Origin of the sequence: Paracoccus stylophorae, assembly GCF_028553765.1 — a bacterium.
In the GTDB taxonomy this organism is placed as follows: Bacteria; Pseudomonadota; Alphaproteobacteria; order Rhodobacterales; family Rhodobacteraceae; genus Paracoccus; species Paracoccus stylophorae.
In genome coordinates, this window is the sequence record NZ_CP067134.1 from 1,911,918 (window position 1) to 1,966,743 (window position 54,826).

Consider the following 54,826-nt stretch of genomic DNA (forward strand, 5'->3'; position numbering starts at 1 on the left):
GTCGGCGCGGGCATGACCAGCGCGATCATGAACCCGGTCCGGCTGGCCGAGATGGAGGCGATCCGCGCCGCCAACATGCTGATGAACCACGATGCCAACGGCGGCGAATGGATCCGCTTTGCCCGCGTGGCCGAGGCGGCGCGCGCCGGAACCCCCTTCGCCGAAGCCGCCAGCGCCGCCGCCACCGGCACCACCGGCGGCCGCAGCGGCCGCCGCCGCAGCCGCGCCTGACGGGCGCGGCGGGCGGGCGATTGGTGTGAAACACCTGCTGCGACTCTGAACTGCCGGTCGTGGGTGACGACGGGCAGGCGGCGTCGCGATTTTTGCGGAAAATTAATTGGTACCCGAGGTCGGACTCGAACCGACAAGCCTTGCGGCGGGGGATTTTGAGTCCCCTGCGTCTACCATTCCGCCACTCGGGCCCCGTCACGTCGCCTAAGGCGGCAAGCGGCGATTTGCAAGAGGGTTCCTGCGTCGTGCGCAGGCCCCATCGGGCGGGATCAGGCCCGGCCCAGCCTTTCCAGCCGCGCCGCGCGCAGCCGGGCGAAATCGTCGCCGGCGTGATACGATGACCGCGTCAGCGGCGTGGCCGACACCATCAGGAACCCCTTGCCATAGGCGGATTTCTCGTATCCCGTGAACTCTTCCGGGGTCACGAAGCGGGCCACGCGGTGATGCTTGGGTGTGGGTTGCAGATACTGGCCGATGGTCATGAAGTCGATATCGGCCGCGCGCATGTCGTCCATGACCTGCAACACGCCCTGCCGATCCTCGCCCAGCCCGACCATGATGCCGGATTTCGTGAACATGGTCGGGTCCAGTTCCTTGACCCGCTGCAACAGGCGCAGCGAATGGAAATAGCGCGCGCCGGGGCGGACGGTCGGATACAGACCCGGCACGGTTTCAAGATTGTGGTTGAACACGTCGGGACGCGCCTCGACCACGGTTTCCAGCGCGCCGGGCTTGGTCTTCAGGAAATCGGGCGTCAGGACCTCGATGGTCGACTCGGGGCTGCGATGGCGGATCGCGCGGATCGTCTGGGCGAAATGTTCGGCCCCGCCATCGTCCAGATCGTCGCGATCCACACTGGTAATCACGACATGGTTCAGGCCAAGCTTCTGCACCGCATGGGCGACGCGGCCGGGTTCGAACACGTCCAGCGCATCGGGCCGCCCGGTCGAGACGTTGCAGAACGTGCAGCCGCGCGTGCAGATGTCGCCCATGATCATCATCGTGGCGTGACCCTGGCTCCAGCATTCGCCGACATTGGGGCAGCCCGCCTCCTCGCAGACGGTGGACAGCCGGTGTTCCTGCATGATGTCGCGCGTGCGTTTGTAGCCTTCGCTGACCGGCGCCTTGACCCGGATCCAGTCGGGCTTCCTGGGCTGGGCCTGATCGGGGCGATGCGCCTTTTCGGGGTGGCGAAGACGGGGCGGCTGCGGGGCGGTGATCTCGGTCATGTCCGACCTTTCGCTGTGTTTCATCCTCCTTAGTCCCAAACAGGGGCTTGATCAACGGCGCGCAACATGCTGCATCTGCACATCCACGCCGCAGCGCGGCATGTGGAGCCGGGGAGGAGAAAATGCAGTTGCAAAGGAGTGTTGAGATGAAGATCGGCAGTGCAGTTCCCCAGGTGACCTTCAAGACCCGCGTCCGCGACGAGTCGGTGGGCGGGCCGAACCCGTTTCGCTGGCAGGACATGACCACGGCGGATTATTTCGCCGGCAAGCGCGTGGTGCTGTTTTCGCTGCCCGGCGCGTTCACGCCCACCTGCTCTACCTATCAGCTGCCCGGTTTCGAAAAATCCTTCGCCCGGATGCGACAGCTGGGCATCGACGCGATCTACTGCATGTCGGTCAACGACAGCTTCGTGATGAACCAGTGGGCCAAGGCGCAGGGCCTTTCGAACGTGCAGGTGATCCCGGACGGATCGGGCGAGTTCACGGAAAAGGCCGGGATGCTGGTGCGCAAGGACAATCTGGGCTTCGGGGCGCGCAGCTGGCGCTATGCCGCGGTGGTCGATGACGGCATCGTCGAGGCGTGGTTCGAAGAGCCGGGCCGTTGCGACGACTGCGCCGACGATCCCTATGGCGAAACATCGCCGGAAAAAGTGCTGGCCTATCTTCAGACCGCGCGCGTGGGCGAACCGGCCTGAACGCGGACGAAACGACAAAGGGCCGCATGCAAGCGGCCCTTTTTCGCGAATTGTCGCAGATCGCGGCGCCGGGCGCCCCGCCTGTCAGCCGATCAGGGGCGATCCGCCGCCATAGATTTCCTGGTAATGGCGTTCCAGCCGCATCAGGGCCAGCCGCAGAACCACCTTGCCAGACCGCGCCGACCAGCCAAGACGACGCTCGGTCATCTCGATCCCTTCCAGAAAGCAGCAGACCCGCAGCACGATATCGCCCATGCCGGGGCCCAGATCGCGCAACGCCACCGCCACCCGGTCGCGCGCCGATTCCGAGCCGCCGCGATAGCCGCCGGCGCTGCGGCCCACATCGATGCCCGAGGTCATGAACCCGTCCCAGTTCTGGGTCACGCGCGGCCCCATCTGCGCCAGTTCGAAATCCTCGCGCAGCCTTTCGCCCGCCGCGACCATGCCCGCCGACAGAAACGGCCGCCCGTCCGCATCGCGTCTGCGCGCCAGGACCAGCAGCGGGCTTTCGGCGATGTTGACGCGCGCCGTCCGCCGGCGCCCGTCCTCGGGGTCCTCGATCCGGCGCTGTTCCCAGATGCGGTGACGCCCGGCATGATCGAAACCGACCGCCGCCTCGGCCATGCCCTCATGCGGGCTGCCGGGCACGGGATCGGCGTCGCGAAAATCGCCCGGACGCGGCATCGCGCGCCGGGTGCGCGACGATGCCAGCATCCGCCGCAGCGCCTCGCGCCCCGCCGGCGCAAGCGCATAGCGTTGCACCCGGCCCCCCTGCCCGCTTTGCACGACCCAGCCTTTCAGCGCCATCGCCTCGGCCTGCCTGCGTTCCAGAACCGCGGTGCGGATGTCGTCGCGCGTCACGATCGCCTTGGCCATGCCCGCGGCCGAGGCCATGACCGCCCCCGGCTCGGCCAGTCGCCGCAGCACGCGCAGGGCGGCGCGTTCGTCGAACGCCGCCTCGGTGGGCGCGGGCGGGGCCGACAACGCCCCATCGACCAGCGGATCGTCGCGCCGCGCCTCGAACCGGCGGATGCGACGCAGGATCGTCGAGGCGTGACAGCCCGCCTCGCGCGCCAGCGCCCTTATCGGCTCGCCGTCCTCGACATGGCGCAGATACAGCCTGGCGTCTTCGGGCAGGTGGGTCCGTTCCGCAGCGCCCTCGGGGGTCTCAGATCGGTGGTCCGCGCCTCCTGTCTCCATTGCGAAATCACCGGTCAAAATGGTCATGTCTCGTCCCTTGTCGTCCTTGGGCAGCCCGGCAGATGGCTCCCCTGGGTTGCGTTAGTTCCTGTAGATGACAGGCTGCTTTCTGCACATAGAGGCGACATTCCCTAACAAAACCTAAAGATTCATTGCCCCCGCGCGCGGTGCAGGAAGGGTTTCGGCAACACACTTTAAAGTTGTGTGAAGCTGTCGGTCCGACATCCAGAAGGACCAGAATCGATGACCGCCATGCCGAACGTGATCGCCTTTCGCCGCCCCTTGCCGCAGACCAGGCTGCGCCGGCCTGCCACGCTGATCCGCGCCGCTCGCGCAGGCCAACCGGGCTGGCGGAGAGAGCGGGATCTGCCCCGGCTTCTGCGCTGCGAGGGTTGCCCGGCGGCGGGCGACGCCCTGCCCCGGCTGCGCGCCCACGAGGCGATGATGAACGAGGCGCGGCTTGACCGTGATCCGGAATACGACATGCAGCGCCACGTTCTGCTGATGATCGCGATCCTGGCCGAGATGCGGGCGGCCGTCGCGGCCGCACCCCAGCCGGTGGCCGTCGCCGAAAGTGCGCTTTTCGCGGGCGTTGCCTGTCCGGCCTTCAGCGGCCCCGGAACAGCGACCCCAGCACACCCCTGACCAGCGCCTTGCCCGACCTTGTGCCCAATTGGCGGGCAAGGCTTTTGCCGAAGGTCTCGGCGATGGTATCGCTGCGTCTGGAACGGCTTTTGGGCGCGGGCTCGGCGGCGTCGCGGCGCGGCTGGTAACGGCGCGCGTTGCGGTATTCCTCGCGGTCCATGTCGAACAGGTCCGCATCGCCGGATGCCGCCTCCTTGCCGTCGGCACCGGCCAAGGCTGCCTCTTCGGCGCGTCGGGACAGGATTTCCTGCGCCGAGTCGCGTTCCAGCCGGGTGGCGTATTTCAGCGCCATGGGCGAGGCCGCGTTCACCCTTTGCCGTTCTGTGTCAAGGATCGGGCCCAGACGGCTGAAGGGCGGGCGGATCAGCGTGCGTTGCGCCATGCCCGGCACGCCCTTGGCTTCCAGAAAAGACGTCACGGCCTCGCCCGTGCCGACATCCCGAATGGCATCGGCGATATCGAAATCGGGGTTGGGGCGATAATTCTGCGCCGCAAGCCGCAACGCCTTCTGGTCGCGGGCGGTAAAGGCGCGCAGCGCGTGCTGCACCCGGTTGCCAAGCTGACCCAGGATGTCTTCGGGAATGTCGTCCGGGTTCTGGCTGATGAACCAGACGCTGACGCCCTTCGACCGGATCAGCCGCGCGACCTGTTCCACCTTCTCGATCAGCGCCTTGGGCGCGTCGTCGAACAGCAGATGCGATTCGTCGAAGAAGAACGCGATGCGCGGCCGGTCGGGGTCGCCGATCTCAGGCAACTGCTCGAACAACTCGGACAGAAGCCACAGCAGAAACGTCGCATACAGCCGGGGCGAGGCCATCAGCCGGTCGGCGGCCAGCACGTTGATGACGCCCTTTCCGGATGCGTCCTGCCGGATGATGTCGGCCAGATCCAGCGCCGGTTCCCCGAACAGGTTGTGGCCCCCCTGATTTTCCAGGATCAGCAGGGCGCGCTGGATCGCGCCGACGCTGGCCGTGCTGACATTGCCGTATTGCAGCGACAATTCGGTGGCGTTCTGGCCGACCCAGACCAGCATCGCCTGAAGATCCTTCAGATCCAGCAGCGCCAGCCCCTGTTCGTCGGCCACGCGGAAGGCGATGTTCATCACCCCTTCCTGCACATCGGTCAGATCCAGCAGGCGCGACAGCAGCAGCGGCCCCATCTCGGCCGGGGTGGTGCGCACCGGATGTCCGCGTTCGCCCCAGACGTCCCAGAACGTCACCGGAAATGACTGATAATCCAGCGTCAGTCCGATCTTCTCGGCGCGCTGTTGGAACGCATCGTGCAGGGGCGCATCGGCGCGGCCCGGCTGCGACAGCCCGGCCAGATCGCCCTTCACATCCGACAGAAACACCGGCACCCCCGCCAGCGACAGGCTTTCGGCAAGCGTCTGCAACGTCACCGTCTTGCCGGTGCCGGTCGCCCCGGCGATCATGCCGTGCCGGTTGGCGTATTTCAGCAGCAGCGATTGCGGCTGGCGGTGATCCGCGCCGCCTCCGCCCACGAAAACCGTGCCCGCGTCTTCATCCAGAACGCCTGTCATGTCGCCGCCCCTCAAGGTTTTTTTGCCGTTGCGCGTCCGGTGCGCGCGCAAGAACAATACAATCTTAACCGCCGCGTGCCATATTCGATTTGTCCAGGGATCGCAGCCGTGCCCCGGACCTTCCTCCCTGTTGGACTGCCGCGCCCCCGGGCGCGGCTTTTTTTGATCGAACCTGACCTTTTGGACTGTTGACGGATCACGGTGCCGCGACTAGCGTGCAGCGAATGAAGACCGGCCAGTCCGGCAGGGAGAAACGCCCAAGGCGTTGGGGTCGCGGGGAAAACTGCGGCCCTTTTTAATTGTCCGATTTCGCGGGACGCCCGGCACCATGCACGCGCCTGTATGGCCCATCGGTCAGGCCGCGTGGGCCGTCCCGACGCCCCGCCCGGATCGTATCGCCTTGCGCGGCAGGTCAACCCAAGGTGAAGCCTTGCGGCGATCTTGCCGCCTGACAACGCCGCCAAGACATGCTAGTCGGCGAAAAAGCTTCGAGCAAAGGAAAGAACGAACATGCCGATCAAACCCTCGCAGGCATTGCTGGCGGCGCTGGCGCTTGTCGCAGCCCCGGCCTTCGCCCAGGACACGACCGGGACCGCGACCGCGGACGAGTCCGGAACGGCTTCGCAGGACGCCGCCCCGTCCGAACCCGCCGCCGCAGAGGACGCATCGGACGCGGCCCCCGCAGCGACCCCCGCCGAGCCTGCGGACGCGGATGCACCGGCCGCGACGGCAGAGACGCAGGCCGAACCGGCGACCGACGCGGCCCCCGCAGATGCGGCCCCGGCCACCGGGCAGCCCGCGCAGGATCAGGCCGCAGCCGAGCCGCAGGTCGGCAGCTATTACGTGAAATCGACCCATAACGACTGGTCGCTGCGCTGCATCAACGCCGATCAGAACAAGGACCCGTGCGAACTGTATCAGCTGATGAAGGACGCCGAGGGCAATTCGGTGGCCGAGATGACGCTGATCCCGCTGACCAACGGCGAAGTTGCCGCCGGCGCGACACTGGTCGCGCCGCTGGAAACCGACCTGATCCGCGGTCTGGGCTTTGCCGTCGACAGCGGCCAGGCGCGGGAATATCCGTTCAGCTTCTGCGCGCCGGTGGGCTGCGTGTCGCGGATGGGCTTTACCGCGGCCGAGTTGAACCAGCTGAAGCGCGGCGGCAAGGCCACCGTGACGCTGATGCCCTTTGGCGGCGATCCGAAGAACCCGGTCGAGCTGAACCTGTCGCTGGCAGGGTTCACGGCGGCGTTCGAGGAGCTGAGCGAGTATACCACGCAGCCCGCGCCGCAGGCATCCGCGCCGGAGGAACCTGCCGCAGACGCACCTGCCGCAGACGCACCTGCCGCGGGCGCGCCCGCCGAAGACGCGGCCCCGGCCAGCGAATAACGCCCGCATCGCGGTAAACGACACGAACCGCGCCCCGTGGGCGCGGTTTTTACGTGGCGACGTGACGGATCAGACCCGGCGCAGCGCGATCACGGCGTTCAGCCCCCCGAACGCAAACGCGTTCGACAGCACCGCATCGACCTGCGCCTCGCGCGCCTCGTTCGGGACGACATCCAGCGCGCATTCAGGGTCCGGTTCCTGATAACCGATGGTCGGCGCGATCACCCCGTCGCGCAGCGCCATGATACAGGCCAGCAATTCGACCGCGCCGGTCGCGCCGATCAGATGCCCGTGCATGGATTTCGTGGACGAGATCATCAGCCGGTCGGCATGGTGGCCAAAGGCATGCGCCACCGCCGCGCATTCGGTCTTGTCGTTCGCTGCGGTGCCGGTGCCGTGGGCGTTGATATAGCCGATCTGATCGCCGTTCAGACCGGCATCCTCCAGCGCGCCGCGAATCGCGCGTTCCGCGCCCTGCGCCGACGGCATCACGATGTCCTGCGCATCCGACGACATCGCGAATCCGACAACCTCGGCCAGGATCTGGGCGCCGCGCGCGCGCGCATGCTCGAAATCCTCGAACACGAAGACGCCCGCGCCCTCGCCCTGCACCATGCCGTTGCGGTTGGCGCTGAACGGGCGGCAGGCATCGCGCGACATGACCCGCAACCCCTCCCACGCCTTGATGCCGCCGAAACACAGCATCGCCTCGGATCCGCCGGTCAGCATCACCTGCGCCGCGCCCGACCGGATCATCTGGAACGCCAGACCCATCGCGTGGTTCGAACTGGCGCAGGCGGTGGCGACCGTAAAGGACGGGCCGCGCAGCCCGTATTCCATCGAGGTGTGGCTGGCCGCGGCGTTGTTCATCAGCTTGGGCACGACGAACGGGTGGACCCGGTTCTTGCCCTCTTCATAGACGGCGCGGTAATTCTCGTCCCAGGTGTTCAGCCCGCCGCCCGCCGTGCCCAGCACGACGCCCGACCGCAGGCCCAATTCGCCCTGAAAGCTGAGGCCGGACTGCGCCACCGCCTGCTTGGCGGCCAGCAAGGTGAACTGGGTGAACTTGTCATACAGCAGGATCTGCTGGCGGTTGAAATAATCCTCGGGCCGCCAGTCATGGACCTGCGCGCCGATCTGGATCGACAGCCGGTCGACATCGCGGAAATCCAGCGCCGAAATGCCGCACCGCCCCTCGCGGAACGCGGCCAGGGTGGTGTCGACGTCATGTCCAAGCGCGTTGATCGTGCCGGCCCCGGTGATCGCCACGCGACGCATGCCCTGCGCGTTCACCGGCTGCGGCCCCTGCGCGACCGCCGGTGTGGGCGTGGCCCCGGCGCGGACGGCCGGGGCATCGGCGGTGTTGGCGGGTGAGGTGTCGCTCATGCAGCTTTCTGCGCCACCAGACGCTCGACCGCGCGCATGATCGTGGCCATGTTCGAGATGTCGAAATCCGAATTCTCGGGCTCGTTGGCGTTGAAGGGGATGGTGATGTCGAACTCTTCCTCAAGCGCAAAGATGGATTCGACCAGCCCCAGACTGTCGATGCCCAGATCCTCCGGCGTCGCGTCGTCGTCGATCTGGTGCGGTTCCAGCATGGCCTGTTCGGCAATGATGGCCCGGATGCGGGATTTGATCGTATCGGTCATGGAGCCTCCTGCTCAGCCCTTTTCCATCAGGCGTGTAACAGTTTCCTGAAGCTTTGCTAGCTGTTGTGCGAAACGCGGCAGGCGGCGCAGGGCCTTCTGGATTTCCATCTGCGTTTCCATCTTCACCGCCGGATTGCCCAGAATCACGCGGCCCGCCGGCACGCGGGTAAAGATCTTCGATGCGCCGCCCGCGATCACGTCGTCGCCGATCTCGATATTGTCATTGACGCCGACGCGGCCGGCCAGAACCACGCGGTTGCCGATCCGCGCCGATCCGGCGATGCCGGCCATGCCGCAGATCAGGCAATCCTCGCCGATGACGACGTTGTGGCCGATCTGCACAAGGCTGTCGATCTTGGTTCCCGACCCGACGCGCGTCGCGCGGATGGTGCCGCGATCCACGCTGGAATTGGCGCCGATCTCGACATCGTCGCCCAGGTCCACCCCGCCCAGGGAATGGATGCGGGTCCAGTGCTGTTGCACGATGCGGTCGCGGGGGCCAAGGGTGCGCCGGATCTCCTCGATCCCGGATTCCTCGGGCGTGACAAAGGAAAATCCGTCGCCCCCGATCACCGCGCCGGGCTGCACGATCAGCCGGTCGCCCGCCGTGACGCCCTGCGCGATCTTCGCGCCAGCAAGGATGATCGCGTCGTGGCCGATCGCCGTGGCCTTGCCGATGCAGACGTGCGGGCCGATGCGGGCATTGTCGCCGATCCGCACCTCGGGCCCGATCACCGCCAGCGGACCGATCGCCGCCCCGGCACCGATCTGCGCCGTCGGGTCGATCACCGCCGACGGGTGGATGCCCGGCGCGATGTCGGGGCCGGGATCGAAGGCGCGCGTCAGCCCGGCCATCAGCAGGCGCGGACGCGGCGCGAAGATCGCGGCCTTCAGGTCGTATTCCGCCGGGTCCATCCCCTCGGCAAGGATCGCCATGCTGCCCGGTTGCAGCGCGCGGGCATATTCCGACGACATCGCCATCGCGATCACGCCGCCATCCGGACCCACGGGACCTGCGGCCGAAGGTTCCGCCGCGCCGGTGACGGACAGCGTCTCATCGCCCCAGCATCGCGCGTCCAGCGCGCGCGCCAATTCACCGATGGTCACGGATTTCGTCATCGCACCCTCTTTCAAGGGCGACTTAATCGCTTTCGCCGACCGAATCCAGCCCGAGCGCCTGCAACCGGTCCCAGACCGCCGCGTCGCGGCCATAGATATCCTCGTGAAAGCGGATCTGCCCGGACTGGTCGGGAAAGGCCGTGAAATAGACCAGATGCACCGGCACGTTCGGGGTCAGCGCCAGCCATCTTTCGCGGCCGCTGTCCAGCGCGCGCTGAAACAGGCCGCGCGGATCGTCGCTTTGGGGCGACAAAAGCTGTGTGGCCAGATCGAACGGGTCGCCCACCCGGACGCAGCCATGGGAATAGGCGCGGCTGCTGTTGCGGAACAGATGCTTGGTCGGCGTGTCGTGCAGATAGATGTTCCACGGATTGGGAAAGATGAACTTCACCAGCCCAAGCGCATTGTCGTCACTGGGTTTCTGCCGCATCCGATAGGGGAAATTCGCCGCCGTGTAGCGCGAGAAATCGATCCGGCTGCGGGGGATCACATTGCCGCGCCCGTCCACGACATCCAGATGCGACACCGCGTGGCGGTTGGCCTTCAGGCGCGGCAGATATTCCTTGACGGTGATCGACCGAGGCACGTTCCAGCGCGGGTTCACGACCACATATTCCATCCGGTCCGAGAATTCGGGCGTGCGCATGTCGGGGGCGGTCTTGCCGACGACGACGCGCGTGCGAAAGATCTCGTCGCCGCGATCCATGATCCGGGCGGTGAATTCGGGGATGTTCACCCATACGTGCCGCGCCTGCAGATCCTCGCCGCCCATCCAGCGCATCCGTTCCAGCGCGACCGCGATCATCCGGCTGCGCCAGTCGCCGAGGCCGGGCAGATCGCCGTTCAGACGCCCGATCGTGTCGGGCCCGGCCACGCCGTCGGAATGCAGGCCCGCAGCCCTTTGATACTCTGCCACCGCGCCGGACAGCGCGGCGTCATATACGCTTGGATCGTCCGACGGCGCGGAAAAGCCGATACTGGCCAGTCGGGTGCGCAGCGCCACGACCCCGTCGCCCGACATGCCGATCCGCCACAGCGCGACCGGCGCGGGCGCGATCCCGTCGGGCACCGTCAGATCCGCGCTGCCGGCCAGCGCATCCTGCAGCGCCAGATAGGCCGGCGCGTCGGGCGCAAGCCCGGCCAGATAGGCGGCCGGGTCGGGCGCAGCGACAAAGTCGCGGATCAGCCGGGCGGCGTCGGGCCGGTTGACCTGCCGCCGGATCTGGGGGTCGGCATCGGCTGGCCGGATCGCCCCGCCGGTCATGTCCAGATCATAGCGCAGCAGGATCTGGGCGTGGATCACCTCGGATTCCAGCCCCTGACCTGCGGCGGCCGGATCGCGGGGACGATAACGCCCGGCGGGCAGACCGTGGCGCTGTGCGGTCGCCGCGACCTCGCGCAGCGCATCGCGCAGACGGGCGCCGTCCGCACCCTGAAAGATAGGCCGCAGACCGTTGCTGCCGTAAAAAGAGGCAAGCTGCGGGCTGTCGGCCACCGCCTCGGCCAACGCCATCTCGTCTGCCGAAAAGTTCAGCTGTGGCGCCAGGGCAACAGCCGCCTGCCGCCCCGAGGCCAGCACCGCCTGCGCAACCGCCGGTTGAGGCATCGCGCCAAGCATCGACAGACCCAATATGACCGGCAGGCAGAAACGCACCATCACACCCTCGGAAAACCTTGATTTATCCTGCCATTGCCGGCGGAACATTGCCATTGCCACGCGCATGTCGACAGGCAGACGCCGCCGCCGCGTTGCTTTCGCGCCACAGCCATGCGGCGAATTAACCACTTTCGGCGCTTTGAGCGATTTCTTGCCGATGCGGGACGTGTTCCGGCTTTTTCCGCAATCAAACTGTTCCAGCACGCACGGGAATTTGACATATTGTTAGCAAGTCGGGGCTAAAACCCGGCGGGTCGCGGCAAACGCGGCGAACAGAACGAAGCAGGACAGGCGATCAGACATGACAATGGACCTTATCTCGCGCCGCGGCATTCTTGGTGTGTTCGCGGCAACCTCTGTGGCTGCGGCACCGGTGATGGCCAACGCGTTCGGCTTTCTGCGCGGCGCCGGCGACATGCGGCGCATCCGCATGTATAACGGGCGGACGGGCGAAAGCCTTGACACCGTGTATTGGGTGAACGGCAAATACGTCCGGGAAGCCCTGAACGAAGTGAACATCTTCATGCGCGACTGGCGCACGGGGACCGCGATCGGTATCGACCCGCGGGCAATCGACGTGGCCGCCGCCTCGCACCGGCTGCTGCAGACGAACGAGCCTTACATGATGCTGTCGGGCTATCGCTCGCCGCAGACCAACGCGATGCTGCGCCGCAGTTCGCGCGGGGTGGCCAGAAACTCGTTGCACATGGTCGGCAAGGCCGCCGATCTGCGACTGAAATCGCGCTCGGTCAACCAGATGTTCTCGGCGGCATCGGCCTGCAAGGCGGGCGGCGTCGGCAAATACTCGCGCTCGAACTTCGTGCACATGGATTGCGGCCCGATCCGCACCTGGGGCGCCTGAACCGGCCTGCGCGAAGGCCCGATCTTCCGTGACGCTGCCCGCCTTGTGCGGGCGGCGCGGTTTGCCGTTCACCGGGCGCATGTCCGCCCGCCGCGCAGGCGCTTGACGCGGCGGCGCCATTCCTGAACGCTGAGGACATCGACCAAGGCAGATCGGACAATTCCCGGATGAACCCGCAGACAATCCGCCGTTACCGCACCGCCAAGAAGATCCAGTCGGCAGCCGTCGCGCTGGCGGTGCAGGAGGGGCTTGCGAATGTCACGACCGAGGCGATTGCACGCGAAGCCGGGATCAGCACGCGCACCTTCTTCAACTATTATCCGTATAAAGAGGCCGCTTTGGCCGGCCCGCCGCCGGACTATCCCGCCGATGCCGCCGAACGCTTCGTGCATGGCAAGGCCACGCTGATCGAGGATCTGGACCGGCTGATGGAGGCGCATCTGAGCCGGTTCCTGACCGAGCGCGAGATGCTGGCGCAGATGTTCCGCCTGGCCGAAACCGACGCCAAGCTGGACGCGCTGCGCAACAATGCGGTGCTGTCGCGGCGGGCGCAGATGCGCGAATTGCTGACCCGGCGCATTCCCGACGCCGATCCGCAGGTCGTCGAAATCCTTGCCGCCGCGATCATCGCCGCGACCAATGCCGCGACGAAACAGTGGCTGTCGGGCGAACGCGACGATTTTATCGCCGCGGCGCGCGAAAACCTTGGGCTGATCCTGCCGGCGGCGCAGATGCTGCACCGGCCGGCCGGCCCGGACGCCTAGGGCGTCAGCATCCGCCGGAACAGGTTGTCCAGAAATATCTCTGCCTCGGCATAGGGATCGTGGCCCGGCCCCAGCACGGCGCGCACCTGCACGTCGAAATCGGCGTAATGCTGCGTCAGCGCCCAGATCGAGAAGATCAGGTGGTGCGGATCGACCGGCGCCAGCCGCCCGTCCTCGATCCAGCCGGCCAGCGTCTTCACCGCCTCGTCCACCAGTTCGCGCAGCCGCCCGCCCAGGATCTCGCTGAGATGGGGCGCGCCCTGCAGGATCTCATAGGCGAAAAGCCGGCTTTCGCGCGGATAGTCGCGCGACAGATCCAGCTTGGCGCGGACATAGCGCAGCACCTCGTCCAGCGGCTCTCCGGACGGGTCGAGGCTCAGCATGGGGGCCAGCCACATATCCAGCAGCGCGGTCAGCAGGGTCTTGTGGATGTCGTCCTTGGAATCGAAATAATACAGCACGTTGGGTTTCGACAGCCCCGACGCCTCGGCGATCTGGTCGATGGTGGCGCCGCGAAAACCCTTGGCCGAAAACGCGGTCAGCGCGCCTTCCAGGATCAATTCGCGGTTCTTCTGCTGGATCCGCGTCAACTGACGCTCATTCCGGTCTGTCATCGTCCATCCCGCTCTGGCATGATCCATTTCTGGGGACGAGATCGCGATTTGTCACGCACTGGTTTTGGATGCTTGACTGGTCAAGGCCCCGTGCTAGCCTGATCCTGACCGTTCGGTCAACAATCCTTGAGGTGTCACGATGCCGCTCGACCGCAAATCCGCGCCCAACGATCTGCGCGCGTTCTGGATGCCGTTCACCGCGAACCGCCAGTTCAAGTCCCAACCGCGCATGCTGGTCGCGGCAAAGGACATGCATTACACCACCTCGGACGGGCGGCAGATCCTGGACGGCACCGCCGGGCTGTGGTGCTGCAACGCCGGCCATTGCCGGCCCCGCATCACCGAGGCCGTGCAGACCCAGGTGGCCGAGATGGATTACGCCCCGGCCTTCCAGATGGGTCATCCGCTGGCGTTTGAACTGGCCAATCGCATCGTCGATATCGCGCCTGACGGGATCGAACATGTCTTCTACTGCAATTCGGGCAGCGAGGCGGTCGATACCGCGCTGAAGATCGCCCTGGCCTGGCACCGGGCGCGCGGCGATTCGGCGCGCACGCGGCTGATCGGGCGCGAACGCGGCTATCACGGCGTGGGCTTCGGCGGCATCTCGGTCGGCGGCATCGTCAACAACCGCCGCGTCTTCGGCAGCCTGCTGACCGGCGTGGATCACCTGCCCCACACGCATCTGCCCGAAAACGCCTTTACCAAGGGCCAGCCCGATCACGGCGCGACTCTGGCGGATGAGCTGGAACGGATCGTCGCGCTGCACGGCGCCGAAACCGTCGCCGCCGTCATCGTCGAGCCGATGGCCGGATCGACCGGCGTTCTGCTGCCGCCCAAGGGCTATCTTCAGCGCCTGCGCGAGATCACCCGCAAACATGGCATCCTGCTGATCTTCGATGAGGTGATCACCGGCTTTGGCCGTCTGGGCAGCCCGTTCGCGGCCCAGCATTTCGACGTGATGCCCGACATGATCACCTGCGCCAAGGGGCTGACCAACGGGGTCATCCCGATGGGCGCGGTCCTGACCACGGCGGAAATCCACGATGCCTTCATGCAAGGGCCGGAACATGTGATCGAACTGTTCCACGGCTATACCTATTCCGGCAACCCGGTCGCCTGCGCCGCGGGACTTGCGACGCTGGACACCTATGCCGAGGAAGGGTTGCTGACCCGCGCCGCCGAACTGGAAACCTATTGGCAGGATGCGCTGCACGGGCTGAAGGACCTGCCCCATGTGATCGACATCCGCAACATGGGCCTGATCGGCGCGGTCGAACTGGCCCCGATCGAGGGTCAGCCCGGCAAGCGCGCCTTTGACGCGTTCGTCCGGGCGTTCGAGGCCGGCATCATGATCCGCATCACCGGCGACATCATCGCGCTGTCGCCGCCGCTGATCATCGACAAGGACCAGATCGACGAATTGATCGGAACGCTGGCCGAGGTTCTGAAACAAACCGGTTGACGCCGACCGGCGGCGCGCGCCGGTCCGCGCGCCGCCGGAACCCATCACGCCGAACCCGCGACAAGACGGGACGGTCAGACAGGAAGGACAGACCATGACCGACACCGTTGCGGCGGGTTCTGCCGCCAATATCAGGATCGACGGCGAAAGGCTGTGGGACAGCCTGATGCAGATGGCCAGGATCGGACCCGGCGTGGCCGGCGGCAACAACCGCCAGACCCTGACAGATGCGGATGCCGAGGGTCGCGCCCTGTTCCGCGACTGGTGCGAAGCGGCGGGCATGACCATGGGCCTCGACCGGATGGGCAACATGTTCATGCGCCACGAGGGGGCCGAGCCCGATCTGGACCCGGTCTATATCGGCAGCCATCTGGACACCCAACCGACCGGCGGCAAATATGACGGGGTTCTGGGCGTGCTGTCGGGGCTGGAGGTGATCCGCTCGATCCGCGATCTGGGGCTGCGGACCCGCCGCCCGATCGTGGTGGTGAACTGGACCAACGAGGAAGGCACCCGGTTCGCGCCGGCCATGCTGGCCTCGGGCGTCTTTGCCGGGGTCCATGACGAGGATTTCGCCAACAGCCGCGAGGATGCCGAGGGCAAGCGGTTCGGGGACGAGCTGGACCGGATCGGCTGGCGCGGCGACGAGGAACCGGGCCGGCGCAAGATCCACGCGATGTTCGAATACCATATCGAACAGGGCCCGATCCTCGAGGCCGAGGGCAGGCAGATCGGCGTGGTGACGCAGGGTCAGGGTCTGTGGTGGTTGCAGGTCACGCTGACCGGCAAGGACGCGCATACCGGGTCGACCCCGATGAAGATGCGCGTGAATGCCGGGCTGGGGATGGCGCGGATCACCGAGGCCGTGCACCGCATCGCGATGGATCATCAGCCGAACGCCGTGGGCGCGGTGGGTCAGGCCAATGTCTATCCCAACAGCCGCAACGTGATCCCCGGCAAGGCCGTCTTCACCATCGATTTCCGCAGCCCGGACCTGGAGAAGCTGACCTCGATGCGCTCGAAGCTTGAGGCGGAGGCGGTTGATATCGCGAAAGGACTTGGCCTTGGACTCGAAATCGAGCCGGTCGGCCATTTCGACCCGGTGACCTTCGATCCGGGCCTGGCGCAGACCCTGCGCGACGCCGCCGACCGCCTGGGCTATTCGCACATGGATCTTGTGTCGGGGGCCGGCCACGACGCCTGCTGGATCAACCGGGTCGCGCCCACGGTGATGATCATGTGCCCCTGCGTTGACGGGCTGAGCCATAACGAGGCCGAAGAAATCAGCCCCGAATGGGCCAGAGCCGGGGCCGACGTGCTGCTGCACGCGGTGCTGGATACGGCCGAGATTGTCCGCTGACGCGGATCGTGGCCGGGGGGCCAGCCCCCCGGACCCCCCGGGGTATTTGGACAAAGAAGAAGGGATCGCGCCATGACCACAGCCATCAGGAACGGAACCATCGTCGCGGCCGATCTGACCTACAAGGCGGATGTGCTGATCGAGGGCGGGCGGATCGTGGCGATCGGGCAGAACCTGACCGGCGAGAACACGCTGGATGCGACCGGCTGCTATGTCATGCCGGGCGGGATCGACCCGCATACGCATCTGGAAATGCCGTTCATGGGCACCTATTCCGCCGATGATTTTGACTCCGGCACCCGCGCGGCGCTGGCGGGCGGGACGACGATGGTGGTGGATTTCGCCCTGCCCGCGCCCGGTCAGGGGCTGCTGGACGCGCTGAAGATGTGGGACAACAAGTCCGGCCGCGCGCATTGCGACTATTCCTATCACATGGCCGTCACCTGGTGGGGCGAGCAGGTGTTCGACGAGATGGAACAGGTGGTCGGGCGCGGCATCACCAGCTTCAAGCATTTCATGGCCTACAAGGGCGCGCTGATGGTGAACGACGACGAATTGTTTGCCAGTTTCAGCCGCGTGGGCGATCTGGGCGGGATCGCGATGGTGCATGCCGAGAATGGCGACGTGGTGGCCGAACTGTCCGCAAGGCTGCTGGCCGCGGGCAATACCGGCCCCGAGGCGCATGCCTATTCCCGCCCGCCGCAGGTCGAGGGCGAGGCGACGAACCGCGCCATCATGGTGGCCGACATGGCCGGTGTGCCGCTGTATGTGGTCCATGTCAGCTGCGAGGACAGCCACGAGGCGATCCGCCGCGCCCGGCAACAGGGCAAGCGGGTTTGGGGCGAGCCGCTGATCCAGCACCTGACGCTGGATGAAAGCGAATATTTCGACAAGGATTGGGACCATGCGGCGCGGCGCGTGATGTCGCCGCCCTTCCGCGACAGGAAGCACCAGGACAGCCTGTGGGCGGGGCTGCAATCGGGCAGCCTGTCGGTCGTCGCGACCGATCACTGCGCCTTCACGACCGAACAGAAACGCTATGGCGTTGGCGATTTCACCAGGATCCCGAACGGCACCGGGGGACTGGAGGACCGGATGCCGATGCTGTGGACGCACGGGGTCGGCACGGGGCGGCTGACGCCGAACGAATTCGTGGCCGTCACCTCGACCAACAGCGCCAAGATTTTGGGGATGTATCCGAAAAAGGGCGCGGTGCTGGTCGGCAGCGACGCCGATCTGGTCGTCTGGGACCCGCAGGCGGAAAAGACCATCAGCGCGGGCAGCCAGCAATCCGCCATCGATTACAACGTGTTCGAGGGGCAGAAGGTCAGGGGGCTGCCCCGCTATACGATCACGCGCGGCGTCGTGGCCGTGACCGAAGGCAAGATCGACAGCCGTGAAGGCCACGGCGAATTCGTCCCCCGCGAGCCGCGCGGCACCGTCAACCGGGCGCTGTCGCAATGGAAGGAACTGACCGCGCCCCGGCCGGTGGAGCGGTCGGGGATTCCGGCGACGGGGGTCTAGGCGTGAAGGTCGCGCTGATCACCGCCGGCGGGTCCGGCATGGGTGCCGCCGCCGCAAGACGGCTGGCGGCGGACGGGTTTGCCGTCGCGGTCCTGTCGTCTTCCGGCAAGGGCGAGGCGCTGGCGGGTGAGCTGGGCGGGTTCGGCATCACCGGATCGAACGAATCGCCCGACGATCTTGCGCGTCTGGTCGATGGCGCGATGCAGCGTTGGGGCCGCATCGACGTTCTGGTCAACAGCGCCGGGCACGGCCCGCGCGCGCCGGTTCTGGAGCTGACGGACGAGGACTGGCATCGCGGGATGGAGGTGTATTTCCTGAATGTCGTGCGCCCGACCCGGCTGGTGGTGCCGCACATGCTGGCGCAGGAGGGCGGCGCGATCGTCAACATCTCGACCTTCGCGGCGTTCGAGCCCGATCCGGTGTTTCCGACCTCGGGCGTGTTCCGCGCCGGGCTTGCCGCCTTCTGCAAGCTGGTGGCGGACCGATATGGCAGCGACAATATCCGCATCAACAACGTCCTGCCCGGCTTTATCGATTCGCTGCCCGAAACGGATGAGCGTCGCGCCCGCATCCCGATGGGCCGCTATGGTCACGAGGCCGAGATCGCCGCGACCATCGCCTTCCTTGCCTCGGACGGCGGCGCCTATATCACCGGGCAGAACATCCGCGTCGATGGTGGCCTGACGAGGTCGGTATGAACGACGTCATCCGGGCAGAGGATATCGGCCTGACCTTCCAGACCGCCGACGGGCCTGTGCATGCGCTGAAGGACGTGAACCTGACCGTCGCGCAGGGCGATTTCGTCAGCTTCATCGGACCCTCGGGCTGCGGCAAGACCACGTTCCTGCGCGCCATCGCCGCGCTGGAGACGCCCACCGCCGGTCGGCTGAGCGTCAACGGCATGACGCCGGATGCGGCCCGCCGCGCGCGCGCCTATGGCTATGTGTTCCAGGCGCCGGGGCTGTATCCGTGGCGCACGATTGCAGGCAATGTCAGCCTGCCGCTGGAGATCATGGGGTTTGGGCGCGCCGAACGCCGTCAGCGCGTCGCCCATGTTCTGGACCTTGTCGATCTGGCCGGGTTCGGCGGCAAATATCCTTGGCAACTGTCCGGCGGCATGCAGCAGCGGGCCAGCATCGCTCGCGCGCTGGCCTTCGACGCCGATATCCTGCTGATGGACGAGCCGTTCGGCGCGCTGGACGAGATCGTGCGCGACCGCCTGAACGAGGCGCTGCTGGAGTTGTGGGCCAAGACCGGCAAGACCATCGCCTTCGTCACCCACTCGATCCCCGAGGCGGTGTATCTGTCCACCCGGATCGTGGTCATGTCGCCGCGACCGGGCCGGATCACCCGGATCATCGACAGCCCCCTGCCCCGCAACCGGCCGCTGGACATTCGCGAAACCGCCGCCTTCATCGCGCTGGCCCACGAGGTGCGCGAAGGTCTGCGCGAAGGGCACGGCCATGACTGAGGCGCTGGCGCGGGGGCCGTTCGTGCGGGCGCTGCGGCGCGGCGCGGGCGGTCGCACCCTGCCGGTCCTGACCGTGCTGCTGGCCATCGGGATCGTGTGGTATGTCGCCGCCATCGGCATGAACGCGCAATGGGTGCGCGATCAGGCCGCGCGCAGCGACACGGAGCTGAGCATTCCCGCCTTCATCGGGCAGACCCTGACGCTGGACCGCCCGGTCCTGCCGGCGCCGCATCAGGTGGCGGCCGGGCTGTGGGACGGGCTTGCGGGGCAGAAGATCACCTCGAAACGCAGTCTGGTCTATCACGGCTGGATGACGCTGTCGGCCACGCTGGCGGGCTTTGCGATGGGCAGTCTGGCCGGCATGGTTCTGGCCATCGGCATCGTGCACAGCCGGGCGATGGATCAGTCGGTGATGCCCTGGGCGGTGGCCAGCCAGACCGTGCCGATCCTGGCCATCGCGCCGATGGTGATCGTGGTCTTTGCCAGCGCCGGCGTCACCGGATTGCTGCCCAAGGCGATCATCGCGGCCTGGCTGTCGTTCTTTCCGGTGCTGGTCGGCATGGTCAAGGGCCTGCGCACCCCCGACGCCATGCAGCTTGACCTGATGCGATCCTGGAGCGCGTCTGCACGGCAGGTGTTCTGGCGGCTGCGCCTGCCCTCGTCGATGCCCTATCTGTTCGCCAGCCTGAAGGTCGGCGTCGCCGCCGCACTCGTCGGCACCATCGTGGGCGAGTTGCCGGCGGGCGCAAGTTCGGGTCTGGGCGCGCGCCTGCTGTCGGGCAGCTATTACGGCCAGACCGTGCAGATCTGGGCCGCCCTGTTCACCGCCGCGGCACTGGCCGCGCTGCTGGTCGCCACGATCTCGCTGATCGAAAGGCTCACGCTGACGCGCATGGGTCTGGCGCGATGACGGGCGCATTGGCGGGCACGCTGCCCATCCTTGCGGTCTGGGCCGGGGGCTGGGCGCTGAATGCGTGGCTGGCCCGGTTCGACACACGGCTGACGCGGATTCTGGTGGCGGCGATCTTCGGGATCACCGTGATCGTTCTGTGGGAAATGATCGTGCGGATCTACAGGGTTCCGACCGTGATCCTGCCCGCACCCGGCCAGATCGCCGCCAGCTTTGCCGCCAATACCGCCATCCTGTGGACCGATTTCGTCCAGACCATCGTCAAGGGCGCGCTGACCGGCTGGCTGATCGGTGCCGCGGCCGCGATCCTGACCGCCATTGCCATCGACCGCAGCCCGTTTCTGCAACGCGGCCTGCTGCCCATCGGCAATTTCGTCGCCGCCCTGCCCATCGTGGGCATCGCGCCCATCCTGGTGATGTGGTTCGGCTTCGACTGGCAGTCCAAGGCGGCGGTGGTGGTGGTGATGGTGTTCTTTCCCATCCTTGTGAACATGGTCGCGGGGCTGGCCGCGACCGATGCGATGCAGCGCGACCTGATGGCCACATGGGCCGCGCCCTATGGCGCGTCGCTGTGGAAGCTGCGCCTGCCCGCCGCGATGCCGTTCCTGTTCAACGGGCTGAAGATCACCACCACGCTGGCCCTGATCGGCGCTATCGTCGCGGAATTCTTCGGCAGCCCGACGCATGGCATGGGGTTTCGCATCTCGACCGCCGTGGGGCGGCTGGACCTGCCATTGGTCTGGGCCGAAATCCTTGTGGCGGCGATTGCCGGAACGCTGTTTTATGGACTCGTGGCGCTGATCGAGAAGAAGGTGACGTTCTGGCACCCGTCGCAGCGCGCTTAACGGGGCTGACGCCCCCCAACAGGAGAGGCAAGTGATGACAAGACGGATAATGGCCGCCATCGCCGGCGCGCTGATCGCGGGCCCTGCCCTTGCGCAGGACAAGGACGATCTGACGCTGCAACTGAAATGGGTCACGCAGGCGCAGTTCGCCGGGTATTACGTGGCCCAGGAAAAGGGCTTCTATGACGAGGAAGGGCTGAACGTCACGATCCGGCCGGGCGGGCCCGACATCGCCCCCACGCAGGTTCTGGCCGGCGGCGGGGCCGACGTGATCGTCGAATGGATGCCCGCCGCGCTGGCCGCGCGCGAAAAGGGTCTGCCGCTGGTCAACATCGCGCAGCCCTTCAAGTCGTCGGGCATGATGCTGACCTGTCTGAAGGAATCGGGGATCAGCGACCCGCAGACGGATTTCAGCGGCAAGACACTGGGCGTCTGGTTCTCGGGCAACGAATACCCGTTTCTCAGCTGGATGAGCACGCTTGGCCTGTCCACCGAGGGCGGCCCCGACGGGGTGACGGTGCTGAAACAGGGGTTCAACGTCGATCCGCTGTTGCAGAAACAGGCGGCCTGCATCAGCACCATGACCTATAACGAATACTGGCAGGTGATCGACGCAGGGCTGACGCCGGACGATCTGGTAACGTTCAAGTATTCCGATCAGGGCGTGGCGACGCTGGAGGACGGGCTTTACACCCTGCAATCCACGCTGGAGGACGAGGACAGGGTCGACGCGCTGGCGCGCTTTGTCCGCGCCAGCATGAAGGGCTGGAAATACGCCGAGGAACACCCCGAGGAAGCCGCCGAAATCGTGCTGGAAAACGATGAGACCGGCGCCCAGACGATCGAGCATCAGACCCGCATGGCGTCCGAGGTCGCCAAGCTGACCGCGGGTTCCGACGGCACGCTGGACGAGGCCGATTATCAGCAGACGGTCAAGACATTGCTGTCGGGCGGATCGGACCCGGTCATCTCGCGCGAACCCGAGGGGGCGTTTACCCATATCATCACCGACCGCGCCTTGAACTGAGGCAACGGGTCGCATCAGCCCGCGCCGCCCCGGCGGCGCGGGCAGTCGCCGGGTTTCCGACCATGCGGCGCAAAACGCGCAAAACGGCCCGGCGCGGGTTTTACCGTTTGATAAAAATTCGGGCCTGTGTCAGCCTGATATGCACCAGCAGGTGAGCCAGGAGACGCAAATGTCCCAAGCCAGACTGTCGCCCGGAATTCGTGCCGGCCGGCTGACACAAGCCGAGATTGCCGCCAACTTTGCCGATGTCGCCCCGCCGCTTGACCGGCACGAGGCGCAGGTGGCCGCAGATCGCTGTTATTTCTGTCACGACGCGCCTTGCATCACCGCCTGCCCCACCGCCATCGACATCCCGCTGTTCATCCGCCAGATCGCGACCGGCACGCCCGATGCCGCCGCCATGACGATCTTTCACGCCAATATCCTGGGCGGCATGTGCGCCCGCGTCTGCCCGACCGAAAATCTGTGCGAGGGTGCGTGCGTGCGGATGGAGGCCGAGGGCGATCCGGTCCGCATCGGCGCGTTGCAGCGTTTCGCGACCGACGGGTTGATGGCGCAGCAGGGACACCCGTTCCGCCGCGCCGACCCGACGGGCAGGCGCATCGCGGTGGTGGGCGCCGGCCCCGCCGGGCTGTCCTGCGCGCATCGTCTGGCCGCCAAGGGCCACGAGGTCGTCATCTTCGAAGCGCGCGCCAAGCCCGGCGGGCTGAACGAATACGGCATCGCCAGCTACAAGACGGTGGACGGTTTCGCGCAGGCCGAGGTGGAGTGGTTGCTGGGCATCGGCGGCATCACGATCCGGACCGGCCAGGCCTTGGGCGGCGATCTGACGCTGACGGCGCTTGCGGCCGAATACGACGCCGTGTTTCTGGGCGTCGGGCTGGGTGCGGTGAACCGGCTGCGGCTTGAGGCCGAGGACGCCGGCAATATCCGCGACGCGGTCGATTTCATCGCGGAACTGCGGCAGGCCTCCGATCTGCTGTCGCTGCCCATCGGGCGCGACGTGGTGGTGATCGGCGGCGGAATGACCGCCGTGGACGCCGCCGTGCAGGCCCGGCTTCTGGGGGCCGAGAACGTGACCATCGTCTATCGTCGCGCGCGCGAGATGATGGGCGCCTCGCAGCACGAACAGGATCACGCCACCAGAAGCGGGGTGCGCATCATCGCCGGCGCGACCCCGGTTGCGGTGATCGCCGCGGATGGCCGGGTCGAGACGGTCGAGTTTGCCCATACCGCCGTCACCGATGGCCGCATTCAGCCGACCGGCACCGGTTTCCGGCTGAAGGCCGATCAGGTCTTCAAGGCCATCGGACAGCGTCTGGACATGGCGCTGGACGGGCTGGACATCGACGCAGGCGGCAAGATCGCCGTGACCGGCCCCGGCCGGACCGGCATCGACGGCGTCTGGGCCGGCGGCGATTGCGCCGCGGGCGGCGACGATCTGACCGTCACGGCCGTCGCGCAGGGCCGCGACGCCGCCGAAGATATCGACGCCCGGCTGATGGGCCGCCCCGTGGAAATCCCCGGCTGACCCCGGCGCGGAAGGAAAGGACGCAACCTATGACCGATCTGCGCAGCGACTTTGTGGGGATCAGATCCCCGAACCCGTTCTGGCTGGCCTCGGCCCCGCCGACCGACAAGGAGTACAATGTCCGCCGTGCCTTTCAGGCCGGTTGGGGCGGCGTCGTATGGAAGACACTGGGCTCCGAAGGGCCGCCCGTCGTCAACGTGAACGGCCCCCGCTACGGGGTGATCCACGGGCCGGACCGCCGCGTTCTGGGCCTGAACAATATCGAGCTGATCACCGACCGCCCGCTGGAGGTGAACCTGCGCGAGATCAAGCAGGTCAAGCGCGACTATCCCGACCGGGCCCTGGTGATCAGCCTGATGGTCCCCTGCGACGAGGACAGCTGGCGCACGATCCTGGCCCAGATCGAGGATACCGGCGCCGACGGGGTCGAGCTGAATTTCGGCTGCCCGCACGGCATGTCCGAACGCGGCATGGGCAGCGCCGTGGGTCAGGTGCCCGAATATATCGAAATGGTGACGCGGTGGGTGAAACAGTATTCGCGCATGCCCTGCATCGTGAAGCTGACGCCCAACGTCACCGATATCCGCCAGCCGGCCGAGGCCGCCGCGCGCGGCGGCGCCGACGCCGTCAGCCTGATCAACACGATCAACTCGATCACCTCGGTCGATCTGGACCTGTTCGCGCCCCAGCCCACCATCGACGGCAAGGGCGCGCATGGCGGCTATTGCGGCCCGGCGGTCAAGCCCATCGCCCTGAACATGGTGGCCGAGATCGCCCGGAATCACGACACCCGCGGATTGCCCATCAGCGGCATCGGCGGGGTGACGACATGGCGCGACGCGGCCGAGTTCATGGCCCTTGGCGCGGCCAACGTGCAGGTCTGCACGGCGGCGATGACCTATGGGTTCCGGATCGTGCAGGACATGATCTCGGGGCTGCGCGAGTATCTGGACCGCCGCGACATGGCGCTGAGCGATCTGGTCGGCCGCGCCGTGCCGAACGTCACCGACTGGAACCAGCTGAACCTGAACTATGTCACCAAGGCGGTGATCGACCAGTCCGCCTGCATCAAGTGCGGCCGCTGCTTTGCGGCGTGCGAGGATACCAGCCATCAGGCCATCGCGATGAAGCCCGGCCGCATCTTCGAGGTGATCGAGGAGGAATGCGTGGCCTGCAACCTGTGCGTCGATGTCTGCCCGGTCGAGAACTGCATCACCATGCGCGAACTGGAACCGGGCGAATTGGACCGACGCACCGGGCAAAGGCGCGGAGATTACGCCAACTGGACCACCCATCCCAACAACCCGATGGCGAAGGCGGCCGAATAAGGCGGCGGGTCGTGAAAAAGCCCCGCGCCGTCTGCTGCGCGGGGCCAAGGGATCAGCCGGTCGGCAAGACTGCCGACGATATTCTTGTCTGTCACAGGGCCGACTACGGAACTGCCCGCAGATTTGCCCGGATGAAAACGTCCCGCCGGCCGCGACCGCGCACCATGAACCTTCGCCATAACAACGGCGCATCACCACCAAACACATGCCGTCCCCTGCGGGACGGGCCAAGCGCGGTTCGCAGGCCGGGGACATACTCGTGACCTACGCGTCAACATCTATTCAGGCGGTATGGGGAAGTCATTGGGTATCATTGCCTAGTTGAAATGCCGGCACGGCGTCGCGCGAATCACCTGACCCGCTTCGAATGGCCCGCAGCCGTGACGCCCATCGCGAAATTGCGTATCCTGCACAAATCTCTGCGGCTAATTGCGCGCGGGGCCGGCGCGCCTTTGCAGATGATCCTGTGCTTGCAAAACGCCGCATCTGCCGTTTTCTGATCGCGGATCGGCGCGGTATCGGGGCCGGCCGCATCGAGGAGGACACCGGAATGGGACTAAAACTGACCGATCTCGACACCGAACCGGGGTTCGAGCGTCTGGTGCTGGCCGAGGATCGTGACGCGGGGCTGCGCGCGCTGATCTGCATCCACTCGACGGCGCTTGGACCGGCGGCGGGCGGGTGCCGCATGTGGCCCTATGCCAGCGACGCGGACGCCATCGCGGACGTCACCCGGCTTGCGCGCGGCATGACCTTCAAGAACGCGATGGCCGGGCTGGGGCTGGGCGGCGGGAAATCGGTCATCATCGGCGATGCGCGCAAGGACAAGACGCCGCAGCTGATGCGCGCCTATGGCCGCGCGGTGGATGCGCTGAAGGGCACCTATTACACCGCCGAGGATGTGGGCATCTCGCCCGAGGACATGGCCCATGCGGCGACCGAGACGCGATATGCCGTCGGGCTGTCGGCCGGATCGGGCGATCCGTCGCCCTGGACCGCCGAGGGCGTGTTCCGCTGCCTGAAGGTCGGGGCGCGCGACGTTTTCGGCAGCGACGACCTGACGGGGCGGCGCGTGCTGGTGCAGGGGCTGGGCCATGTCGGATTTGCGCTGGCCGAAAAGCTGCATGACGCCGGGGCGACGCTGATCGTGACCGATATCCACGACACCGCGCTGGATGCCGCGCGCGACCGGCTGGACGCCGCGATCTGCGCGCCGGATGCGATCTTCGACCAGCAGATCGACATTTTCGCGCCCTGCGCCCTTGGCGGCGTGCTGACCGAGGATGCCGTTGCGCGTCTGACCGCGCGTCTGGTCTGCGGGGCGGCCAACAACCAGCTTGCCACCCCCGGCGTCGCGGATGCGCTGCGCGCGCGGCAGATCGCCTATCTGCCCGATTACGTGGTCAATGCCGGCGGCATCATCAGCGTGGCCAGCGAGATCCACGGCCAGGACGACGACTGGCGACGTGCCCGTCTGGACAAGATCACCGACCGCGTGGCCGAGATGCTGCGCCGCGCGCGGCAGGAAGATCGCAGCACGGTCCAGATCGCGGATGCCATGGTGGAACGGATGCTGGCCGAAAATACCCCCGCCTGAAGGTGTGAGCCGGCCGGAACCGCCCGATGCCGGGGCAGTCGGGTCAGCCCAGTTCGGCGCCCAGTTCCCGCATCAAGGGCAGGAAATCCGGAAACGAGGTGGCGATGGGGCCGCCATCGTCGATGCTGGCAGGCTCCTGCGCGCCCAGTCCCAGGATCAGGAACGACATCGCGATGCGGTGGTCCAGATGGGTGGCGGCGGTGCCGCCGCCCGGCACCCGGCCCATGCCGTGAACGGTCATGCTGTCATGCGTCTCCTCGACCCTGACGCCGTTTGCCTCAAGCCCGCGCGCCATGGCGTCGATCCGGTCGCTTTCCTTCACGCGCAGCTCGGCCACGCCGTTCATCACCGTCGCGCCCTCGGCAAAGGCGGCGATCACCGACAGGATCGGAAATTCGTCGATCATGCGCGAGGCGCGTTCGGCCGGCACGGTCACGCCGGTCAGCCGGGAATGGCGGACGATCAGATCGGCGACCGGCTCTCCGCCTTCTTCGCGCGGGTTCCGGAACGCGATGTCGGCGCCCATGTCCAACAGCGTCTCATACAGCCCGTCGCGGGTCGGGTTGCGGCTGACGCCCGGCACACGGATTTCCGACCCCGGCACGATCAGCGCCGCCGCGACCGGAAACGCCGCGCTGGAGGGGTCGCGCGGCACCGCGACGGGCTGCGCGCGCAGTTCGGGGCGGCCCGTCAGCGTGATCACATGCCCCTCATCGGTGGTCTCGGCGGTGATCTGCGCGCCGAAACCCGCCAGCATCCGTTCGGAATGATCGCGGGTCTGCTCGGCCTCGATCACCACCGTCTGTCCCGGCGCGTTCAACCCGGCCAGCAGGATCGCCGACTTGATCTGCGCGCTGGCCACCGGCGTGGAATAGCGCAGCGGCACCGGGTCCTCGGCACCCTGGATGGTGATGGGCAGGCGCCCGCCCTCGCGCGCGGTGATGCGCGCGCCGAACCGTTCCAGCGGATCGGTCACGCGCGCCATGGGCCGGCGCGACAGGCTGGCATCGCCCGAAAAGGTCGCGGTGATCGCGGTCGTCGCCATCGCGCCCATGATCAGCCGCACCCCGGTGCCGGAATTGCCGCAATCGATCACCGTGTCGGGCTCGCAAAACCCGCCCACGCCCACGCCATGCACCGACCAGTCGCCCGGTCCCACCCGCTCGATCCGGGCACCGAAGGCGGTCATGGCGCGGGCGGTGTCCAGCACGTCCTGCCCTTCCAGCAGCCCGGTGATCCGCGTCTGGCCGACCGACAGCGCCCCCAGGATCAGCGCACGGTGGCTGATCGACTTGTCGCCCGGAACCTGCGCCTCGCCCTTCAGCGGGCCGCTGCGGCGCGACGTCATCGGGCGGGGATCGGCGGAATGCGACATGGGACACCTTTCGATTGCGCCGATCTTCTAGCCCCGCGCCGCGCGGGCTGCCACCATGATCTTGCTAACCCGCGTGCGGGCCGGCCAATGCGGGGTCAGGACCGGAACACCTCGATCGTCGGCAGATCGGTCAGGGACACGCCGATCAGCTGCAGCGCCGGCAGCGAGACCTGGCTGCCGCCGCTGGCCGGCCCGTCCAGCGGGATCAGATCGACCTTGGCCGACTTGCCGTTGGCGGGATTGACGATGCGGCCGATGCCGCGCGCGCTGACCAGCGGTGTCTTGATCCAGAACCCGCCCTCGGTCGGATCGCCAAGCGAGGCGATGGTGGTGCCCAGCCTCGTCTCGGCCGCCTGCGGGGCCTGGGCTGCGGCGGCCTTCTGTTCGGCGGTGGTGGTGTCCATCTGCGCGGCACTGGCGCGGGCGGCGGCGCGCGGGGCGGGCGCGCGGGTGATCGCGGTGGCGGCGGCCACCTGTTCGGGCGTCAGGGCGGTCTCGATCGGGGCCGCCCGGTCCGCGGCGGCGGGGCGGTCCTGCGTCGTGGTGACCGCAGCCGGGGTGCAGGCGGCAAGCGCAAGCGTGGCCAGAACGGCCGGTGTGGACATCCGCATTGGGGCGCTCCTTCGCGTGGCAGTTGCGGCAGGTTAGACCGGCTTGGCCGTGCGCGTCCACCGGCGGTTGCGTGATCGCGCGCGGCTTGTGTGTTCGCCGTCACATGCCTAGATTGGTTGTATGGAGACCGCATTGCACCCGCCCCTTGTCGACCCGTTCGCCCGGCCGATCACCTATCTGCGGGTCTCGGTCACGGATCGCTGCGATTTTCGCTGCGTCTATTGCATGTCCGAACATATGCAGTTCCTGCCCAAGGTCGAGTTGCTGACGCTGGAGGAGCTGGACCGGCTGTGTTCGGCCTTTGTCGGGCTGGGCGTGCGCAAGCTGCGCATCACCGGCGGCGAACCGTTGGTCCGGCGCGGCATCATGCAGTTCTTTCGCGGCATGTCGCGCCATCTGGGCGCCGGTCTGGACGAGTTGACCCTGACCACCAATGGCAGCCAGCTTGGCCGCTTTGCCGGCGAACTGGTCGATTGCGGCGTGCGGCGCGTCAATGTGTCGCTGGACACGCTGGATGCCGGCAAATTCGCCCGGATCACCCGGTGGGGCCGTCTGCCGCAGGTGCTGGACGGCATCCGCGCCGCGCAGGATGCGGGGCTGCGCGTCAAGATCAACGCCGTCGCGCTGAAAGGCGTCAATGATGACGAATTGTTCGATCTGGTCGGATGGTGCGGCGATCAGGGCCACGATCTGACCTTCATCGAGGTCATGCCGATGGGCGATCTGGGGAATGAGGATCGGCTGGACCAGTACTGGTCGCTGTCGGATCTGCGCGCGCGTCTGGCCGAACGGTTCACGCTGACCGAACTGGCCGAACGCACCGGCGGGCCGGCCCGCTATGTCAGGCTGGACGAGACGGGGCAGAAGATCGGCTTCATCACCCCGCTGACGCATAATTTCTGCGAAAGCTGCAACCGCGTGCGGCTGACCTGCACGGGCGAGTTGTTCATGTGCCTGGGACAAGAGGATCGCGCCGATCTGCGCGGGCCGCTGCGGGCGGGGCCGGACGATCACGCGCTGCGCCAGACCATCCGCGCCGCCATCGCCCGCAAACCCAAGGGTCACGATTTCGACTATTCCCGCCAGCAGGTCACCGGCCAGATGAGCCGCCACATGAGCCATACCGGCGGCTGATCCCTGATCTTGCGATGAAATTTCGGTCCGGGCGCAGGGTTTGCCGCGCGCCCGGATGCAAGATTTGGCCGTTTGTCAGCCGCCCAATGCGATGCCTTCGCGGCGCGGATCGGCGCCGCCCGACAGCCCGTCCGGCGTGATGGCGATGCCGTGCAGGCCGGAATTCAGGTCGGTCTCCTCGACCTCGAACCCCAGATCGGTCAGCGCCTGCGTCAGCCCGGTCGCATCCGTCCCCTGTTCGACATCCATCGTGCCGAAGCGGTTGACGATATTGGGCAGCGCGATGGCCTGCTGCACATCCATCCCCCAGTCCAGATGGCCGATGATTGCCTTGGCGACATAGCCGATGATCCGGCTGCCACCGGGCGAGCCGATCACCAGTACCGGCTTGTCGTCCTTCATCACGATGCTGGGCGCCATCGAGGACCGCGGCCGCTTGCCCGGCTCAAGCCGGTTGGCGATGGGGTATCCGGCGTCGTCATGGGTTTCGAAGCTGAAATCGGTCAGCTCGTTGTTCAGCAGAAAGCCTTGCGTGAACAGCCGCGATCCGAAACCGTTTTCGATGGTCGTGGTCATCGACAGCGCGTTGCCGTCCGCATCCACGATCGAGATATGCGAGGTCGAGGGAAACTCGATCGCGCCGTCCTGCCCCCACAGCATCGCGTGGCTCCAGCCGGGGCTGCCGGCGCTGACTTCGGGCAGGGCGTCGTCGCCCGCCAGCAGCTTGCCGCGTTCGGACAAGTAATCCGGGGCGACCAGACCCTCGGTCGGCACCGGCACGAAATCGCTGTCGGCCATGTAGCGGCCGCGATCCGCGAAGGCCAGGCGCGAGGCATCGCCGATCAGCCGCCAGCTTTCGGGGTTCTGCGCCCCCAGACCGGCCAGATCGTAACCGCCCAGCATCCCCAGGATCTGGCCCACGGTCAGCGCGCCCGACGATGGCGGCCCCATCCCGCAGATGTCGTGGTCGCGATATTCGGCGCAGACGGCGGGCCGTTCGATCACGCGATAGCGGGCCAGATCCTCGGTCGACAACAGGCCGGGATTGCCCTCGGCGTTGCGGACCGTGTCCACGATCCCCTCGGCGATCTGGCCGTGATAGAACGCATCGCTTCCCTCGGCCGCCAGCCGGCGCAGGACATCTGCGTAATCGGCGTTCGTGATCGTATCGCCGGCCGCGATGGCGTTTCCGTCGGGAAAGAAATAGTCCCTGGTGGCCGCGAATCTGCCCAACCGCTCGCTGTCCTCGGCCACCAGATCGGCCAGGCGCGGCGAGACGGCGAACCCGTCCTCGGCCAGGTCGATGGCGGGCTGGAACAGGCTGCCCCAGTTGACCTTGCCCCACCGCCGATGCGCGGCTTGCAGCAGCGCGGGCGTGCCGGGCGTCCCGACCGAGCGTCCGCCGACCACGGCATCGTAAAATTCCAGCGGCTCGCCCTGATCGTTCAGGAAATAGGTCGGCGTCGCGGCCAGCGGCGCGGTTTCGCGCGCATCCAGCGTCGTCAACTCGCCGCTTTCGGCGTCATACCAGACCAGAAACGCGCCGCCGCCCAGACCCGAGCTTTGCGGCTCGACCAGCCCCAGCACGGTCTGCACGGCGATCATCGCATCGGCGGCGCTGCCGCCGCGTTCCAGCACGCCGGCCCCCGCCTCGACCGCCAGCGGATTGGCGGCCGCGACCATCCAGTTCTGCGCCGTGACCGGCTGGCCCTGATCGCGGGACGTGATCGCGTCGCGGGCGGCCTGACCCAGACCGGCGAATGCGTCCTGTCCCGCGGCCTCGCTGGCCGGTTCGGGCGCTATGGCGTCGGTGGCTTGCTGGGCCGTGGCGGGCATGGCCCAGGCGCTGCCAAGCAGCACCGCGATTGCAAGGCTGTTCCGTGTCATCGTCACCTCCCCTGATGTTCTGACCGGATCAGTCTGTCCCCTGACACCCTCGGGCGCAAGCCGCGCGTGATCGGCGGGGCGGCGGCTCGCCCATTGCGACGCCGCACACCGTGTCGCGACGCGGCGGCGTCAGCCTTCGGCGTCCAGCGCCTTTTGCAGTTCGGGCAGAAAGCGGGTCTGATAATCCTCGCGCACCAGGGGGCCGGCAAAGCGGAACAGCACCCTGCCCTGCCCGTCGATGATGAACGTCTCGGGCGGGGCGGTCACGCCCCAGTCGATGGCCGCGCGTCCCTTGGGATCGGTGGCAAGGGCGTGATAGGGGTCGCCGTCCTGTTCCAGAAAGGCCAGCGCGTTTGCCGGCGGGTCCTTCAGGTCCACGCCATAGACTGGCAGATCCTGCGAAAGCCGGGTCAGCGTCGGATGTTCGGCGCGGCAGGGCGGGCACCAGCTGGCCCAGAAATTCACCAGCTTCACCCCCGGCTCGCGCAGCATCGCATCGGTCAGCTGCACCTTGTCCGGCAGGGTCGTGGCGGGGATCGCCGGCGCCTCGCGCCCGACCATGGTCGAGGGCAGACCGGACGGGTCCTCGCGCCCCATGCCCCACAGGAACACCCCCGCAATCGCCGCGAAGACCAGCGGCGGAACCGCGACGAGGGGCGAAAATCTAGCCATGCTTCACCTGTTTCTCCAACGCGCGCCGGGCGCGGGCGTTGGCCGCGATGCTGTGCCAGATGATTCCGGCCAGCAGTAGCCCCGACACGCCATAGGCGGTCAGCACCGTGCCCGCATATTTTCCCAGTTCGATCATGTCCGCATCTCTCTTGCCTGCAATGCGGCCAGACGCCGCCGTCGGATCTCGGTCCGGGTGCGGACCAGCAGCAGGGCCAGAAACAGCAGGAAGAACCCCAGCATCGACAGATACAGCGGATAGCGATAGACCGCGCTCATCCTTTCGCCCGGCGCGACGGACAGGCTTGCGCCCTGATGCAGCCCCTGATTCCAGAACAGCACGGCATAGCGCGACAACAGCGCGAAGACCGATCCGACCAGACACAGCACCCCGGTCAGATCGGCGGCGCTGTCGGCATCGTCGATGGCGGACCACAGCGCGATATAGCCGACATAGAACAAAAACAGCACCAGAAAGCTGGTCAGCCGCGGGTCCCATTCCCACCATGTGCCCCACATGGGCTGGCCCCAGATCGCGCCGGTCGCCAGCGCGATCAGCGTCATCACCGCGCCCACCGGGGCGGCGGCCTTGGCGGCCAGCGCGCTGACATGGTGGCGCCGGATCAGCCAGATCAGCGAGGCGATCAGCATCATCACCCAGATATTGATCGCCATCATCGCGGCGGGCACGTGCAGGAACACGATCTTGACCGTCGATCCCTGCCGGTAATCCTGCGGCGTCAGGAACCCCCAGACCAGTCCGCCCACCGTGCAGATCGCGGCCGCAGCCGCGACCCAGGGCAGGATCGCGCCCGACAGGCGCATGAACTTGACGGGGTTGGCGTATTCCCAGATCGACATAGCGTTTCCCTAGCCGCGGCGGGGGCCGGGCTCAAGTCACATCAGCGCAGGTTGACGCGCAAGGCGGCGGCTGCGGCAAATGGCATCAGCGCCACGACCAGGGCGGTGATCCCGGCCAGAAACAGCATCGGCGTGGCCGGATCGCCGCCGGCGGCGGCGCGGCGGACGATATCGGTTCCGAAGATCAGCGTCGGGATATACAGCGGCAGGACCAGCAGCGACAGCAGCAGCCCGCCGCGCCGCAGCCCGACCGTCAGCGCCGCCCCGAACGCGCCCAGCATCGACAGCGCCGGTGTGCCGACCAGCAGCGAGGCGATCAGCCACGGCGTGGCGGCACCGGGCAGATGCAGCAGCACCCCGAACAGCGGCGCGGCGGCGACCAGCGGCAGGCCGGTGGTGATCCAGTGGGCGATGGCCTTGACCGCCACGACCCCCTCCAGCGGGACGGGCGCGGTTGCCAGCAGGTCCAGACTGCCATCCTCGTGATCCAGCGCAAAGATGCGATCCAGCGACAACAGGCAGGCCAGCAGCGCGCCGATCCACAACATGCCGGGCGCGATGGGCCGCAGCGCGGCAGTCTGCGGGCCGACGCCAAAGGGCACCAACGCGCACAGGATCAGGAAAAAGGCGACGGCCAGGCCGAAACCGCCGCCCGCGCGGGTGGCCAGCACCAGATCGCGCGTCAGCAGCGCCAGCATCGCGCGCCCCCGGATGAGGCGGGCAAAGCTGGGATGGCCGCGCGATGGCCGCCGCGGCGCGTCGGGCAGACGGCACCCGCGTCCGGTGCGCTCATGCGAACGCCTCGTTGAAGCCGGCCGGTTCTGCGCGACGTCCGGGGACGGCGCGGAACGCGGTCAGGTCCAGCACGCGTGCCTCGGCCAGCCCCAGATCCAGATGCGTGGCCATCAGCGCCGCCCCGCCCTGGGCCAGATGGGCGCGGATCACGGCGCCGAAACGCGCGACCGACGCGCCATCCAGCGAGACCGTCGGTTCATCCAGAATCCACAGCCTGCGCCCCGTCACCAGCAGGCGCGCCAAGCCCAGACGCCGTTTCTGGCCCGCCGACAGAAAGCCCGCCGGACGATCGGCCAGCGCCGCCAGATCCATCGCGGCCAGTGCCGTGCCGATGCCGCCGTCATCGCCGCCGAACACGCGCGCCCAGAAGCGCAGGTTTTCGGCCACTGTCAGCGCCAGTTTCAGCCCGTCTGCGTGGGCGGCATAGGCGGCCGCATCCTCGGGCATCGCGATCTGGCCCGCGACCGGCGGCTGAAGACCCGCGATGGTGCGCAGAAGCGTCGTCTTGCCGATGCCGTTGGGGCCGCGCAGGATCAGCGCCTGACCGGCAGACAGGGAAAAGCCGACACCCTCGACCGCCCGGATCCCGCCGCGCGCCACGGCAAGGTCGTGGACGGACAGCAGCGTCATACCGGCAAAAGCGCGCAGGCGACGCGGCGACCTTCGGACAGGGTCACGTTATAGGTGCGCGCGGCGGTGGGCGAGGCCATCGCCTCGACCGCGATCCCCGCCTGTTCCAGATCCTGCGCCAGATCGGCGGGCAGATGCGCGATCTGCGCACCGGTGCCCACGAACAGCACGTCGATCCGGCCGGCCAGGTCCAGCAGCGCGGCCCGATCCTGCAATCCGGCCCAGTCGCGGCACCCCTCGCCCGTGGCCAGGACCGGGCCGTGAAACACCTTGCCGCCGACCCGGAAAAAGCCGGGGCCATAACCGTCCACCGGAACGGCACCGTCGAAATCCGTGGGGTTCATCGCCATCAGGGCGCCTCGGCGTTCGAAAAGGGCGAGCCGTCCTGTTCGGGGTCCTTTTTCGACCAGTCGCGCTTGACCCCCAGCCACAGCACCACGTTCTTGGCGATATAGACCGAGGAATAGGTGCCGATCAGGATGCCGAAGGTGATCGCGAAGACAAAGCCGCGAATCACGTCGCCGCCCAGGATCAGCAGCGCGATCAGCGCCACCAGCGTCGTCCCCGAGGTCATCACCGTGCGCGACAGCGTCTCGTTCACCGACAGGTTCATCAGGTCGCGCAACGGACGTTTCTTGTATTTCATCAGGTTTTCGCGCAGCCGGTCGAAGACGACGACGGTGTCGTTGATCGAATAGCCGACGATGGTCAGCAGCGCGGCGATGGTGGTCAGGTCGAACTTGATCTGGAAGGCGGCAAAGACGCCCATCGTGATCAGCACGTCATGCAGCAGCGACACGATGGCGCCGACGGCGAACTGCCATTCGAACCGCAGCCAGATATATACCGAGATCGCGGCAAGCGAGGCCAGCACGGCATAGATCGCGGTCTGGATCAGCTCGCCCGAAACCTTGGGGCCGACCGATTCGATCTGCGGGAAGGTGATCGACGGATCGACCTCTTGCAGGGCGGCCTCGATGGCGCTGATGGTTTCGGGGGTGACGGCCTCGGTCCCCTCCTGCGCGCTGACGCGGACCTGGGCGACGTGCTGATCCTCGCGGAAGGTGGGGTCATAGACCTGCGTGATCGCCACATCGCCCAGATCCAGCGGTTGCAGCGCCTGGCGATATTCGCCCACATCCACCGCCTGCGTCGATTCGGTGCGGATCGTGGTGCCGCCCTTGAAGTCGATGCCGAAATTCAGCCCGAACACGAACAGCGCCACCACCGACAGCACCGCCGCCACCGAGGATAGCCCGAAGGTCAGCACCTGCCAGCGAAAGAAGTCGATATTGGTGTTGTCGGGAACCAGTTTCAGTCGGAAAGCCATGTCATACCTCGATCTGGCGCGGACGGGCGCGTTCGAACCAGGCAATCGTCAGCAGCCGGGTCACGAACAGGGCGGTGAAGACCGAGGTGACGATGCCGATGGTCAGCGTCACAGCGAACCCCTTGACCGGACCCGAACCAAGCACGAACAGGATCGCGGCGACGATCAGCGTGGTGATGTTGGCGTCGATGATCGCCGACATCGCGCGTTCATAACCCTGCTCGATGGCGCGCGCCGGACCGCGGGCGGTCTTCTTTTCCTCGCGGATCCGCTCGAACACCAGCACGTTGGCGTCCACGGCCATGCCGATGGTCAGCACGATCCCGGCGATGCCCGGCAGCGTCAGCGTGGCCCCGATCATCGACAGCACGCCGAAGATCAGCCCCATATTGACCGCCAGCGCGACCGAGGCGAACAGGCCGAACAGCCCGTAGGACAGGATCATCAGCACGATGACCGCCACGAACCCCACGGCCGAGGCGATGCGGCCCGCGTCGATGCTGTCCTGCCCCAGCTCGGGCCCGACGGTGCGTTCTTCCAGAAATGTCAGCTCGGCCGGCAGCGCGCCTGCGCGCAGCAGCACCGCCAGCCGGTTCGCCTCTTCATAATCCATCGAGCCCGAGATCTGGCCCGACCCGGTGGTGATCGCCTGCCGGATGACCGGGGCCGAGATCACCTGATCGTCCAGCACGATCGCAAAGGGTTGGCCGACATTGGCGCTGGTATAGGCGCCGAACTTGCGCGCGCCGGTCGGGTTGAAGCGGAAATCGACCGACGGCATGCCGTTCTGGTCGGTCGAGGGCAGCGCGTCGGTCAGTTCCTCGCCGGTGACGACCGGCGTTTCTTCGACCGTGTAATAGACGCCTTCCTGATCGGCGGCGGGCAGAACGACCTGGCCGATGCCCACGCGGGCATCCGGGTCCGCGCCCGTTCCCACCACCGGATTGAAGGTCAGCTTCGCCGTCGTGCCGATCAGCGCCTTCAGTTCGGCCGCCGATCCGATGCCCGGAACCTGGATCAGGATGCGGTCGGTGCCCTGGCGCATGATCGTCGGCTCTCGCGTGCCGACCTCGTCCACGCGGCGGCGGATGATTTCCAGCGATTGCTGGATCGTGCGGTCGTCGGTGACGGCCTTTTCGGCGTCGGACAGCCGGATCGTGATGGCGTTGCCCTGCGCGTCGATGGCAAGGCTGGATTGTCCCGCCCCGGTCAGGGTCGTCACCGGTTCGGAAAATCCGCGCACGATCTCGACCGCGCGGGCCAGCTGGTCGGGCTGCCCGATCTCGATCTTCAGGACGCCGTCGGGGGCGGGCACGCGGCGCACCGCGCCGATGGTCGCACGTTCGTCGGCCAGCGCGCGGCGCAGTTCCGGCCACAGCGAATCCATCCGCGCCTTGTAGACCTGATCGACCTGCACCTCGCCCAGAAGATGCGCGCCGCCGCGCAGATCCAGCCCCAGATTGACCAGCCCGCTTGGCAGCCAGCCCGGCCAGCCGTCGCGCGCCTGCACCAGTTCGGGCGTCGTCACACCGGTCTTTTCAATAGTGGCCACGGCGTCGTTATGCGCCTCGACCCGGTTGTAGAACAGGTTGGGCATGGCATAGGCCAGCCCCAGAAGGCAAATCCCGATGATCAGGATGCGCTTCCATCGGTCGATCTGAAGCATCTTGGCCTACGCCCTTCCGGTGTTGTGACGGCTCAGCCGTTGGCGGCCGCCGGTTCGGTCTTGTTCAGCACCTGCGCCACGGTGGAACGGACGATGCGGACCTTGACGCCCTGCGCGATCTCGACCTCAAGCTCGTCGTCGCGCACGGTGGCGACCTTGCCCAGAATTCCCCCCTGGGTGACGACGTGATCGCCCTTCTTCAGCGCCTCGACCATCGCGCGGTGCTGCTTGACCCGCTTTTGCTGCGGCCGGATCATCAGGAAATACATGATCGCGAAGATCAGGATCAGCGGGATGAACTGCGCAAAGGCGGCACCGGAACCGGCACCGGCAGCCTGGGCAAAGGCGGGGGTTGCGAACATCAAACTTCCTCTCGGTGTGCGGACCGGATAACCCGGCCCCTTCGAATTGGCGCGCAACCTATCTGCGCGGCCGGTCCTTGGCAAGAAAGCCCGCAGCGTTCCGCGCGCGACAGCGGCCCACGCCTGCGTGAGGGGGGCGGCGCCGGACGATGCGGCGGACCCGCTTGCAGGTGGACTTGGCCGCCCCGCTGTGGCAGTCGGGCGGCATCCGCATCTTGCAAGGCGATGTTGCCATGACCGACCAAGCCCGCGACGACATCCGCGATCCGGCGGCCCAGATCGTCCGCCTGATCGACATCATGGCCGCGCTGCGCGATCCCCGAACCGGCTGTCCGTGGGACATCGAACAGGATTTCGCCTCGATCGCGCCCTATACCATCGAAGAGGCGCACGAGGTCGAGGACGCGATCCAGCGTCAGGCCTGGGACGAGTTGCCGGGCGAACTGGGCGATCTGCTGTTGCAGGTGGTCTTTCACGCCCAGATGGCGCGCGAGGCGGGCATGTTCGATTTCGCCGACTGCGCCGCCGCGATCGCAGACAAGCTGGTGTTTCGCCATCCCCATGTCTTCGGCAGCGAATCGCGCGACAAATCGGCCGAGCAGCAGGTCCGGGACTGGGAGGCGATCAAGGCGGTCGAACGCGCCGGCAAGGCCGAGCGCGGAACGCTGGACGGGGTGGCGTTGGGCCTGCCCGCGCTGACGCGGGCGGTCAAGTTGCAGAATCGCGCGGCCCGCGTGGGCTTTGATTGGCCGGGGCCTGAAGACGTGCTGGACAAGATCGCCGAGGAAACCGCCGAACTGGTCGAGGCGCGCGACGATCTTGGCCCCGACGCGCTGGAGGAGGAGTTCGGCGATCTGCTGTTCGTGATGGCCAATCTGGCGCGGCACCTGAAGATCGACCCGGAACTGGCCCTGCGTCGCGCCAACGCCAAGTTCACCCGCCGTTTTCAGGCGATCGAGGCCGCGCTGGCCGCCCAGGGCCGCCGCCCCGAAGACAGCGATCTGGCCGAGATGGACGGGCTGTGGAACCGCGCCAAGGCGGCCGAGAAGGCAGCCGGGTAAAGGGGGGCGCTGCCCCCCGTCGCGTTCCGCGACGCCCCCCGAGGTATTTGGCAAGAGGGCGAGGGGCGGGCCGGTCAGCCCGCCAGCGCCTTGCGCAGCATGTTCAGCGCAACGAGGAACAGGAAAATCGCGAAGTAACGCTTGAGCCGGGGCGGATCGGTGCGATGGGCCAGCGCCGCCCCCATCGGCGCGGTGATCAGCGTCATGCTGATCGTGACCAGAAACGCCGGCAGGTTGACCGACCCCACGGTCCATGGAGGCGCGTTCGTCGCCGGCAGCAGCAGGAAGGTCGCCACCGACGGCACCGCGATCAGCACGCCGAACCCCGCCGAGGTGGCGACCGCGCGGTGGATCGGACGCCCGTGCAGCGACATCAGCGGCACGCCGATACTGCCGCCGCCGATCCCCAGAAGCACCGACAGAAACCCGATCAGCGGCGAGATCAGCCGGCGCCGCCAGCCCTCGGGCATCCGGTCGGCCAGACGCCAGTGCGGACGCGAGACGGCCATATAGGTCGCGATGACGATGACCAGCACCGCAAAGATCATCTGCAACACGTGGGTGCGCAGCGATCCGACCGTCAGCACGCCCAGCAACGCGCCGATGGCGATGCCCGGCGCCCAGCCCTTCAGGATCGGCCAGTCCACCGCGCCCTTGCGATGATGGGACGAGACCGACCGCAGCGAGGTGACGATGATCGTGGCCAGCGACGTCGCCAGACAGATCTGCATCAGGTCCGGCCCGTCATACCCGGCCTGCGCGAACACGAACAGGAAGGCAGGCACCAGCACGATGCCGCCGCCCACGCCCAGCAACCCCGCCAGCACGCCGGCAAACGCCCCTGTGGCCAGCAATGTCAGGCCGGGAAGGACCAGATCGGCCATGGCCATCCGGTCAGGCCGGTCCTGCCGCGCCGGCCAGCGCTGTGGCGTCCCGAGTGTCGGGTCCGCTTACCAGGGCCAGCGCGGCGTCATAGACCTCGATCCCGCCGGACGATGCGCCCTCGGACAGGGTGCGCCGCCAGGCTCGGGCGCCGGGCTGGCCGTGAAACAGGCCCAGCATGTGGCGGGTGATCTGGTGCAGGCGTCCGCCCGCCCGCAGATGCGACCGGATGCGCGGGCGCATCGCGCGGGCCACATCAAGGGCGCTGCCCGCCACGGGTGCCGCACCCCACAGGCGGTCCGCCTCGCCCAGCATGTCCCAGGGCCGGTGATAGGCCGCCCGCCCGATCATCACCCCGTCCATCGCACGAAGATGGTCGCGCACCGCATCCATGCTGTCGATGCCGCCGTTCACGGACAGGTGCAGGTCGGGAAATTGGCGCTTCATCGCGTGGACCAATTCGTGATCCAGCGGCGGAATCTCGCGGTTCTCGCGCGGGCTCAGCCCTTGCAGCCACGCCTTGCGCGCGTGGATGGCGATGCGGCCGATACCGGCATCGCGCATCCGCGCCAGAAAATCGGGCAGCACCTGTTCGGGGATCTGGTCGTCGACGCCGATCCGGCATTTCACCGTCACCTCGACCGGGCTGACCGATTGCATCGCGGCCACGCAATCCGCGACAAGGCCGGGCTGTTTCATCAGGACCGCCCCGAAACAGCCGGACTGCACCCGGTCACTGGGACAGCCGACATTCAGATTGATCTCGTCATAGCCCCAGTCGGCGGCAATGGCGGTCGCCTGACGCAGCTCTGCCGGGTCCGAGCCGCCCAGTTGCAGCGCCAGCGGACGTTCGACCGCGTTGAAATCCAGCAGCCGCGCGCGGTCCCCGTGCACGATGGCGGCCGAGGTGACCATCTCGGTATACAGCAGCGCGTGGCGCGACATCATCCGGTGAAACATCCGGCAATGCCTGTCCGTCCAGTCCATCATCGGGGCGACGGATAATCTTGCGTGTTCGGCCAGTTTCATCTTCTTTGCAACTTCACCAGAAAAACGCGCGCCTGTCGGCCTTGAGAGGGGCAGGATGGCCCGTTGTCCCGCCTATAGACCATGCGCGCGGCAGAGGGAAACCCGCCAGCACCGGCACCCTGCCGGCCTGCCGATGTCCGCCCGCATGAAAGAGGCTGGCGATATTCGTCATTCATAATGGAAAACAGTCTGCCGCATTATGTGCGATCATATTTGGATTTTTCCAGACATTCGGCGATGAATATTGACATGAAGGCCACAATTCGCATCCTTGACATCCAGCCTGGAGAAAGTCGTGGCGCGTTTGTGTTTGTCAGCCGGCCCGGCGGCGATGTTTCTTGCGACCGCCCTTCTTGCGCCCTTGTCGGCGCAGGCCCAGCAACAGGATGCTGAACGCGCCCATGCGCTGCGGCAGATCATCGCGACGATGGATGAGGAAGTCGCCCAGCTTGAGGCGCGGGCACAGGCGGCGCGCGACCAGCTGGACGATCTGGCGGAACGGCAGGACAAGGCGAAACGGCTGGAGGCCGAGATTGCCGCGCAACAGGCCGCTTTGCCCGATCTGGAACAGAAAGCCGCCGAATTGCAGCAGGATATTCTTGGCCTGAGGGAAGAACGCGATGCCATGCGGGCCGATCTGGAACAGCGCGCAGCCATCGCGGTGGAAACCGACCGGCTGGCCGACGAAATGGCGGCGGAACAAGCCGCGCTGGAACAGCTGTCGCAGACCGTCGCGGATCGGCAGTCGTTTCTGACCGGAACCGAGGCGCGGACGGATCGGCTGCGTGCCACCCTGCGCCGCCTTGTTGCCGCACGCGATGCCGCGCGATCCGAGGCAGAGGCGGCAGACCGCAAGCGCCGCGAGGCACAAGAGACGCTGGCGGCGCAGATCGGACCGCTTCGGACCACCATCGACACCATGACCGAACGCATCGCACGCGGGCAGAAGGAAGCGTCGGATCTGGATGCGCGGACGGCCGATCTGCGCGCCTCGGTTCAGCAACTGACCGCCGATCGCGACGCGCTGACGGCCGAGGCCGCAGAGGCGCGCGATACGGCCGACGCGCAGCAGGCAAGGCTGGACGCGCTGCGCGAAGAGGCCGATGCGCTGCGCCGCGACATCGCCGGCCTGACCGAAGAACGCGACGGGCTGACGGCGGCTTCCGAACGCGCCGCCGCCCTTGCGGCACAGAATGACAGCCTGAGCCGGACAATCGCGGATCAGCAGGCGCAGGCCGACCGCCTGCAAGCCAGCATCGCCGAACGCCGGCGCAGCGTCGAGACGCTGGCGGCGCGCGAAGACGAACTGCAACGCGCCATCGGTGAACTGGACGAAAACCGTCAGGCGCTGCGCGAAACGGCGGGACGCGCGGATCAGGCCGAACGCGCCGCGCTGCAAGCCGACATCGCAGACATGCGGCAACAGAGGGATGCCGGGATGCAGGAACTGTCGGGTCTGCGCGACCAGCTTGCCCGCCTGTCGCAACAGCGCAACGCCTTGGCCGAGGTCGCGACGCAGCTGCAACAGCAGCAGGACCAAAGCGCGCAGCTGAGCCGGGCGATCGAGGCGCAGCAGCAGGAATCGCAGCAACTGGCCGACCGGATCGCCGCGCAGCGTGACCGGCTTGCGCAGATGGAAGAAGATGAAGATGCCGCCGAGCCGGCTCAGCCCCCGGACCAGGCCGTGCCACAGATCGGTGCGGCGGTGGCCGTGGACGACACGCCGGATGCGGCCGCGTCCGCGCCGGGTCGGCGCGCGGCTGACGTGGATGCGGTTCTGTCCAGCGCGCCCGGCCTGCCCCGCGCCGCGGACCGGCTGGACCGGCTGCGCGAATCGCTCATTGCGGGCGCATGTGCGCCCGATGCACTGCAACAGGTCCAGGACCCCATCAACCGGCAGGCCCTGCTGGCGCTGCTGTCGCGTCTGTCACCCTGCTGAAAGACCGGCGTCACAACAAAGGAGAGACGCATGCGACTGTCAAAGCCCCTTCGGACCCTGGCGCTTGGCCTTGGTCTTGTTCTTGCGTCGCTGTCGTCCGGCGCGGCGCAGGAACCGCCCATCAACATCATGACGGGATCGCCGACGGGCACCTATATCCAGTTCGGGCGCGACATGCAGAACCTGATGGCGAATTGCGGGCAGCAGATGGGCGTGGTCGAATCCGCCGGCTCGCTTGAGAATTTCCTGGGCGTGCGGCAACGGCGGCAGACGCAGTTCGGGATCGTGCAGAACGATGTGCTGGAATACATGCAGACCTTTGCCGGGCAGGACCCGGCCGTGGCGCGGACGATCCGCGGCGTGCGCATCGCCTTTCCGCTTTACGACGAAGAGGTGCATATCCTGGGCGTGAAGGACATTGGCAGCCTTGCCGATCTTGCCGGCCGGCGCGTGGCCATCGGCACGGAAAACAGCGGCACCTTCCTGACATCGTCGTTGATGCTGTCGCTGACCGGGATCGAGCCGGCCGAAAAGCTGACCATCGGCCCGCAAGAGGCGCTGGCCGCGCTGAAGGCCGGCGATCTGGACGCGTTCTTCTATGTCACCGGCGCGCCGGCCCCGATCTATGCCGATGAGGACATCGACGGCGACCGGTTTCATCTGGTGCCGGTGGCCGACGACACGTTGCGCAGCGTCTATACGCCGACCACGCTGGCGGCGGGCACCTATCCGTTCCAGACCGAGCCCGTCGATCTGGTCGCGGTCAAGGCGGTGCTGATGACGTTCGAATACGACATGCGCGGCAACGCCTATCACCGTGCGGCCTGCGACGCGGTGTCGGACCTGTCCTCGCTGATCCTGACCCGGCTGGACGATCTGCGCGAAGACGGTCATCCGAAATGGCAACAGGTGGATCTTGAGGCGATCCCGCCGGGCTGGGACATCAGCGCCTGCGTCAATCGCGGCATCAGCCCCGATTACGTTGCGTCCTGCACGGCACCCGAGGCCTCGCCCGACAGCGATGCGAACGCCGCCTATCGGCGCAATATCTGCGCGGTGATGGGCTGCTGACGGGCGCTGCATCCCGCCGCCGCGCACGCGGAACGTCCCCGCTGCCGGAACGGGATTGTTGACGGCGCGCGCTGCTGTTCAAATCGGCACCTGATTCGGCACTTTGGAAAGGGACAGCCCATGCAGCCTGCGATTCGACCGCCACTTGCCGCCAAGGCTGGCCGTCCTGACGATCGGGGTGGCGATCTGCCTAACTTGATCAGCATGGCGCCCGCGACGGGGTGGCTGGCGCAGGATCGCGCGCGGTCCTGATCCCGCCCGCCGCAACAGGGCCGGAACCGCGCGGGTCACAGCCCCCCGCGCCGTCCGGCTGCCAAGGAGATATTCATGCCGCGCCTGACCATCCTGACCGGCCGCGCCGCGCCGCTGGCCGACAGCGGACAGCTGAGCGGGATCGACAAGACCCCGGTTTCCGCCGCGCTGATGCTGGACACGAACGGTCTTGCCGGCGACGAACAGGGCGATCTGCGCCATCATGGCGGGCCGGAAAAGGCCGTGCATCACTATGCCCGCGATCATTACGCGGCGTGGCAGGCGGAGATCGGCGATCTTCCGGTGCTGGCGGCGCCGGGGGCATTTGGCGAGAACCTGTCGCAGCACGGCCTGACCGAAAGCGACGTGGCCGTGGGCGACATCTTTCGCTTGGGCAAGGCGCTGATCCAGGTCAGCCAGGGCCGCCAGCCCTGCTGGAAGCTGAACCACCGTTTCGGGGTCCGCGACATGGCCCGGCGCGTGCAGGACAGCGGGCGCACCGGCTGGTATTACCGCGTCTTGCAGCCGGGCATCGTCGCGCCCGGCGACGATCTGCACCTGATCGACCGGATCGCGCCGGACTGGACGATCCGCCGTCTGTGGCACGTCATGTATGTGGACCGCCTGAACCGGCACGATCTGGCGCAGATGGCCGCGCTGGACGTTCTGGCCGAGGGGTGGCGGCGTTATGCCGCGCGCCGCCTTGACAGCGGCCGGGTCGAGGATTGGCGCGGGCGTCTGGAGGGATCGACATGACGTCCGCCACGCCGGATCGTCCGCCGCTGGTGATCTCGGCGCAAAGCCAGGTCGTGCACGGCCATGTCGGCAACTCGGCCGCGATCTTTCCCATGCAGGCGGCGGGGCTTGAGGTTGCGGCGATCCCGACGGTGGTGTTTTCCAACACCCCCGACTATCCGACGCTGCGCGGCGCGGCGCTGGCCCCGGCGATGTTCGCCGACCTGCTTCTGGGCGCGGAGGAACGCGCCCTGCCGCAGCGCGCCAGTTTCCTGATGACGGGCTATATCGGCTCGGTCGAGGTGGCGGCGCTGCTGGTCGATTTCGTGACGCGCTGCAAGCGGACCAACCCCGATCTGGTCTATGTCTGCGATCCGGTGATGGGCGATCACGCGCCGGGGCTGTATGTCCCTAAGGCGATTGCCGACATCATGCGCGAAGGGCTGCTGCCGCTGGCCGATCTGGCGACGCCGAATTCGTTCGAGCTGACGCATCTGACCGGACACCCCATCGCCACGCTGGCGGATCTGAAGGCCGCCGCGCAGACGCTGCGGCTGGCGCCGAGCGCGCGGCTGATCGCCACCGGCTGCATCCTTCAGGACACGCCCCGCAATCATCTGGAAAGCGTGGTGCTGGGGCCGGACTCTGTCAGCCGCCATCCGACCCCGCATCTTCCGGTCGCGCTGCCCGGGACGGGCGATCTGTTCGCGGGGCTGCTGGTGGCCGGGCTGGGCCGGGGTCTGGCCACGCCGCAGGCCGTGGATCAGGCGCAGGCGCTGACCGGCATGGCGCTGGACCACGCGCGCATGATCGGCGCGCGCGAGGTGGTGCTGTTCGCCCCGGATTTCCGCCGCGCCCTGTTGCAGATGTGACCCGCCACGCGGCCTGACCCAAGACGAAGGAAGGAACAGAGAATGGAACTTGGCGCGCAACTGGACGAGGCCGCCATCCGCCGGGTGCGCGGCAGTTTCGAACGGCAAGGGCTGATGCGGCATCTTGGCGCGCGCATGACCGATCTGCGCGCCGGGATCGTGACGCTGCATCTGCCCTTTCGCGCCGAATTGACGCAGCAGCACGGGTTTTTCCACGCCGGCGGCACTGCGGCGATTGCCGATTCGGCGGGCGGTTATGCCGGCTACACGCTGTTTGCGGACGGGACCGAGGTTCTGACGACGGAATTCAAGCTGAACCTGATCAACCCCGCCCGCGGCGACCTGCTGGAGGCGACGGGCCGCGTGATCAAGCCCGGTCGCACGCTGACCGTGTGCCATCTGGATGTCTGGGCCATCGCCGGCGAAACCCGCATCCATTGCGCCACCGGCCTGCAAACGCTGATCTGCGTCCGTGCGGATCGCGCCGATGCAGCCCCGACGGAACGCGGCTGACCGCGTCGCGTGACTTTGCCCGGCCGCGCGCATAGAACGCAGGCGGCAGGCATCACGGGGGGCAGGCATGGCGCAACAGGCACGGATCGGGCTGATCGGGCTGGGAACCATGGGCGCGGCGCTGGCGCAGAACATCGCCGAAAAGGGTTTCTCGATTGCCGTCTGGAACCGCACCACGCAGGTCACGCGACAGTTTCACGCCGAGGCGGGCGATCTGGCGGACCGGATCGTGCCGACCGAGACGCTGGCCGATCTGGTCGACGCCGTCGCCGCCCCGCGCATCATCGTCCTGATGGTGCCGGCGGGCCAGCCGGTGGACGACCAGCTTGCCGCCCTGTCGCCGCTGCTGGCTGCCGAAGATCTGGTCATCGACGCCGGCAACGCCGATTTCCACAGCACCACGCTGCGCACCGATGCGGGCCTGCCCTTCGGTTTCATGGGCATCGGCGTCTCGGGTGGCGAGGACGGGGCGCGGCACGGCCCCTCGATCATGGCGGGCGGCACGCGGGCGCAATGGGATCTGGTGCAGCCGATCCTGACCGCCATCGCCGCCCGGGCCGAGGACGGAACGCCCTGCGCCGCCTGGATGGGTCCCCAAGGGGCGGGCCATTTCGTCAAGATGGTCCATAACGGCATCGAATATGCCGACATGCAGATGATCGCCGAAATCTACGGGCTGATGCGCGACGGCATGGCGATGGATGCCGGTGCGATCAGCCGGGTCTTTGCGGGCTGGAATGACGGCGCGCTGCGATCTTATCTGATCGAGATTACGGCCAGCGCCACCGCCACCGAAGATCCGCACACCGGCAGGCCTTTGGTGGACATGATCGTGGATCGGGCGGGCCAAAAGGGCACCGGCCGCTGGACCGCGATCGAGGCGCAGCATCTGGCCGCGCCGATCCCGGTGATCGAGGCGGCAGTGATGGCGCGCAACGTCTCGGCCCAACCGGACCAGAGACGGGCGGCAGAAGATCGCTTCGGCGCCGCGCCCACGCCGTGCCGCCTGGACACGGCGACGCTGGAACAGGCGCTGATCGCGGGCAAGATCCTGTGCTATGCGCAGGGATTCGCGATGATCTCGGCGGGGTCGGGCATGTTCGGCTGGTCGCTGCCGCTGCCGCAGATCGCGCGGATCTGGCGGGCCGGCTGCATCATCCGTTCGACCATGCTGAACGACATGGCGCGGGCGCTGGACGACCATCCCGACCGCAATCTGGTCCTGGCACCGCTGTTCGCCGACCGGATCGAGGCGGCGCTGCCCGCGCTGCGGCAGGTGGTGTCGCAGGGCATCGCCGCCGGCCACCCCCTGCCCGCGCTGGCCGGCGGGCTGATGTGGTTCGACATGATCCGGACCGCGCGCGGCACCGCCAACCTGATCCAGGCGCAGCGCGATTTCTTTGGCGCGCACGGATTTTCGCGCATCGACGGCATCGACGACAGCCATGGGCCGTGGGGCGGCTGATCGCCCGCGCCTTCCCGTCAGGTCCGGGGCCGGCCCACCCTGATGTCGCCGGTCGCCAGCACCGGCGCGGCGTCGATCCACTGGGCGTTCAGCATCGCCGCCACCCGTTCCAGAGTGGCGATCATCATCGCCTGTTCCCAGTCGGCCATCGCCGCGAATCCGTCGACGAATTGCTGTTGCAGAGCGTTCGGCGCGGTGGCCAGCGCGGAGGCACCCTCGGCGGTGATGACCACATCGGTCTGCCGCCGGTCGGCCGCCGACCGGTGCCGCGCCGCAAAGCCGCGCTTGACCAGCTGATCGACCAGGGCGGTCACGGTCGCCTGGCTGACCCCCATCTGATAGGCCAGCGCGGTCGGCGTCGCGCCCTCACGCTCTTTCAGGGCCAGCAGTTGCAACACCCGCAGCTTGGCCGGGGTCAGCCCGACCGCCTGCGCCAGGTCGCGCTCGTGCAGTTCGGTCGCGCGCAGGATGCGGCGCAACGCGATCAGCGCGTCATCGATACGGTCGGGATCGGCCTCGGTCATGCGCAAATCATGCCCACAGCGCGGATTCCGATCAATCCACAAAGCGGATTCGGGCAAATAATTTGCTTGACTAAGCGATTTTTCTGCACCTGCAGCATCGAAAGCGCCGAAAACCGGTTTTTTTATAGTTAGTTACCTGATTTGGCCCAAAGATTCGCCTTTTTGTTGAAACTCGGCTTCGGTTTCACTAGTTAGATAGTCGAAGCAAATGAGGATCAGAGATCGCATGCCCAAGGACATGTCTGACATCGAAACCCTGCGTCCCCGGACGCTGACCCTGCGCAAGCCCACCAGCGAGGATGGCTCGGCCATCTGGGAACTGGTGCGCAGCTGCAAGCCGCTTGATGAAAACTCGATGTATTGCAACATCGTGCAGGCCGAACATTTCAGCGACACCTGCGTCGTGGCCGAGATGGATGGCGAGATCGTCGGCTGGATCTCGGGTCACATGATCCCGAACGAGGACGCGCTGTTCGTCTGGCAGGTCGCGGTCAGCCCCAAGGCCCGCGGTCTGGGACTTGGCCGCAAAATGCTGGAGCATCTGATCGGGCGCGACGCCTGCGCCGAGGCCAACCAGCTGAACACCACGATCACCAAGGATAACGAGGCATCCTGGGCGCTGTTCCGCAGCTTTGCCAACCATGTTGGCGGCGAGCTGTCGGACCAGGCGCATTACCGGCGTGACGAGCATTTCGACGGCAGGCATGCGACCGAACACATGGTCACGATCACCCTGCCCGAGGATACCGACGCCGACGCCGCCGACGCGGATTCCGCCGACGCCGCCTGATCCCCAGGATTGCCAATTTTCGGAAATTCAAGAACGCACATGGTGCGAAAGGACTTCTCATGCCCAAGGACATGACTGCCACAACCGACATTTTCACACGACGCGAAAGCGAGGCACGTTCCTATTGCCGCAGCATTCCGGCCGTGTTCACCAAGGCCCAGGGCTCGATCCTGACGGATGAGGACGGACGCGAGTATATCGACTTTCTGGCCGGCTGTTCGTCGCTGAACTATGGCCACAACGATCCCGACATGAAGGCCGCGCTGATCGACCACATCTCCAATGACGGGCTGGCGCATGGGCTGGATCTGCACACCACCACCAAGGCCGCGTTCCTCGAGGCGTTCGACCGCCATATCCTGACGCCGCGCGGCATGGATCATCGCGTGATGTTCATGGGTCCGACCGGCGCGAACGCGGTCGAGGCGGCGATGAAGATCGCCCGCAAGAAGACCGGCCGCACCAATATCGTGGCCTTCACCAACGGCTTTCACGGCGTGACGATGGGCGCGCTGGCGGCCACCGGCAACAGCTATCATCGCGGCGGTGCCGGGATGGACACGCATGGCGTGACGCGCATGCCCTATGACCGCTTTGCCGATGGCGTCGATGGCGCCGATCTGCTGGACCGGATGCTGTCCGATGCCTCGGGCGGGGTCGATGCGCCGGCCGGGATCATGCTGGAAACCATCCAGGGCGAAGGCGGGCTGAACGCAGCCTCGGCCGAGTTCGTGCGCAAGATCGCGAAGGTTGCGCACAAGCACGGCGCGCTGCTGATCGTCGACGACATCCAGGCCGGCTGCGGACGCAGCGGCACCTTCTTCTCGTTCGACGAGATGGGCGTGACGCCGGACATCGTGACGATGGCGAAATCCATTTCCGGGTTCGGGCTGCCGCTGGCGCTGTTGCTGGTGCGTCCGGAACACGACGTGTTCGGCCCCGCCGAACATAACGGCACGTTCCGCGGCAACACCCACGCCTTCGTCACCGGTCGTGTTGCGATCGAGAAATTCTGGTCAGACGATGCCTTCCGGACCGAACTGGCCGACAAGGCCGCGCTGATCGAGCGTCGGCTGACCGAACTGGCCGACATGGTGCCCGGCGCCTATCTGAAGGGGCGTGGACTGATGCGCGGCGTCGATGTCGGATCGGGCGAACTGGCCGGCAAGATCTGCGCCCGCGCCTATGAGAACGGGCTGATCATCGAAACCTCGGGCAGCGAAGGCCAGGTCGTCAAGGTTCTGGCGCCGCTGACCACGCCGGTCGAGACGTTCGAAAAGGGCTTCGACATCCTGATGCAGGCGGCCCGTGATGTGCTGGAAGCCACCAACATCGCTGCGGAGTAAAAGACATGATCGTTCGTGATTTCAACAAACTGAAGGACACCGACCGTTCGGTGTCGGATGCCGGCTGGAACTCGGTCCGGATGCTGCTGGCCGAAGACGGGATGGGATTTTCCTTCCACATCACCACGCTGCGGGCGGGTTCGGAACACACGTTCCACTACAAGCATCATTTCGAAAGCGTCTACTGCATGTCCGGGCGCGGCTCGATCACCGATCTGGCGACCGGTCAGACGCACGAGATCAAGCCGGGCGTGATGTATGCGCTGAACGACCACGACAAGCATACCCTGCGCGCCGAGGAAGAACTGGTCATGGCCTGTTGCTTCAACCCGCCCGTGACCGGCAACGAGGTTCACCGCGAGGACGGTTCCTACGCCCCCGCACAGGGAACGGCATAAGACATGGCAGACACCCAGAAACATCATACGGTCGAAAAGATCGGCGGCACGTCGATGTCGCGGGTGAACGAGTTGCGCGACACGCTGTTCATCGGCGGCAGGCAGGATGCGGGCCTGTATAACCGCATCTTCGTCGTCTCCGCATTCGGCGGCATCACCAATCTTCTGCTGGAACACAAGAAATCCGGCGAGGCCGGCGTCTATGCGGCCTTTGCCAATTCCGACGGCGATCACGGCTGGCACAAGGCGCTGGACCGCGTGGAACGCGAGATGATCCGCGCCCATGTCGCGGTGCTGGACCATCCCGGCGACATCGAGCGCGCCGACGCCTTCGTGCGCGACCGCCTTCTGGGCGCGCGCAACTGTCTGATCGACCTTCAGCGCCTGTGTTCCTATGGCCATTTCCGCCTGTCCGAACACATGCTGCAGATCCGCGAATTGCTGTCGGGGCTGGGCGAGGCGCATGCCGCCTTCGCCACCTCGCTGATGTTGCAGCGCGCCGGGGTCAACGCCCGCTTCGTCGATCTGTCGGGCTGGCGCGACGAGGGCGACGTGACGCTGGACCAGCGCATCGAAGGCGCGCTGAAAGACATCGACCCCGCGTCCGAAATGCCCATCGTCACAGGATTCGCGCAATGCGCCGAGGGGCTGATGCGCGAATTCGATCGCGGCTATTCCGAGGTGACGTTCTCGCGGCTGGCGGCGCTGACCGGCGCGCGCGAGGCGATCATCCACAAGGAATTTCACCTCAGCTCGGCCGATCCGAACCTTGTCGGTCACGACGCGGTGCGCAAGCTGGGCCGGACGAACTACGACGTGGCCGATCAGCTGTCGAATCTGGGGATGGAGGCGATCCACCCCAAGGCCGCCAAGACCCTGCGCCAGTCGGGCGTTCCGCTGCGCGTGACCAACGCGTTCGAGCCTGACGATCCCGGCACGCTGATCGACGATCAGCCGGCCGAGACGCCGGCGGTCGAGATCGTCACCGGCCTCGATCTGTTCGCGCTGGAGGTGTTCGAACAGGACATGGTGGGCGTCAAGGGTTACGACGCGACCATCATCGACATCCTGACCCGCCACAATGTGCGGATCGTGTCGAAAGTGTCGAACGCCAACACGATCACCCATTACGTGGACAGCAGCCTCAAGGTGCTGCGCCGGGTCGAGAAGGATATCCAGCAGAAATATCCGGCGGCCCTGATCACGTCGCGCTCGATCTCGATGGTGGCGGCGGTGGGCCGCGATCTGGACACGCTTGCCGTGCTGAGCCGGGGCCTGAACGCGCTGGCCGATGCCGGGCTTGAGGCGATCGGCGCCACCCAGGGTCCCCGCCCCGTCGATGTGCAGTTCATCGTCGAGCGCGAGATCATGAACCCCGCGATCAAGACGCTGCATCGCGCCCTGGTCGAAACCGACGCGCAAGCGGTGAAAGCGGCGGCCTGAAAAACGTCATTCCCATCGCTTGCGAAGGCGCCCCGACGTCTCTATATTGGTCGTGTCCGGCGCAAGTCGGACTATGGACATAAACGCGCTCGTAATAAGCGGATCGGACCCGGGGGCGGTACCCGGCGGCTCCACCAGATACCCTCGTTGGGGGACCATGGGGCCGAAACAGGATCGACGAACGTCTAAAGGAGTTTGCTTTGTCCCGGTGAGCCACCACCGTTATCGGTGCAAAATGTACAGTTGCCAACGACAACCGTGCTCCGGTCGCTCTGGCTGCGTAAGCAGCTCGGGTAACCGAAACCTAACTCCTTGCGCCTAGCAGCGTAAGGCGGGGCCCGCAGGAGCCTTGCAACAGAATCCTGCACCTTTTCCCCTTTTTTTCCATTCTGCATGCCGTTCACGCGCCGCCGAAGGTTCCTGAAATTTCGGCGCGCCCGCATCGGCCCGCCCCTTTTCATCGCCTCTCATTTCCCTATGCTTGAGGCCAAGAGACAGAGGTGGCTTCATGGCGCGATCAGAGATCGATTACGGCGGAATGATGCATCGCGCGATGCAGGGACTGATCGCGGACGTGCTTGAAAGCGTCGCGCGCGAGGGGCTGCCGGGCGATCATCATTTCTTCATCACCTTCGACACCCGCGACGACGGCGTCGAGATGGCCGACTGGCTGCGAGAGCGTTATCCGGAAGAGATGACGATCGTGATCCAGAACTGGTTCGACGATCTCAGGATCGACGAGGACGGCTTCAACATCACCCTCAATTTCGGCAACTCGCCCGAACCGATGCGTATCCCCTTCGACGCGCTGCGCACCTTTGTCGATCCGTCGGTCGAATTCGGCCTGCGCTTCGAGACCCAGGACGGTGAGGACGACGAGGACGAGGACGGCGAATTCCAGATCGAGGAAGGGGACGGCGGCGACGACAGCCCCGACGATTCGCCGCCGGGCGGCGGTGAGGTCGTGCAGCTTGACCGCTGGCGGAAATAGCCGATCCGCGCGGTTCCTCCGTTACCCGATCTGACTGCGGCAGGTCAAAATCGGCATGCCATGGCATACGAATTGCCAAGCGGCGCGCCCCCCGCTAAAACCGCCGAAACCGCGAGGGAGCCTTTCTCATGACCAAGACCCGCACCGAGACCGACAGCTTCGGCGAGCTGGAGGTTGATGCCAGCAAATACTGGGGCGCGCAGACGCAGCGTTCGATCATGAATTTCCCCATCGGGTGGGAACGCCAGCCGGTCGCGATCATCCGCGCGCTTGGCGCGATCAAGCTTGCCGCGGCGCGGATCAACATGGCCGAAGGCCGGCTGGACGAACGGATCGGGCGGGCGATGGAACAGGCCGCGACCGAGGTGTTCGAGGGCAGGTTCGACGACAACTTTCCGCTTGTGGTCTGGCAGACCGGATCGGGCACGCAGTCGAACATGAACGCCAACGAGGTCATCAGCAACCGCGCCATCGAGATCCTGGGCGGTCAGATGGGCAGCAAGGACCCGGTTCACCCCAACGACCACGTGAATATGGGCCAGTCCAGCAACGATACTTTCCCGACCGCGATGCATGTGGGCATCGGCATGATGGCGCGCGACGTGCTGATTCCCGGTCTGGAAAAGCTGCACAAGGCGCTGGCGGACAAGGCGGACGAGTTTCGCGACATCATCAAGATCGGGCGCACCCATACGCAGGACGCCACGCCCCTGACGCTGGGTCAGGAATTCGGCGGCTATGCCCATCAGGTGAAGATGGGGATCGAGCGGGTACGCCTGTGCCTGCCTCATATCTACGAGCTGGCGCAGGGCGGCACCGCGGTCGGCACCGGGCTGAACACGAAAAAGGGCTGGGACACGGCCATCGCCGCCGAGATCGCCAGGATCACCGACCTGCCCTTCGTCACCGCCCCCAACAAGTTCGAGGCGCTGGCCGCCCACGATGCGATGGTGTTCTTTTCCGGCGCGCTGAAGACCGTGGCCGCCTCGCTGTTCAAGATCGCCAACGACATCCGGTTTCTGGGGTCCGGCCCGCGTTCCGGTCTGGGCGAATTGATCCTGCCCGAAAACGAGCCGGGATCGTCGATCATGCCGGGCAAGGTCAACCCGACCCAGGCCGAGGCGCTGACGATGGCCTGCGCGCATGTGATGGGCAACGACGCGGCGGTGACGTTCGCGGGCAGCCAGGGGCATTTCGAACTGAACGTCTTCAACCCGATGATGTCCTATAACGTCATGCAGTCGATGCAGCTTCTGGGCGACGCGGCCAGCAGCTTTACCGACAACATGGTGTCGGGCATCGAGGCCAATACCGACCGCATCGAAAAGCTGATGAAGGAATCGCTGATGCTGGTGACGGCGCTGGCGCCGACCATCGGTTACGACAACGCCACCAAGGTCGCCAAGACCGCCCACAAGAACGGCACGACGCTGCGCGAAGAGGCCATCGCCCTGGGCTTTGTCGATGGCGAGACGTTCGACCGGATCGTGCGCCCCGAGGACATGATCGGCCCGCGCGACTGATCGGGCCGACCTTGCGCGG

General features: G+C 66.7%; 54 protein-coding genes, 1 tRNA gene and 1 other RNA gene (1 of these 56 running past the window's edge). 32 read left to right on the plus strand and 24 right to left on the minus strand.

Annotation, left to right across the window (positions count from 1 at the left end; all coding sequences use genetic code 11):
• A protein-coding gene (locus JHW45_RS09325) for a methyltetrahydrofolate cobalamin methyltransferase (RefSeq protein ID WP_272857432.1) crosses the window boundary here: on the plus strand, positions 1 to 231 show its 3' end. 732 nt of this gene lie to the left of the window's left edge; only the last 231 of its 963 coding nucleotides appear in the window; the start codon falls outside the window, past its left edge; the stop codon is at positions 229 to 231.
• A gap of 107 nt (positions 232 to 338) precedes the next feature.
• Here JHW45_RS09325 and JHW45_RS09330 read toward each other — a convergent pair.
• Both JHW45_RS09330 and lipA read right to left on the minus strand, forming a co-directional pair.
• Positions 339 to 422: transfer RNA gene (locus tag JHW45_RS09330), tRNA-Leu, on the minus strand.
• Positions 423 to 500: 78 nt separating this feature from the next.
• Positions 501 to 1,460: a lipoyl synthase gene (lipA, locus tag JHW45_RS09335; protein WP_272857433.1), complete on the minus strand. Its 960-nt coding sequence runs from the start codon at positions 1,458 to 1,460 to the stop codon at positions 501 to 503.
• 146 nt (positions 1,461 to 1,606) lie between these two features.
• On the opposite strand from lipA, the gene JHW45_RS09340 reads away from it, so the two are divergent.
• A complete protein-coding gene (locus JHW45_RS09340) occupies positions 1,607 to 2,155 on the plus strand; it encodes a peroxiredoxin (RefSeq protein ID WP_272857434.1) in 549 nt (182 codons plus the stop codon).
• A gap of 84 nt (positions 2,156 to 2,239) precedes the next feature.
• Here the strand turns inward: JHW45_RS09340 and JHW45_RS09345 are convergent, their stop codons facing one another.
• A complete protein-coding gene (locus tag JHW45_RS09345) occupies positions 2,240 to 3,382 on the minus strand; it encodes a DUF6456 domain-containing protein (RefSeq protein ID WP_272857435.1) in 1,143 nt (380 codons plus the stop codon).
• A 216-nt stretch (positions 3,383 to 3,598) separates the two neighbouring features.
• Here JHW45_RS09345 and JHW45_RS09350 point away from each other — a divergent pair, with 216 nt between their 5' ends.
• Positions 3,599 to 4,000 carry a DUF6477 family protein gene (locus tag JHW45_RS09350; protein WP_272857436.1) on the plus strand — a complete coding sequence of 134 codons (402 nt, stop codon included), beginning with the start codon at positions 3,599 to 3,601 and terminating at the stop codon, positions 3,998 to 4,000.
• Here the strand turns inward: JHW45_RS09350 and JHW45_RS09355 are convergent.
• On the minus strand, positions 3,963 to 5,540 hold the full coding sequence (locus JHW45_RS09355; RefSeq protein ID WP_272857437.1) for a helicase HerA-like domain-containing protein: 1,578 nt from the start codon (positions 5,538 to 5,540) through the stop codon (positions 3,963 to 3,965). The two genes, JHW45_RS09350 and JHW45_RS09355, sit on opposite strands and share 38 nt — an antisense overlap.
• Positions 5,541 to 6,050: 510 nt before the next feature.
• Here JHW45_RS09355 and JHW45_RS09360 point away from each other — a divergent pair.
• The gene (locus JHW45_RS09360) at positions 6,051 to 6,929 is read left to right on the plus strand and encodes an invasion associated locus B family protein (protein ID WP_272857438.1); all 879 of its coding nucleotides are present in this window, start codon (positions 6,051 to 6,053) and stop codon (positions 6,927 to 6,929) included.
• Positions 6,930 to 6,998: 69 nt separating this feature from the next.
• Here the strand turns inward: JHW45_RS09360 and JHW45_RS09365 are convergent, their stop codons facing one another.
• The 4 genes from JHW45_RS09365 to JHW45_RS09380 form a co-directional block, all read right to left on the minus strand.
• Complete coding sequence (locus tag JHW45_RS09365) at positions 6,999 to 8,207, minus strand: beta-ketoacyl-[acyl-carrier-protein] synthase family protein (protein WP_272860587.1); 1,209 nt, start codon at positions 8,205 to 8,207, stop codon at positions 6,999 to 7,001.
• A gap of 104 nt (positions 8,208 to 8,311) precedes the next feature.
• The gene (locus JHW45_RS09370; protein ID WP_272857439.1) at positions 8,312 to 8,578 is read right to left on the minus strand and encodes an acyl carrier protein; all 267 of its coding nucleotides are present in this window, start codon (positions 8,576 to 8,578) and stop codon (positions 8,312 to 8,314) included.
• 12 nt (positions 8,579 to 8,590) lie between these two features.
• Entirely contained in the window at positions 8,591 to 9,697 is a 1,107-nt protein-coding gene (locus JHW45_RS09375) for a UDP-3-O-(3-hydroxymyristoyl)glucosamine N-acyltransferase (protein WP_272857440.1), read from the minus strand.
• Positions 9,698 to 9,719: 22 nt separating this feature from the next.
• Complete coding sequence (locus tag JHW45_RS09380; RefSeq protein WP_272857441.1) at positions 9,720 to 11,354, minus strand: L,D-transpeptidase family protein; 1,635 nt, start codon at positions 11,352 to 11,354, stop codon at positions 9,720 to 9,722.
• 301 nt (positions 11,355 to 11,655) lie between these two features.
• Here JHW45_RS09380 and mepK point away from each other — a divergent pair, with 301 nt between their 5' ends.
• Positions 11,656 to 12,216: a peptidoglycan L,D-endopeptidase MepK gene (gene mepK, locus JHW45_RS09385; protein WP_272857442.1), complete on the plus strand. Its 561-nt coding sequence runs from the start codon at positions 11,656 to 11,658 to the stop codon at positions 12,214 to 12,216.
• Positions 12,217 to 12,383: 167 nt separating this feature from the next.
• Positions 12,384 to 12,980 carry a TetR/AcrR family transcriptional regulator gene (locus JHW45_RS09390; RefSeq protein ID WP_272857443.1) on the plus strand — a complete coding sequence of 199 codons (597 nt, stop codon included), beginning with the start codon at positions 12,384 to 12,386 and terminating at the stop codon, positions 12,978 to 12,980.
• On the opposite strand, the gene JHW45_RS09395 is transcribed toward JHW45_RS09390, so the two are convergent.
• Positions 12,977 to 13,594 carry a TetR family transcriptional regulator C-terminal domain-containing protein gene (locus JHW45_RS09395; protein WP_272857444.1) on the minus strand — a complete coding sequence of 206 codons (618 nt, stop codon included), beginning with the start codon at positions 13,592 to 13,594 and terminating at the stop codon, positions 12,977 to 12,979. The two genes, JHW45_RS09390 and JHW45_RS09395, sit on opposite strands and share 4 nt — an antisense overlap.
• Before the next feature lie 139 nt (positions 13,595 to 13,733).
• Here JHW45_RS09395 and aptA point away from each other — a divergent pair, with 139 nt between their 5' ends.
• The 11 genes from aptA (at position 13,734) to JHW45_RS09450 (ending at position 26,652) form a co-directional block, all read left to right on the plus strand.
• Entirely contained in the window at positions 13,734 to 15,059 is a 1,326-nt protein-coding gene (gene aptA, locus JHW45_RS09400; protein WP_272857445.1) for an omega-aminotransferase AptA, read from the plus strand.
• Between the two features lie 94 nt (positions 15,060 to 15,153).
• Positions 15,154 to 16,419 (plus strand): Zn-dependent hydrolase, encoded by a 1,266-nt coding sequence (locus JHW45_RS09405; RefSeq protein WP_272857446.1) that lies wholly within the window; start codon positions 15,154 to 15,156, stop codon positions 16,417 to 16,419.
• A gap of 72 nt (positions 16,420 to 16,491) precedes the next feature.
• The gene (hydA, locus tag JHW45_RS09410) at positions 16,492 to 17,943 is read left to right on the plus strand and encodes a dihydropyrimidinase (RefSeq protein WP_272857447.1); all 1,452 of its coding nucleotides are present in this window, start codon (positions 16,492 to 16,494) and stop codon (positions 17,941 to 17,943) included.
• Positions 17,944 to 17,981: 38 nt separating this feature from the next.
• Positions 17,982 to 18,641, plus strand: coding sequence for an SDR family oxidoreductase (locus JHW45_RS09415; RefSeq protein ID WP_272860588.1), 660 nt, complete (start codon positions 17,982 to 17,984; stop codon positions 18,639 to 18,641).
• The gene (locus tag JHW45_RS09420; protein WP_272857448.1) at positions 18,638 to 19,414 is read left to right on the plus strand and encodes an ABC transporter ATP-binding protein; all 777 of its coding nucleotides are present in this window, start codon (positions 18,638 to 18,640) and stop codon (positions 19,412 to 19,414) included. Before JHW45_RS09415 ends, JHW45_RS09420 begins: the two co-directional genes overlap by 4 nt.
• Positions 19,407 to 20,324, plus strand: a complete 918-nt coding sequence (locus tag JHW45_RS09425) for an ABC transporter permease (protein ID WP_272857449.1) — start codon at positions 19,407 to 19,409, stop codon at positions 20,322 to 20,324. Before JHW45_RS09420 ends, JHW45_RS09425 begins: the two co-directional genes overlap by 8 nt.
• Entirely contained in the window at positions 20,321 to 21,169 is an 849-nt protein-coding gene (locus tag JHW45_RS09430; RefSeq protein ID WP_272857450.1) for an ABC transporter permease, read from the plus strand. Before JHW45_RS09425 ends, JHW45_RS09430 begins: the two co-directional genes overlap by 4 nt.
• A 34-nt stretch (positions 21,170 to 21,203) precedes the next feature.
• The gene (locus JHW45_RS09435) at positions 21,204 to 22,196 is read left to right on the plus strand and encodes an ABC transporter substrate-binding protein (RefSeq protein ID WP_272857451.1); all 993 of its coding nucleotides are present in this window, start codon (positions 21,204 to 21,206) and stop codon (positions 22,194 to 22,196) included.
• 169 nt (positions 22,197 to 22,365) lie between these two features.
• Positions 22,366 to 23,727, plus strand: coding sequence for an NAD(P)-dependent oxidoreductase (locus JHW45_RS09440; RefSeq protein ID WP_272857452.1), 1,362 nt, complete (start codon positions 22,366 to 22,368; stop codon positions 23,725 to 23,727).
• A gap of 29 nt (positions 23,728 to 23,756) precedes the next feature.
• Positions 23,757 to 25,055 (plus strand): NAD-dependent dihydropyrimidine dehydrogenase subunit PreA, encoded by a 1,299-nt coding sequence (gene preA, locus JHW45_RS09445; protein WP_272857453.1) that lies wholly within the window; start codon positions 23,757 to 23,759, stop codon positions 25,053 to 25,055.
• A gap of 550 nt (positions 25,056 to 25,605) precedes the next feature.
• Positions 25,606 to 26,652, plus strand: coding sequence for a Leu/Phe/Val dehydrogenase (locus JHW45_RS09450; protein ID WP_272857454.1), 1,047 nt, complete (start codon positions 25,606 to 25,608; stop codon positions 26,650 to 26,652).
• Between the two features lie 43 nt (positions 26,653 to 26,695).
• On the opposite strand, the gene aroA is transcribed toward JHW45_RS09450, so the two are convergent.
• Positions 26,696 to 28,027, minus strand: a complete 1,332-nt coding sequence (gene aroA / locus JHW45_RS09455) for a 3-phosphoshikimate 1-carboxyvinyltransferase (RefSeq protein WP_272857455.1) — start codon at positions 28,025 to 28,027, stop codon at positions 26,696 to 26,698.
• Between the two features lie 95 nt (positions 28,028 to 28,122).
• On the minus strand, positions 28,123 to 28,638 hold the full coding sequence (locus JHW45_RS09460; RefSeq protein WP_272857456.1) for a hypothetical protein: 516 nt from the start codon (positions 28,636 to 28,638) through the stop codon (positions 28,123 to 28,125).
• A 133-nt stretch (positions 28,639 to 28,771) separates the two neighbouring features.
• Between JHW45_RS09460 and moaA the strand changes: the two genes are divergently transcribed.
• Positions 28,772 to 29,773 (plus strand): GTP 3',8-cyclase MoaA, encoded by a 1,002-nt coding sequence (gene moaA, locus JHW45_RS09465; protein WP_272857457.1) that lies wholly within the window; start codon positions 28,772 to 28,774, stop codon positions 29,771 to 29,773.
• 75 nt (positions 29,774 to 29,848) lie between these two features.
• Here moaA and ggt read toward each other — a convergent pair whose 3' ends face one another.
• The 10 genes from ggt to yajC all read right to left on the minus strand — a co-directional run bounded on the left by ggt (position 29,849) and on the right by yajC (position 37,973).
• Positions 29,849 to 31,660 carry a gamma-glutamyltransferase gene (ggt, locus tag JHW45_RS09470; RefSeq protein ID WP_272857458.1) on the minus strand — a complete coding sequence of 604 codons (1,812 nt, stop codon included), beginning with the start codon at positions 31,658 to 31,660 and terminating at the stop codon, positions 29,849 to 29,851.
• A gap of 129 nt (positions 31,661 to 31,789) precedes the next feature.
• Entirely contained in the window at positions 31,790 to 32,332 is a 543-nt protein-coding gene (locus tag JHW45_RS09475; RefSeq protein ID WP_272857459.1) for a DsbE family thiol:disulfide interchange protein, read from the minus strand.
• Positions 32,325 to 32,468 carry a heme exporter protein CcmD gene (gene ccmD / locus JHW45_RS09480; RefSeq protein ID WP_272857460.1) on the minus strand — a complete coding sequence of 48 codons (144 nt, stop codon included), beginning with the start codon at positions 32,466 to 32,468 and terminating at the stop codon, positions 32,325 to 32,327. Before ccmD ends, JHW45_RS09475 begins: the two co-directional genes overlap by 8 nt.
• Entirely contained in the window at positions 32,465 to 33,190 is a 726-nt protein-coding gene (gene ccmC, locus JHW45_RS09485) for a heme ABC transporter permease CcmC (protein WP_272857461.1), read from the minus strand. Before ccmC ends, ccmD begins: the two co-directional genes overlap by 4 nt.
• Positions 33,191 to 33,231: 41 nt before the next feature.
• Positions 33,232 to 33,888, minus strand: coding sequence for a heme exporter protein CcmB (gene ccmB, locus JHW45_RS09490; protein ID WP_272857462.1), 657 nt, complete (start codon positions 33,886 to 33,888; stop codon positions 33,232 to 33,234).
• A gap of 91 nt (positions 33,889 to 33,979) precedes the next feature.
• Positions 33,980 to 34,615 carry a heme ABC exporter ATP-binding protein CcmA gene (gene ccmA, locus JHW45_RS09495; RefSeq protein WP_272857463.1) on the minus strand — a complete coding sequence of 212 codons (636 nt, stop codon included), beginning with the start codon at positions 34,613 to 34,615 and terminating at the stop codon, positions 33,980 to 33,982.
• Positions 34,612 to 34,965 carry an Mth938-like domain-containing protein gene (locus JHW45_RS09500; RefSeq protein ID WP_272857464.1) on the minus strand — a complete coding sequence of 118 codons (354 nt, stop codon included), beginning with the start codon at positions 34,963 to 34,965 and terminating at the stop codon, positions 34,612 to 34,614. The genes ccmA and JHW45_RS09500 overlap by 4 nt, the downstream gene beginning before the upstream one ends.
• The gene (gene secF, locus JHW45_RS09505; RefSeq protein ID WP_272857465.1) at positions 34,965 to 35,945 is read right to left on the minus strand and encodes a protein translocase subunit SecF; all 981 of its coding nucleotides are present in this window, start codon (positions 35,943 to 35,945) and stop codon (positions 34,965 to 34,967) included. The genes JHW45_RS09500 and secF overlap by 1 nt, the downstream gene beginning before the upstream one ends.
• A gap of 1 nt (position 35,946) precedes the next feature.
• Positions 35,947 to 37,611, minus strand: a complete 1,665-nt coding sequence (secD, locus tag JHW45_RS09510; RefSeq protein WP_272857466.1) for a protein translocase subunit SecD — start codon at positions 37,609 to 37,611, stop codon at positions 35,947 to 35,949.
• Between the two features lie 32 nt (positions 37,612 to 37,643).
• Positions 37,644 to 37,973: a preprotein translocase subunit YajC gene (gene yajC, locus JHW45_RS09515; RefSeq protein WP_272857467.1), complete on the minus strand. Its 330-nt coding sequence runs from the start codon at positions 37,971 to 37,973 to the stop codon at positions 37,644 to 37,646.
• A 233-nt stretch (positions 37,974 to 38,206) separates the two neighbouring features.
• Between yajC and mazG the strand changes: the two genes are divergently transcribed.
• On the plus strand, positions 38,207 to 39,034 hold the full coding sequence (mazG, locus tag JHW45_RS09520; RefSeq protein ID WP_272857468.1) for a nucleoside triphosphate pyrophosphohydrolase: 828 nt from the start codon (positions 38,207 to 38,209) through the stop codon (positions 39,032 to 39,034).
• A 74-nt stretch (positions 39,035 to 39,108) separates the two neighbouring features.
• Here the strand turns inward: mazG and JHW45_RS09525 are convergent, their stop codons facing one another.
• The gene (locus tag JHW45_RS09525; protein WP_419181790.1) at positions 39,109 to 39,924 is read right to left on the minus strand and encodes a sulfite exporter TauE/SafE family protein; all 816 of its coding nucleotides are present in this window, start codon (positions 39,922 to 39,924) and stop codon (positions 39,109 to 39,111) included.
• 4 nt (positions 39,925 to 39,928) lie between these two features.
• Complete coding sequence (gene dusA / locus JHW45_RS09530; RefSeq protein WP_272857470.1) at positions 39,929 to 40,945, minus strand: tRNA dihydrouridine(20/20a) synthase DusA; 1,017 nt, start codon at positions 40,943 to 40,945, stop codon at positions 39,929 to 39,931.
• A gap of 331 nt (positions 40,946 to 41,276) precedes the next feature.
• Here dusA and JHW45_RS09535 point away from each other — a divergent pair, with 331 nt between their 5' ends.
• The 6 genes from JHW45_RS09535 (at position 41,277) to gndA (ending at position 47,792) form a co-directional block, all read left to right on the plus strand.
• Positions 41,277 to 42,884, plus strand: a complete 1,608-nt coding sequence (locus tag JHW45_RS09535) for a coiled-coil domain-containing protein (RefSeq protein WP_272857471.1) — start codon at positions 41,277 to 41,279, stop codon at positions 42,882 to 42,884.
• A gap of 30 nt (positions 42,885 to 42,914) precedes the next feature.
• A complete protein-coding gene (locus JHW45_RS09540; protein WP_272857472.1) occupies positions 42,915 to 43,955 on the plus strand; it encodes a TAXI family TRAP transporter solute-binding subunit in 1,041 nt (346 codons plus the stop codon).
• Positions 43,956 to 44,282: 327 nt separating this feature from the next.
• Positions 44,283 to 44,963: an MOSC domain-containing protein gene (locus tag JHW45_RS09545; RefSeq protein ID WP_272857473.1), complete on the plus strand. Its 681-nt coding sequence runs from the start codon at positions 44,283 to 44,285 to the stop codon at positions 44,961 to 44,963.
• Positions 44,960 to 45,814 carry a pyridoxal kinase gene (gene pdxY / locus JHW45_RS09550; protein ID WP_272857474.1) on the plus strand — a complete coding sequence of 285 codons (855 nt, stop codon included), beginning with the start codon at positions 44,960 to 44,962 and terminating at the stop codon, positions 45,812 to 45,814. The genes JHW45_RS09545 and pdxY overlap by 4 nt, the downstream gene beginning before the upstream one ends.
• A gap of 42 nt (positions 45,815 to 45,856) precedes the next feature.
• The gene (locus JHW45_RS09555) at positions 45,857 to 46,327 is read left to right on the plus strand and encodes a PaaI family thioesterase (protein WP_272857475.1); all 471 of its coding nucleotides are present in this window, start codon (positions 45,857 to 45,859) and stop codon (positions 46,325 to 46,327) included.
• A 67-nt stretch (positions 46,328 to 46,394) separates the two neighbouring features.
• Positions 46,395 to 47,792, plus strand: a complete 1,398-nt coding sequence (gndA, locus tag JHW45_RS09560; RefSeq protein WP_272857476.1) for an NADP-dependent phosphogluconate dehydrogenase — start codon at positions 46,395 to 46,397, stop codon at positions 47,790 to 47,792.
• 17 nt (positions 47,793 to 47,809) lie between these two features.
• Here gndA and JHW45_RS09565 read toward each other — a convergent pair whose 3' ends face one another.
• Positions 47,810 to 48,316: a MarR family winged helix-turn-helix transcriptional regulator gene (locus JHW45_RS09565; RefSeq protein ID WP_272857477.1), complete on the minus strand. Its 507-nt coding sequence runs from the start codon at positions 48,314 to 48,316 to the stop codon at positions 47,810 to 47,812.
• Between the two features lie 226 nt (positions 48,317 to 48,542).
• Here JHW45_RS09565 and ectA point away from each other — a divergent pair, with 226 nt between their 5' ends.
• From ectA to fumC, 7 genes are all read left to right on the plus strand, one after another.
• On the plus strand, positions 48,543 to 49,106 hold the full coding sequence (gene ectA / locus JHW45_RS09570; protein ID WP_419181791.1) for a diaminobutyrate acetyltransferase: 564 nt from the start codon (positions 48,543 to 48,545) through the stop codon (positions 49,104 to 49,106).
• Between the two features lie 59 nt (positions 49,107 to 49,165).
• Positions 49,166 to 50,452: a diaminobutyrate--2-oxoglutarate transaminase gene (ectB, locus tag JHW45_RS09575; RefSeq protein ID WP_272857479.1), complete on the plus strand. Its 1,287-nt coding sequence runs from the start codon at positions 49,166 to 49,168 to the stop codon at positions 50,450 to 50,452.
• A 5-nt stretch (positions 50,453 to 50,457) separates the two neighbouring features.
• Positions 50,458 to 50,850, plus strand: coding sequence for an ectoine synthase (locus JHW45_RS09580; RefSeq protein WP_272857480.1), 393 nt, complete (start codon positions 50,458 to 50,460; stop codon positions 50,848 to 50,850).
• A 3-nt stretch (positions 50,851 to 50,853) separates the two neighbouring features.
• Entirely contained in the window at positions 50,854 to 52,293 is a 1,440-nt protein-coding gene (locus JHW45_RS09585) for an aspartate kinase (protein ID WP_272857481.1), read from the plus strand.
• A gap of 15 nt (positions 52,294 to 52,308) precedes the next feature.
• Positions 52,309 to 52,662, plus strand: a transfer-messenger RNA (tmRNA) gene (gene ssrA, locus JHW45_RS09590).
• A 139-nt stretch (positions 52,663 to 52,801) separates the two neighbouring features.
• Positions 52,802 to 53,284, plus strand: a complete 483-nt coding sequence (locus tag JHW45_RS09595; protein WP_272857482.1) for an SspB family protein — start codon at positions 52,802 to 52,804, stop codon at positions 53,282 to 53,284.
• Between the two features lie 128 nt (positions 53,285 to 53,412).
• Positions 53,413 to 54,807, plus strand: coding sequence for a class II fumarate hydratase (fumC, locus tag JHW45_RS09600; RefSeq protein WP_272857483.1), 1,395 nt, complete (start codon positions 53,413 to 53,415; stop codon positions 54,805 to 54,807).
• Positions 54,808 to 54,826: the final 19 nt, after the last annotated feature.

What these genes read in the sequence shown, in the direction of transcription:
- lipA (WP_272857433.1), bottom strand. Translation starts at nt 1,460, where the DNA reads ATGACCGAGATCACCGCCCCGCAGCCGCCCCGTCTTCGCCACCCCGAA.
- JHW45_RS09340 (WP_272857434.1), top strand. Translation starts at nt 1,607, where the DNA reads ATGAAGATCGGCAGTGCAGTTCCCCAGGTGACCTTCAAGACCCGCGTC.
- JHW45_RS09345 (WP_272857435.1), bottom strand. Translation starts at nt 3,382, where the DNA reads ATGACCATTTTGACCGGTGATTTCGCAATGGAGACAGGAGGCGCGGAC.
- JHW45_RS09350 (WP_272857436.1), top strand. Translation starts at nt 3,599, where the DNA reads ATGACCGCCATGCCGAACGTGATCGCCTTTCGCCGCCCCTTGCCGCAG.
- JHW45_RS09355 (WP_272857437.1), bottom strand. Translation starts at nt 5,540, where the DNA reads ATGACAGGCGTTCTGGATGAAGACGCGGGCACGGTTTTCGTGGGCGGA.
- JHW45_RS09360 (WP_272857438.1), top strand. Translation starts at nt 6,051, where the DNA reads ATGCCGATCAAACCCTCGCAGGCATTGCTGGCGGCGCTGGCGCTTGTC.
- JHW45_RS09365 (WP_272860587.1), bottom strand. Translation starts at nt 8,207, where the DNA reads ATGCGTCGCGTGGCGATCACCGGGGCCGGCACGATCAACGCGCTTGGA.
- JHW45_RS09370 (WP_272857439.1), bottom strand. Translation starts at nt 8,578, where the DNA reads ATGACCGATACGATCAAATCCCGCATCCGGGCCATCATTGCCGAACAG.
- JHW45_RS09375 (WP_272857440.1), bottom strand. Translation starts at nt 9,697, where the DNA reads ATGACGAAATCCGTGACCATCGGTGAATTGGCGCGCGCGCTGGACGCG.
- JHW45_RS09380 (WP_272857441.1), bottom strand. Translation starts at nt 11,354, where the DNA reads ATGGTGCGTTTCTGCCTGCCGGTCATATTGGGTCTGTCGATGCTTGGC.
- mepK (WP_272857442.1), top strand. Translation starts at nt 11,656, where the DNA reads ATGACAATGGACCTTATCTCGCGCCGCGGCATTCTTGGTGTGTTCGCG.
- JHW45_RS09390 (WP_272857443.1), top strand. Translation starts at nt 12,384, where the DNA reads ATGAACCCGCAGACAATCCGCCGTTACCGCACCGCCAAGAAGATCCAG.
- JHW45_RS09395 (WP_272857444.1), bottom strand. Translation starts at nt 13,594, where the DNA reads ATGACAGACCGGAATGAGCGTCAGTTGACGCGGATCCAGCAGAAGAAC.
- aptA (WP_272857445.1), top strand. Translation starts at nt 13,734, where the DNA reads ATGCCGCTCGACCGCAAATCCGCGCCCAACGATCTGCGCGCGTTCTGG.
- JHW45_RS09405 (WP_272857446.1), top strand. Translation starts at nt 15,154, where the DNA reads ATGACCGACACCGTTGCGGCGGGTTCTGCCGCCAATATCAGGATCGAC.
- hydA (WP_272857447.1), top strand. Translation starts at nt 16,492, where the DNA reads ATGACCACAGCCATCAGGAACGGAACCATCGTCGCGGCCGATCTGACC.
- JHW45_RS09415 (WP_272860588.1), top strand. Translation starts at nt 17,982, where the DNA reads ATGGGTGCCGCCGCCGCAAGACGGCTGGCGGCGGACGGGTTTGCCGTC.
- JHW45_RS09420 (WP_272857448.1), top strand. Translation starts at nt 18,638, where the DNA reads ATGAACGACGTCATCCGGGCAGAGGATATCGGCCTGACCTTCCAGACC.
- JHW45_RS09425 (WP_272857449.1), top strand. Translation starts at nt 19,407, where the DNA reads ATGACTGAGGCGCTGGCGCGGGGGCCGTTCGTGCGGGCGCTGCGGCGC.
- JHW45_RS09430 (WP_272857450.1), top strand. Translation starts at nt 20,321, where the DNA reads ATGACGGGCGCATTGGCGGGCACGCTGCCCATCCTTGCGGTCTGGGCC.
- JHW45_RS09435 (WP_272857451.1), top strand. Translation starts at nt 21,204, where the DNA reads ATGACAAGACGGATAATGGCCGCCATCGCCGGCGCGCTGATCGCGGGC.
- JHW45_RS09440 (WP_272857452.1), top strand. Translation starts at nt 22,366, where the DNA reads ATGTCCCAAGCCAGACTGTCGCCCGGAATTCGTGCCGGCCGGCTGACA.
- preA (WP_272857453.1), top strand. Translation starts at nt 23,757, where the DNA reads ATGACCGATCTGCGCAGCGACTTTGTGGGGATCAGATCCCCGAACCCG.
- JHW45_RS09450 (WP_272857454.1), top strand. Translation starts at nt 25,606, where the DNA reads ATGGGACTAAAACTGACCGATCTCGACACCGAACCGGGGTTCGAGCGT.
- aroA (WP_272857455.1), bottom strand. Translation starts at nt 28,027, where the DNA reads ATGTCGCATTCCGCCGATCCCCGCCCGATGACGTCGCGCCGCAGCGGC.
- JHW45_RS09460 (WP_272857456.1), bottom strand. Translation starts at nt 28,638, where the DNA reads ATGCGGATGTCCACACCGGCCGTTCTGGCCACGCTTGCGCTTGCCGCC.
- ggt (WP_272857458.1), bottom strand. Translation starts at nt 31,660, where the DNA reads ATGACACGGAACAGCCTTGCAATCGCGGTGCTGCTTGGCAGCGCCTGG.
- JHW45_RS09475 (WP_272857459.1), bottom strand. Translation starts at nt 32,332, where the DNA reads ATGGCTAGATTTTCGCCCCTCGTCGCGGTTCCGCCGCTGGTCTTCGCG.
- ccmD (WP_272857460.1), bottom strand. Translation starts at nt 32,468, where the DNA reads ATGATCGAACTGGGAAAATATGCGGGCACGGTGCTGACCGCCTATGGC.
- ccmC (WP_272857461.1), bottom strand. Translation starts at nt 33,190, where the DNA reads ATGTCGATCTGGGAATACGCCAACCCCGTCAAGTTCATGCGCCTGTCG.
- ccmB (WP_272857462.1), bottom strand. Translation starts at nt 33,888, where the DNA reads ATGCTGGCGCTGCTGACGCGCGATCTGGTGCTGGCCACCCGCGCGGGC.
- ccmA (WP_272857463.1), bottom strand. Translation starts at nt 34,615, where the DNA reads ATGACGCTGCTGTCCGTCCACGACCTTGCCGTGGCGCGCGGCGGGATC.
- JHW45_RS09500 (WP_272857464.1), bottom strand. Translation starts at nt 34,965, where the DNA reads ATGGCGATGAACCCCACGGATTTCGACGGTGCCGTTCCGGTGGACGGT.
- secF (WP_272857465.1), bottom strand. Translation starts at nt 35,945, where the DNA reads ATGGCTTTCCGACTGAAACTGGTTCCCGACAACACCAATATCGACTTC.
- secD (WP_272857466.1), bottom strand. Translation starts at nt 37,611, where the DNA reads ATGCTTCAGATCGACCGATGGAAGCGCATCCTGATCATCGGGATTTGC.
- yajC (WP_272857467.1), bottom strand. Translation starts at nt 37,973, where the DNA reads ATGTTCGCAACCCCCGCCTTTGCCCAGGCTGCCGGTGCCGGTTCCGGT.
- mazG (WP_272857468.1), top strand. Translation starts at nt 38,207, where the DNA reads ATGACCGACCAAGCCCGCGACGACATCCGCGATCCGGCGGCCCAGATC.
- JHW45_RS09525 (WP_419181790.1), bottom strand. Translation starts at nt 39,924, where the DNA reads ATGGCCATGGCCGATCTGGTCCTTCCCGGCCTGACATTGCTGGCCACA.
- dusA (WP_272857470.1), bottom strand. Translation starts at nt 40,945, where the DNA reads ATGAAACTGGCCGAACACGCAAGATTATCCGTCGCCCCGATGATGGAC.
- JHW45_RS09535 (WP_272857471.1), top strand. Translation starts at nt 41,277, where the DNA reads ATGTTTCTTGCGACCGCCCTTCTTGCGCCCTTGTCGGCGCAGGCCCAG.
- JHW45_RS09540 (WP_272857472.1), top strand. Translation starts at nt 42,915, where the DNA reads ATGCGACTGTCAAAGCCCCTTCGGACCCTGGCGCTTGGCCTTGGTCTT.
- JHW45_RS09545 (WP_272857473.1), top strand. Translation starts at nt 44,283, where the DNA reads ATGCCGCGCCTGACCATCCTGACCGGCCGCGCCGCGCCGCTGGCCGAC.
- pdxY (WP_272857474.1), top strand. Translation starts at nt 44,960, where the DNA reads ATGACGTCCGCCACGCCGGATCGTCCGCCGCTGGTGATCTCGGCGCAA.
- JHW45_RS09555 (WP_272857475.1), top strand. Translation starts at nt 45,857, where the DNA reads ATGGAACTTGGCGCGCAACTGGACGAGGCCGCCATCCGCCGGGTGCGC.
- gndA (WP_272857476.1), top strand. Translation starts at nt 46,395, where the DNA reads ATGGCGCAACAGGCACGGATCGGGCTGATCGGGCTGGGAACCATGGGC.
- JHW45_RS09565 (WP_272857477.1), bottom strand. Translation starts at nt 48,316, where the DNA reads ATGACCGAGGCCGATCCCGACCGTATCGATGACGCGCTGATCGCGTTG.
- ectA (WP_419181791.1), top strand. Translation starts at nt 48,543, where the DNA reads ATGCCCAAGGACATGTCTGACATCGAAACCCTGCGTCCCCGGACGCTG.
- ectB (WP_272857479.1), top strand. Translation starts at nt 49,166, where the DNA reads ATGCCCAAGGACATGACTGCCACAACCGACATTTTCACACGACGCGAA.
- JHW45_RS09580 (WP_272857480.1), top strand. Translation starts at nt 50,458, where the DNA reads ATGATCGTTCGTGATTTCAACAAACTGAAGGACACCGACCGTTCGGTG.
- JHW45_RS09585 (WP_272857481.1), top strand. Translation starts at nt 50,854, where the DNA reads ATGGCAGACACCCAGAAACATCATACGGTCGAAAAGATCGGCGGCACG.
- JHW45_RS09595 (WP_272857482.1), top strand. Translation starts at nt 52,802, where the DNA reads ATGGCGCGATCAGAGATCGATTACGGCGGAATGATGCATCGCGCGATG.
- fumC (WP_272857483.1), top strand. Translation starts at nt 53,413, where the DNA reads ATGACCAAGACCCGCACCGAGACCGACAGCTTCGGCGAGCTGGAGGTT.